Source organism: Nocardia vaccinii NBRC 15922, assembly GCF_001613305.1.
GTDB lineage: Bacteria > Actinomycetota > Actinomycetes > Mycobacteriales > Mycobacteriaceae > Nocardia > Nocardia vaccinii.
Genome location: NZ_BDCC01000033.1, coordinates 114,507 through 171,634, shown reverse-complemented (window position 1 = coordinate 171,634; position 57,128 = coordinate 114,507). Strand labels below are relative to the sequence as shown.

At 67.0% G+C, this 57,128-nt stretch carries 56 protein-coding genes (2 of these 56 cut by a window edge); 32 read left to right on the top strand and 24 right to left on the bottom strand.

Annotation, left to right across the window (positions count from 1 at the left end):
• The 3 genes from NV1_RS22080 to NV1_RS22070 form a co-directional block, all read right to left on the bottom strand.
• A protein-coding gene (locus tag NV1_RS22080) for a lipase family alpha/beta hydrolase (protein ID WP_067894325.1) crosses the window boundary here: on the bottom strand, positions 1 to 1,032 show its 5' portion. Its footprint begins 189 nt before the window's first position; 1,032 of the gene's 1,221 nt are visible here — the first part of the coding sequence; the start codon lies at positions 1,030 to 1,032; the stop codon falls past the left edge of the window.
• 334 nt (positions 1,033 to 1,366) lie between these two features.
• Positions 1,367 to 2,410, bottom strand: a complete 1,044-nt coding sequence (locus tag NV1_RS22075) for an alpha/beta hydrolase (RefSeq protein WP_067894323.1) — start codon at positions 2,408 to 2,410, stop codon at positions 1,367 to 1,369.
• Positions 2,411 to 2,886: 476 nt separating this feature from the next.
• The gene (locus tag NV1_RS22070; protein WP_067894322.1) at positions 2,887 to 4,278 is read right to left on the bottom strand and encodes a lipase family protein; all 1,392 of its coding nucleotides are present in this window, start codon (positions 4,276 to 4,278) and stop codon (positions 2,887 to 2,889) included.
• A 410-nt stretch (positions 4,279 to 4,688) separates the two neighbouring features.
• On the opposite strand from NV1_RS22070, the gene NV1_RS22065 reads away from it, so the two are divergent.
• Entirely contained in the window at positions 4,689 to 5,519 is an 831-nt protein-coding gene (locus NV1_RS22065) for a hypothetical protein (RefSeq protein ID WP_067894319.1), read from the top strand.
• A gap of 426 nt (positions 5,520 to 5,945) precedes the next feature.
• Positions 5,946 to 6,197, top strand: a complete 252-nt coding sequence (locus NV1_RS22060; RefSeq protein WP_067894314.1) for a hypothetical protein — start codon at positions 5,946 to 5,948, stop codon at positions 6,195 to 6,197.
• Between the two features lie 117 nt (positions 6,198 to 6,314).
• On the opposite strand, the gene NV1_RS22055 is transcribed toward NV1_RS22060, so the two are convergent.
• A complete protein-coding gene (locus tag NV1_RS22055; RefSeq protein WP_067894722.1) occupies positions 6,315 to 7,205 on the bottom strand; it encodes a Sco1979 family transcriptional regulator in 891 nt (296 codons plus the stop codon).
• Between the two features lie 93 nt (positions 7,206 to 7,298).
• Positions 7,299 to 7,532, bottom strand: a complete 234-nt coding sequence (locus tag NV1_RS22050) for a DUF397 domain-containing protein (RefSeq protein WP_174557467.1) — start codon at positions 7,530 to 7,532, stop codon at positions 7,299 to 7,301.
• Positions 7,533 to 7,967: 435 nt separating this feature from the next.
• Here NV1_RS22050 and NV1_RS22045 point away from each other — a divergent pair, with 435 nt between their 5' ends.
• The 4 genes from NV1_RS22045 (at position 7,968) to NV1_RS22030 (ending at position 9,968) form a co-directional block, all read left to right on the top strand.
• Entirely contained in the window at positions 7,968 to 8,165 is a 198-nt protein-coding gene (locus NV1_RS22045) for a hypothetical protein (protein ID WP_067894311.1), read from the top strand.
• A 125-nt stretch (positions 8,166 to 8,290) separates the two neighbouring features.
• On the top strand, positions 8,291 to 8,572 hold the full coding sequence (locus NV1_RS22040) for a hypothetical protein (RefSeq protein ID WP_067894716.1): 282 nt from the start codon (positions 8,291 to 8,293) through the stop codon (positions 8,570 to 8,572).
• 63 nt (positions 8,573 to 8,635) lie between these two features.
• The gene (locus NV1_RS22035; protein WP_157117224.1) at positions 8,636 to 9,202 is read left to right on the top strand and encodes a TetR/AcrR family transcriptional regulator; all 567 of its coding nucleotides are present in this window, start codon (positions 8,636 to 8,638) and stop codon (positions 9,200 to 9,202) included.
• A 118-nt stretch (positions 9,203 to 9,320) separates the two neighbouring features.
• A complete protein-coding gene (locus tag NV1_RS22030; RefSeq protein ID WP_067894300.1) occupies positions 9,321 to 9,968 on the top strand; it encodes a hypothetical protein in 648 nt (215 codons plus the stop codon).
• Here the strand turns inward: NV1_RS22030 and NV1_RS22025 are convergent, their stop codons facing one another.
• Complete coding sequence (locus NV1_RS22025; protein ID WP_067894713.1) at positions 9,969 to 10,871, bottom strand: class I SAM-dependent methyltransferase; 903 nt, start codon at positions 10,869 to 10,871, stop codon at positions 9,969 to 9,971. It abuts the gene before it with no gap.
• Between the two features lie 34 nt (positions 10,872 to 10,905).
• Entirely contained in the window at positions 10,906 to 12,120 is a 1,215-nt protein-coding gene (locus NV1_RS22020) for a PucR family transcriptional regulator (protein WP_067894297.1), read from the bottom strand.
• 379 nt (positions 12,121 to 12,499) lie between these two features.
• On the opposite strand from NV1_RS22020, the gene NV1_RS22015 reads away from it, so the two are divergent.
• The 3 genes from NV1_RS22015 (at position 12,500) to NV1_RS22005 (ending at position 17,015) form a co-directional block, all read left to right on the top strand.
• Complete coding sequence (locus tag NV1_RS22015; RefSeq protein ID WP_067894294.1) at positions 12,500 to 14,491, top strand: APC family permease; 1,992 nt, start codon at positions 12,500 to 12,502, stop codon at positions 14,489 to 14,491.
• A 140-nt stretch (positions 14,492 to 14,631) separates the two neighbouring features.
• Positions 14,632 to 15,564 (top strand): amidohydrolase family protein, encoded by a 933-nt coding sequence (locus NV1_RS22010; RefSeq protein WP_067894292.1) that lies wholly within the window; start codon positions 14,632 to 14,634, stop codon positions 15,562 to 15,564.
• Between the two features lie 41 nt (positions 15,565 to 15,605).
• A complete protein-coding gene (locus NV1_RS22005) occupies positions 15,606 to 17,015 on the top strand; it encodes an MFS transporter (protein WP_067894289.1) in 1,410 nt (469 codons plus the stop codon).
• 13 nt (positions 17,016 to 17,028) lie between these two features.
• On the opposite strand, the gene NV1_RS22000 is transcribed toward NV1_RS22005, so the two are convergent.
• Positions 17,029 to 18,405 (bottom strand): FAD-dependent oxidoreductase, encoded by a 1,377-nt coding sequence (locus tag NV1_RS22000; protein WP_067894287.1) that lies wholly within the window; start codon positions 18,403 to 18,405, stop codon positions 17,029 to 17,031.
• Positions 18,406 to 18,417: 12 nt separating this feature from the next.
• Positions 18,418 to 19,305, bottom strand: coding sequence for a diiron oxygenase (locus NV1_RS21995; RefSeq protein ID WP_067894284.1), 888 nt, complete (start codon positions 19,303 to 19,305; stop codon positions 18,418 to 18,420).
• 822 nt (positions 19,306 to 20,127) lie between these two features.
• Here NV1_RS21995 and NV1_RS21990 point away from each other — a divergent pair.
• Both NV1_RS21990 and NV1_RS21985 read left to right on the top strand, forming a co-directional pair.
• Entirely contained in the window at positions 20,128 to 22,161 is a 2,034-nt protein-coding gene (locus NV1_RS21990) for a polysaccharide deacetylase family protein (RefSeq protein WP_067894282.1), read from the top strand.
• A gap of 140 nt (positions 22,162 to 22,301) precedes the next feature.
• A complete protein-coding gene (locus NV1_RS21985; RefSeq protein ID WP_067894280.1) occupies positions 22,302 to 23,657 on the top strand; it encodes a wax ester/triacylglycerol synthase domain-containing protein in 1,356 nt (451 codons plus the stop codon).
• 45 nt (positions 23,658 to 23,702) lie between these two features.
• On the opposite strand, the gene NV1_RS21980 is transcribed toward NV1_RS21985, so the two are convergent.
• Positions 23,703 to 24,062, bottom strand: a complete 360-nt coding sequence (locus tag NV1_RS21980; protein ID WP_067894278.1) for an ACT domain-containing protein — start codon at positions 24,060 to 24,062, stop codon at positions 23,703 to 23,705.
• Positions 24,063 to 24,202: 140 nt separating this feature from the next.
• On the opposite strand from NV1_RS21980, the gene NV1_RS21975 reads away from it, so the two are divergent.
• Entirely contained in the window at positions 24,203 to 24,559 is a 357-nt protein-coding gene (locus NV1_RS21975; protein WP_067894710.1) for a hypothetical protein, read from the top strand.
• On the opposite strand, the gene NV1_RS21970 is transcribed toward NV1_RS21975, so the two are convergent.
• The 3 genes from NV1_RS21970 to NV1_RS21960 form a co-directional block, all read right to left on the bottom strand.
• Positions 24,527 to 25,408 carry a TIGR03619 family F420-dependent LLM class oxidoreductase gene (locus NV1_RS21970; protein WP_067894276.1) on the bottom strand — a complete coding sequence of 294 codons (882 nt, stop codon included), beginning with the start codon at positions 25,406 to 25,408 and terminating at the stop codon, positions 24,527 to 24,529. The genes NV1_RS21975 and NV1_RS21970 overlap by 33 nt on opposite strands.
• Positions 25,408 to 25,803: a MerR family transcriptional regulator gene (locus NV1_RS21965; RefSeq protein ID WP_067894273.1), complete on the bottom strand. Its 396-nt coding sequence runs from the start codon at positions 25,801 to 25,803 to the stop codon at positions 25,408 to 25,410. Before NV1_RS21965 ends, NV1_RS21970 begins: the two co-directional genes overlap by 1 nt.
• A 205-nt stretch (positions 25,804 to 26,008) precedes the next feature.
• Complete coding sequence (locus NV1_RS21960) at positions 26,009 to 27,427, bottom strand: amino acid permease (protein ID WP_373864644.1); 1,419 nt, start codon at positions 27,425 to 27,427, stop codon at positions 26,009 to 26,011.
• Between the two features lie 166 nt (positions 27,428 to 27,593).
• Here NV1_RS21960 and NV1_RS21955 point away from each other — a divergent pair, with 166 nt between their 5' ends.
• From NV1_RS21955 to NV1_RS21945, 3 genes are all read left to right on the top strand, one after another.
• Entirely contained in the window at positions 27,594 to 28,970 is a 1,377-nt protein-coding gene (locus tag NV1_RS21955; RefSeq protein ID WP_067894271.1) for an MFS transporter, read from the top strand.
• Positions 28,960 to 29,376, top strand: a complete 417-nt coding sequence (locus NV1_RS21950) for a MarR family winged helix-turn-helix transcriptional regulator (RefSeq protein WP_067894269.1) — start codon at positions 28,960 to 28,962, stop codon at positions 29,374 to 29,376. The genes NV1_RS21955 and NV1_RS21950 overlap by 11 nt, the downstream gene beginning before the upstream one ends.
• Before the next feature lie 78 nt (positions 29,377 to 29,454).
• Positions 29,455 to 30,357 carry a dienelactone hydrolase family protein gene (locus tag NV1_RS21945; RefSeq protein WP_067894258.1) on the top strand — a complete coding sequence of 301 codons (903 nt, stop codon included), beginning with the start codon at positions 29,455 to 29,457 and terminating at the stop codon, positions 30,355 to 30,357.
• Here the strand turns inward: NV1_RS21945 and NV1_RS21940 are convergent.
• The gene (locus tag NV1_RS21940; RefSeq protein ID WP_067894705.1) at positions 30,345 to 30,872 is read right to left on the bottom strand and encodes a gluconokinase; all 528 of its coding nucleotides are present in this window, start codon (positions 30,870 to 30,872) and stop codon (positions 30,345 to 30,347) included. The two genes, NV1_RS21945 and NV1_RS21940, sit on opposite strands and share 13 nt — an antisense overlap.
• A 104-nt stretch (positions 30,873 to 30,976) precedes the next feature.
• Between NV1_RS21940 and NV1_RS21935 the strand changes: the two genes are divergently transcribed.
• Positions 30,977 to 31,462, top strand: a complete 486-nt coding sequence (locus tag NV1_RS21935) for a universal stress protein (RefSeq protein WP_245713852.1) — start codon at positions 30,977 to 30,979, stop codon at positions 31,460 to 31,462.
• A gap of 44 nt (positions 31,463 to 31,506) precedes the next feature.
• Here the strand turns inward: NV1_RS21935 and NV1_RS21930 are convergent, their stop codons facing one another.
• Together NV1_RS21930 and NV1_RS21925 are read right to left on the bottom strand one after the other, a co-directional pair.
• A complete protein-coding gene (locus NV1_RS21930) occupies positions 31,507 to 31,929 on the bottom strand; it encodes a nitroreductase family deazaflavin-dependent oxidoreductase (protein ID WP_084525616.1) in 423 nt (140 codons plus the stop codon).
• Between the two features lie 150 nt (positions 31,930 to 32,079).
• Positions 32,080 to 32,913, bottom strand: a complete 834-nt coding sequence (locus NV1_RS21925; protein WP_067894253.1) for an alpha/beta fold hydrolase — start codon at positions 32,911 to 32,913, stop codon at positions 32,080 to 32,082.
• A gap of 69 nt (positions 32,914 to 32,982) precedes the next feature.
• Between NV1_RS21925 and NV1_RS21920 the strand changes: the two genes are divergently transcribed.
• On the top strand, positions 32,983 to 33,606 hold the full coding sequence (locus NV1_RS21920) for a TetR/AcrR family transcriptional regulator (RefSeq protein WP_067894699.1): 624 nt from the start codon (positions 32,983 to 32,985) through the stop codon (positions 33,604 to 33,606).
• A 224-nt stretch (positions 33,607 to 33,830) separates the two neighbouring features.
• On the opposite strand, the gene NV1_RS21915 is transcribed toward NV1_RS21920, so the two are convergent.
• The gene (locus NV1_RS21915; RefSeq protein ID WP_067894250.1) at positions 33,831 to 35,891 is read right to left on the bottom strand and encodes a neutral/alkaline ceramidase; all 2,061 of its coding nucleotides are present in this window, start codon (positions 35,889 to 35,891) and stop codon (positions 33,831 to 33,833) included.
• 652 nt (positions 35,892 to 36,543) lie between these two features.
• Between NV1_RS21915 and NV1_RS21910 the strand changes: the two genes are divergently transcribed.
• From NV1_RS21910 to NV1_RS21895, 4 genes are all read left to right on the top strand, one after another.
• On the top strand, positions 36,544 to 37,623 hold the full coding sequence (locus NV1_RS21910; RefSeq protein ID WP_245713851.1) for a DNA polymerase III subunit beta family protein: 1,080 nt from the start codon (positions 36,544 to 36,546) through the stop codon (positions 37,621 to 37,623).
• Positions 37,624 to 37,649: 26 nt separating this feature from the next.
• Positions 37,650 to 38,126, top strand: a complete 477-nt coding sequence (locus NV1_RS21905) for a hypothetical protein (RefSeq protein ID WP_067894696.1) — start codon at positions 37,650 to 37,652, stop codon at positions 38,124 to 38,126.
• A gap of 154 nt (positions 38,127 to 38,280) precedes the next feature.
• Positions 38,281 to 39,216, top strand: a complete 936-nt coding sequence (locus NV1_RS21900) for an alpha/beta fold hydrolase (protein ID WP_067894247.1) — start codon at positions 38,281 to 38,283, stop codon at positions 39,214 to 39,216.
• A 73-nt stretch (positions 39,217 to 39,289) separates the two neighbouring features.
• Positions 39,290 to 40,519, top strand: coding sequence for an acyl-CoA dehydrogenase family protein (locus NV1_RS21895; RefSeq protein ID WP_067894244.1), 1,230 nt, complete (start codon positions 39,290 to 39,292; stop codon positions 40,517 to 40,519).
• 40 nt (positions 40,520 to 40,559) lie between these two features.
• Here NV1_RS21895 and NV1_RS21890 read toward each other — a convergent pair whose 3' ends face one another.
• Positions 40,560 to 41,135 (bottom strand): TetR/AcrR family transcriptional regulator, encoded by a 576-nt coding sequence (locus NV1_RS21890; protein WP_067894691.1) that lies wholly within the window; start codon positions 41,133 to 41,135, stop codon positions 40,560 to 40,562.
• Between the two features lie 228 nt (positions 41,136 to 41,363).
• Here NV1_RS21890 and NV1_RS21885 point away from each other — a divergent pair, with 228 nt between their 5' ends.
• Complete coding sequence (locus NV1_RS21885) at positions 41,364 to 41,807, top strand: MarR family winged helix-turn-helix transcriptional regulator (RefSeq protein WP_067894236.1); 444 nt, start codon at positions 41,364 to 41,366, stop codon at positions 41,805 to 41,807.
• Here NV1_RS21885 and NV1_RS21880 read toward each other — a convergent pair.
• On the bottom strand, positions 41,780 to 43,057 hold the full coding sequence (locus NV1_RS21880) for an MFS transporter (protein WP_067894234.1): 1,278 nt from the start codon (positions 43,055 to 43,057) through the stop codon (positions 41,780 to 41,782). The genes NV1_RS21885 and NV1_RS21880 overlap by 28 nt on opposite strands.
• An 83-nt stretch (positions 43,058 to 43,140) precedes the next feature.
• Here NV1_RS21880 and NV1_RS21875 point away from each other — a divergent pair, with 83 nt between their 5' ends.
• A complete protein-coding gene (locus NV1_RS21875; RefSeq protein ID WP_067894232.1) occupies positions 43,141 to 44,007 on the top strand; it encodes a LysR family transcriptional regulator in 867 nt (288 codons plus the stop codon).
• A 30-nt stretch (positions 44,008 to 44,037) separates the two neighbouring features.
• Here NV1_RS21875 and NV1_RS21870 read toward each other — a convergent pair whose 3' ends face one another.
• Positions 44,038 to 44,895 carry a sigma-70 family RNA polymerase sigma factor gene (locus NV1_RS21870; RefSeq protein WP_067894230.1) on the bottom strand — a complete coding sequence of 286 codons (858 nt, stop codon included), beginning with the start codon at positions 44,893 to 44,895 and terminating at the stop codon, positions 44,038 to 44,040.
• Between the two features lie 72 nt (positions 44,896 to 44,967).
• On the opposite strand from NV1_RS21870, the gene NV1_RS21865 reads away from it, so the two are divergent.
• From NV1_RS21865 to NV1_RS21840, 5 genes are all read left to right on the top strand, one after another.
• Entirely contained in the window at positions 44,968 to 45,378 is a 411-nt protein-coding gene (locus NV1_RS21865) for a DoxX family protein (protein WP_067894227.1), read from the top strand.
• A gap of 52 nt (positions 45,379 to 45,430) precedes the next feature.
• Positions 45,431 to 46,123: a PASTA domain-containing protein gene (locus NV1_RS21860; protein ID WP_067894225.1), complete on the top strand. Its 693-nt coding sequence runs from the start codon at positions 45,431 to 45,433 to the stop codon at positions 46,121 to 46,123.
• Positions 46,124 to 46,248: 125 nt separating this feature from the next.
• The gene (locus tag NV1_RS43725) at positions 46,249 to 46,677 is read left to right on the top strand and encodes a serine hydrolase (protein WP_157117222.1); all 429 of its coding nucleotides are present in this window, start codon (positions 46,249 to 46,251) and stop codon (positions 46,675 to 46,677) included.
• 73 nt (positions 46,678 to 46,750) lie between these two features.
• A complete protein-coding gene (locus tag NV1_RS21845; RefSeq protein ID WP_067894218.1) occupies positions 46,751 to 47,617 on the top strand; it encodes an LLM class F420-dependent oxidoreductase in 867 nt (288 codons plus the stop codon).
• A 170-nt stretch (positions 47,618 to 47,787) separates the two neighbouring features.
• A complete protein-coding gene (locus tag NV1_RS21840; protein WP_067894217.1) occupies positions 47,788 to 48,807 on the top strand; it encodes an AurF N-oxygenase family protein in 1,020 nt (339 codons plus the stop codon).
• Between the two features lie 132 nt (positions 48,808 to 48,939).
• Here the strand turns inward: NV1_RS21840 and NV1_RS21835 are convergent, their stop codons facing one another.
• Positions 48,940 to 49,671, bottom strand: a complete 732-nt coding sequence (locus tag NV1_RS21835) for a TetR/AcrR family transcriptional regulator (protein WP_067894215.1) — start codon at positions 49,669 to 49,671, stop codon at positions 48,940 to 48,942.
• A 51-nt stretch (positions 49,672 to 49,722) separates the two neighbouring features.
• Entirely contained in the window at positions 49,723 to 51,093 is a 1,371-nt protein-coding gene (locus NV1_RS21830; protein WP_067894214.1) for an ABC1 kinase family protein, read from the bottom strand.
• A gap of 134 nt (positions 51,094 to 51,227) precedes the next feature.
• Between NV1_RS21830 and NV1_RS21825 the strand changes: the two genes are divergently transcribed.
• The 4 genes from NV1_RS21825 (at position 51,228) to NV1_RS21810 (ending at position 55,311) form a co-directional block, all read left to right on the top strand.
• Complete coding sequence (locus tag NV1_RS21825; RefSeq protein ID WP_067894212.1) at positions 51,228 to 51,857, top strand: TetR/AcrR family transcriptional regulator; 630 nt, start codon at positions 51,228 to 51,230, stop codon at positions 51,855 to 51,857.
• 295 nt (positions 51,858 to 52,152) lie between these two features.
• Positions 52,153 to 53,433 (top strand): PucR family transcriptional regulator, encoded by a 1,281-nt coding sequence (locus tag NV1_RS21820; RefSeq protein ID WP_067894210.1) that lies wholly within the window; start codon positions 52,153 to 52,155, stop codon positions 53,431 to 53,433.
• A gap of 109 nt (positions 53,434 to 53,542) precedes the next feature.
• Positions 53,543 to 53,935 carry an AAA family ATPase gene (locus tag NV1_RS21815; protein WP_157117220.1) on the top strand — a complete coding sequence of 131 codons (393 nt, stop codon included), beginning with the start codon at positions 53,543 to 53,545 and terminating at the stop codon, positions 53,933 to 53,935.
• Entirely contained in the window at positions 53,932 to 55,311 is a 1,380-nt protein-coding gene (locus NV1_RS21810; RefSeq protein WP_169813373.1) for a 2OG-Fe(II) oxygenase, read from the top strand. The genes NV1_RS21815 and NV1_RS21810 overlap by 4 nt, the downstream gene beginning before the upstream one ends.
• Positions 55,312 to 55,436: 125 nt before the next feature.
• Here NV1_RS21810 and NV1_RS21805 read toward each other — a convergent pair whose 3' ends face one another.
• Together NV1_RS21805 and NV1_RS21800 are read right to left on the bottom strand one after the other, a co-directional pair.
• A complete protein-coding gene (locus NV1_RS21805; protein ID WP_084525613.1) occupies positions 55,437 to 56,462 on the bottom strand; it encodes an ABC transporter permease in 1,026 nt (341 codons plus the stop codon).
• Positions 56,455 to 57,128, bottom strand: the 3' portion of a protein-coding gene (locus NV1_RS21800; RefSeq protein WP_067894199.1) for an ABC transporter ATP-binding protein. Its footprint extends 181 nt past the window's final position; the window shows 674 of its 855 coding nt (coding positions 182-855); its start codon lies off the right edge, out of view; it ends in the stop codon at positions 56,455 to 56,457. Before NV1_RS21800 ends, NV1_RS21805 begins: the two co-directional genes overlap by 8 nt.

The following is a 57,128-nucleotide window of genomic DNA, read 5'->3' as shown; positions in this document are numbered from 1 at the left end:
CAGGAACGTCAGGTTGTACGGCGTGGTGACCTCGTCGTAGCGGGTGCCCACGACCGTGTAGTTCACCCCCGGCATGGTATCCCCGCCGGCGTTGAGCTTGTTGACGAAATCGGAGCCGACGGTCTGCTCGATGCCGGAGTGCCCGACGAAGATCTCGATCAGGCCCAGCACATCGATGCCGAAGTTGTTGATGGCCCGGCCCAGTGCGCCGATGCCGTCCAGCGTGGTGCCGTGATTGGTTGCGCCGAAGGTCATCTCGTGATCGACCTTGGCCGCGCCGCCCTCGTACTTCAGATACCACCGCGACATCGCGCCGCCCTGCGAGTGCCCGACGATGTTCACCTTCGGCGCACCGGTGGCCGCCAGGACGCGATCGACGAAGGTCGCCAGCTGCTTGGCCGAATCCGGGATGTTCTCGGTGCCGTTCGCGCCCGGGAGCACCGAACCCAGTCCACCACCGGCCAGCAGATTCGACTGACCGTAGTTGAACGTGTAGACGCAGTAACCGGCGTTCGCGAGCGGCTGGCTCACGTAGGCGAAGTTGTCGTAAGCGTTCTCCCACGTCCCGTGGACCAGCACCACAGGTTCGGGATGCCGCGCGGTCGGCTTGCAGCTCCAGTCGTTCGTTCCCGGCGGGGCCACGTTCGGGTGCAGCAGCGAATAGCCGAAGGCGGCAAGGAATGCCGTACTCGCTGGGCCGTAACCGACTGTGTCGGAAGATGTTCCGCCCTGCGATCCCGAACTCGAGCCCGAACCGCCGTAGCAGTCGCCCGACCCGTTGCCCGAACCGGCGCCGCTGCCCGAGGTGCACGCCGAACCCGTACCGGCGCTGCCGGTGTCGACGATGGGCTTGGCGGCCTTGTTCTTCAAGCCCTTCGCGATGAAGTCGGCGAGTGTTCGATCGGTCGGATGCGGGGCCGGAGCCGGTGTGGGGGCGGCGTTCGCCCCGACGCAGCCGAAGCCGACGGTGAGCAGTGTGACACCCATGAGGACCACAGCACGCAACGACCGGGCACGGGTAGTTCGTCTCATTCCAAACCTTCCTGCAGAACCACGACGTTCTCGGTTTCGTTGCCCGGGAAGCGATTCCGGGCATTCGAACTGCGCTCACGCTAGGTCCGTCGACAGGGGTCCGATACGGTCCGACCAGGGCTCTTCGATATCTCACTAGCGTGCCCGGTACCGCCGGTGAGAGTGCACAATGCGGGACGAATACGTTGCCCGAGCGCGGGTGTCCCCATTCGGCGCTCGGCACGGAACCGATCCCCGACGCATCGGCCGGCCACGCCCATCACGAAATATTCACGAATAGTCGTTGCGCGACAGCGCAGGACGACCGTTCACCGCGCGCCACGATTCGCGGCGGTCAGCGCTCCTCGACCTCGATCTTGCTGGCGTCGCCGTGAAACGCCTTCGCAATGGCGTCCCACGCAGCCGGGAGTTCGTCGGTGAAGGACGGCCACGCGTGCGTGCCGGTCGGCTCGTACTCGACAGTCGCCGGAATACGCAGTTGCGCAAGACGTTCCGCGAATCGCTGGGTGCATGCCAGCGCACCGGCCTCGAGTGCGACACCGCCCCCGGACTGCTGCAGCGCGCCGAGCACATCCGGGGCATCGGCGATGGCCTCGAAGTCGGGCACGCCGGGCACACCGGTCGCGGCCGAGAGATAGATCGCGGTGCCACGCAATTTCGCCGCACCGAGAAGACTGTCGTGCGCAAGCCACGCCGGGGAATTCGGCGGCCCCCAGAGGTTTTCGGGGTTTCCGCCGCGCGAGGCCACGGTGATGCGGGTGACCGCCTCGCCGACATCGTCCGCGGTCGAATAACATCCGCTGATTCCGGCGACGGCACGGAAGAAACCCGGATGCCGCTGTGCGAGCATCATCGCCCCCTGCGCGCCCATGGACACGCCCGCGACCGCGCGCCGACCGTCGGTGTGCAGATAGGACTCGACGATCGGCGGCAGCTCATCGATCAGGAAGGTCTCCCACCGGTTCAGACCCAGGGTGCGGTCGTAATGTTCCCAGTCGCTGTACATGCTGCCGACGCCGTCACCGGTCAGCACCACGTCCACCGGTTTGTCCGCGAAGAACTCGGCGGCATGGCCCTTGGTCAGCCAGTCCGAGGTCGGCGAGCCGTCCACGCCGTCCAGCAGATACAGCGCCGGATGCGGTCCCGGGCCCGCGCCGCGCAGCACGTCCACGGGTATCACCCGGCGCATCGAGGCCGAGCGCACATAAAGGCGTTCCCAGTGCGGTCCGCGAGTCTCCGTGCTCAGCAGGACCGATCGGCTCGTCGGCGCTCCCAGTGCGGGCGGACCGGCCGGTGCCGGATCGGCGCGGACGGGCGCGGCGAGAATGGTACCGGCCAGCAGCGCCGCCACCGCGCCGAGGGGAACGCGAAGGGTCATAACGCGCCGGAGCCGAGCCCGCGCGAATGATCCCGATCGGTCCTGGCGGTGCTCACACGTACTCCTTCAAGCAAAGCAAAGCGTCCTCGGCGGCCACAGGGGAATGGCCGGCGCGGAACCCCGCCGGACGCTGGGGTGAGGGTTGCGTCCGGCGGGTCGGATCCACACGCACATGCACCAGGTGGCGGGAGGGGTTGGAAGTCCAGTTGCCGCGGTGCGGAGGTACGTTTACCGGGTGGGTGGTTTCGGGGCACCACCCGGTGGTGGCTGGTGTCACGACCGGACCGGGCGCCCTCCTTCCTGTTCCGGGTACGGCGCCGACACCTGTTCGCGGCGCCGACCGCGCAAACACCGGCGCCGCGTGCAGATCACGATACGGCTACGAAACCGACACGGGGGCGGTACGACCTGATCCGATGACAATTCATGAACCGCCCGCCGAACGACTAGGGGCGGCACACAAAACGCCGAACTCCTCAGCACCCGTCGGGGGCCGGAATCCCTTGCAGCCGCTGGTCGACCCACGCCGCCGCCTCGGGGTAGCCGAGCGCGTCGGCGAGCAGATGTTCGCCCGGTACGCTCCGGTACGTCGCCCGCGCCCCCAGCGCGCACTGCCGCGCGTAGTAGTCGCGAGCGCCCTCGGCCGGAATCCAGAACTCCTGCTCGCCCTGATAGATATAGAGCGGCACAGGCGATTTCATCCCGTTCATCGCGGTGACGGTGTAGATCTGATCGGCGACCGGGCTCTGCAGCGCATCGGGGATGTCCGCGGCGACGTCGGCGGGCAGCATCAGCAGGCCGACCGGCGCGAAGACGCTGGTACAGCTGTCCTTCAACGGTGAAATCGCCGCCCAGCGCGCCAGATTGTTCATCCGGGCCAGGATCTCCGGGCGTTCCCTCGCCACGCCGAACGTCGCGGCCAGGAATACGCCCGAGGCGAGATTCGCGTTCATGCTGCGGGCCAGGATGCGGTAGTCGGCGGGTACGCCGCCCAGCGCGGCGCCGACGACTACCGTCGCCAATTCCGGTGCGTAGGAACCGATCAGCGCGACCGCGCCGCGCGTGGCGATGGCCCCGCCGGAGTAACCGTGCATGGCGAAACGACTGTTCCCGAACTCCTCGGGGCGTAGATTGCGCAGCGCGCGAATCGAATCGAGTACCGCATGTCCGGCGACGTAGGGTTCGGCATAGGCCATCCGCGGCCCCTCGTGATCGGGAATCAGCACCGCGTATCCGCGCAGGACCGCCAACTGTGTGGTCGGCGGGAGATCGTCGCCGAGACTCGAATGCGCGTTGAAGCCGTGGGCGAGCGTGTATCCCGGGGTGCAGGCCCGTCCCAGCGCGTCGATGGCCAGGTTGTTCACCACTACCGGCCGCTCCCCCCGGCCCGGCCACGCGGCCGCCGGAATCACGAGTGTGGCCGTGGCGAACGACGCGCCGCCGTAGGCGTCCGTGGTCCGGAATTTCAGTAACAGCACCTGCCGGACCGGCACCGCAAGCAACGGAGCCGCCGTCGCGGTCACATCACGCACGGCGATGATCGCGCCGGGCGCTTCGGCGGCGAGGTTCGGCGGCCACTGATCGAACATCGGGTCCCCGACCTCGGCAGGCATCACCGCCTGTTGCAGTCGCGCCAGATTCGGCGAGGTCCCCGGCGAGGCCGCGATCGGATCCGCCGGCGCCACAATGGGCGGCGCGGGTACCACCGCATCGATCCATCGCTGCACCGTGGCCGCGTCGATACCCGGAATCGCCGGGAGTGCGGGCGGATTCGGCGGGCCGACGGGTATCGGGCCGGCCTGCGCGAAACCCGTCGCCGAGCCGCAGACCAGTAGAACCGCAATGAGCAGGACACGCCAAGCACGCATCACACACCCCCAGGACGAACTCACCCCGGAGCCTTCCAACCACGCGCCCATACCCGAATACGGGCTCGCTGCACCGAGTCGTTCGAGCGTACGTCGACGGAATGCCTTGGCACGTCGTCGTTTTCCGATCGTATGCACGGTGAGTCCGGTTCGAGACCACAAGGGCCGAAATACGGCACATGATCAGCAAATTTCGAGACCAACCGACCGGTCGTCGCTCGAGCGCCACTGAAATTTTCGGCTCTCACGCACTAACAAAGCCCTCACCTGCGGCGATAAATGCGGTAAGCGATCGGATCATCCGATTCTCGGCCCGGAGCGCAAGACGTATGTACATCCGATCATGCATCAGCAAGTACGGAGTGGGAGTTGGCTTGCCCGAGTGGCGAATTCGCGGTAGATCTTCGAGAGTGACAGTCGATCGCGCACAGACGTCGCCGCTACGGCACAGCTGGGAGCAGATACCGGAGACCGCGAGGACCGCGGTCGAGGCATTGACCGGCCCGATCCTTCGAGCGGATCCGGTCAATGCGGGATTCAGCAGCCATCTTGCCGCGGTCATCGAAACCGCGCGGGAGCGAACCTTCGTCAAGGGCATTCCGTTGGACGATCCCGAGGTGTGGTCACAGCGCCGTGAGGCGAACCTGTGGCCCCATGTCTCCCCGATCGGGCCGCCGATGCGCTGGCATGTCACCGCCGGAGGCTGGGATCTGCTCGGATTCCACTACCTGCCGGGACATTTCGCCGATTATCGGATCGACGCCGACCTCGTTGCGACGGCCGCGACGATGGCCGCGCTCGCCGAGTTGCCCTGCCCGCCCGACCTCGAGATCAACGACGCTGTCCAGCGGTGGGGTCGCTACGCACCCGACCCCGCCGACCGCGCCCTGTTCGCCGGATCGACTCTGCTGCACACCGATTGGAACTACAGCAACGTCATCATCGGTGAGAACGGCGCCGCCCGGCTGGTCGACTGGCCGTGGGCCACTCGCGGGGCGGCCTGGATCGATCCGGCGTGCTGGATCGTGTGGCTCGTACTGGCTGGGCACGAACCCGGGGAGGCCGAACAGTGGGCCGCGCGAACCCCGGCCTGGCACACCGCGTCCCGGCATCAGCTGTGGGCGTTCTCCGCGGCGCTCGCGGGAGAATGGGAGAGCACCGCACGTCGCCGCCCGAACATCTGGACACACAGCCTGCGCGATGCGGCGCGCCGCTGGGCCGATCATCGCGCCATGTCCTGATCCCGTGCCTCACGACGGTCCACCGGAAGCGTGCGAGAGCGGCTCGCACAGCGTGCCGAGTCCTGCCCGTTCCCGGGGCGCAAGATAATTCGATCTTGTTTCTCGGGAAGATATCCGGCTTCGCTCCGAGATTGGCGACCCAAACGATTCCGCGGCAGATTTAAACCGGCGTCCGGATAGCAACACAACAATGCGGTAACTATAGCCCCGCACGACAGTGACGTCGCCGGACAGCAATCCAACAGCACCCGAAACGCGCACTGCGACTGCACAATCGATGTTGCAGATGTACTTGCATATGCTCGCTACACGGTCCTAGACTCGAACCGCAAGGCAGTACAGGGGACTACCAGACAGCCGTCGGGTGAACCAGGAACCAATTCCCGGTCACCGGCCCACCTGCGGCGTGGCGTCAGGGGCGTTCGAATGAACCAGCCATTGGACCTCGGCCGACTCGGAATCATTGATAGAAGCCGGACCGAGCGCAATGTTTATTCGCGGGAAACCGCAACTCGTTTCGTAATCGACGCGGTCGAGTCCACCGGCGCGGCTACACGTGACGATTTCGATGTTGAGCGGATCGTCAGCACCGCACATGCGATGGTGAACGATTGGAATTTCACGTCGTTGCAGCCAGAAGCGTTCTGGCGCATCGCGTCGAGCTGCATCAAGCAGTAATACATATATTCGAGAAGTACATAGTCGGCGATGGGGCCGCCGGGCGATACCGGCGGCCCCATCGCCGATTGTCGTATCTCATCGCCCGAGCCTGCTCAGCCAGGGCAGCTCGAGCGGCTATTTCAGCTTGGCCGCTTCCTCGGTCAGTAAACGCCGCGACCGGTCCGGCGGCTCCGCCTGCACACTCAGTCTGTCCATCACCTGGCGGTACATCTCCAGGTCCTGCTGGCGATCCAGATACAGCGAACTGGTCAGCTGCTCCAGGTACACGATGTCGGGCAGCTCCGGCTCGGCGAAACGCAACATGGTGAACGAACTGCCCGCCGCCGCATTACCGCCCGCGGCGTACGGCAGCACCTGGATGGTGACATTCGGCCAGGACGAGACCTGGACCAGATGTTCCAGCTGAGCCCGCAACACCTCGGTGCCGCCGATCGGCCGGTGCAACACCGACTCATCGATGACCGCCCACAGCGTCGGCCCGCCGCGCCGGTCCAGAATCTCCTGCCGACGCCGGCGCAGTTCGACCCGGCGCGCGGTCTCCGCACTCTCGTGGCCGAGCGAGACGACCGCGCGGGTGTACTCCTCGGTCTGCAGCAGACCGGGAACCAGCTGCCCCTCAAAGGTTCTGATCGACTTCGACGCGTGTTCGAGACCGAGGTAGGTCTCGAACCACGGCGGCAGAAGGTCGCTGTATCGATGCCACCATCCGGGTTGGTTGGCCTTACGAACGAGTTCGAGCAGCGTTTCGCGCTCTACGGCGTCGTTCACACCGTAGAGTGTGAGCAGATCCCGGATGTCACGCTCTTTGAAACCGGTACGGCCCAACTCGAGGCGACTGATTTTGGCGTGCGAGCCGCGAATGGCCTCACCCGCCTCCTCGCGCGTGATACTCGCCTGCTCACGGAGTTTGCGGAGTTGCCCGCCGACCGCGATCCGTAGCGCCGTCGGACCGCGTTCGGCGGCAAGCGATTCCACACGACTGATCCGGCCGGGTTCTGCGACCATGAAATCCACTCCGATGCTCGACGACCAACGGCAGCGCAGGTCACAACCACCCCGTCGTCGCAGACCGATACCGCGCCGAGGTAATGCTACAGGTCATCTGGCCAGATCGTCGAATTCCCCGCTCTTCGCGCCGCGCAGGAACGCGTCGATTTCCGGACGGGTGTAGACCAGCACGGCACCCTCCGGATCACGGGAGTTGCGCACGGCGACCAGACCGTTCGCCATATCGGCAACCTCCACACAGTTGCCGCTCGGGTTGCTGAAAGTACTCTTGCGCCACGCCAGGTCGGACGTGCGACCAATGCCTGCGGCTGTGCTCTCGGCCATTTCTGTCTCCTCGCTAGACGATTCCGAACTCCGCCGCCCTTCGCGGCCTGCCGGTGCTTGCAGATGTTCGCGCAAATGTTCTTGCAAATGAACCGACGATCTGACGATAGCACGCCGGTTGCCCCGGATCGAGGGTTCGCTCGATCGAAACGACAAGGGCAGCAAGAGCTTTGCTCATGACGTGTCAATGGGCGATACGCTGCGGATATCCTACGAATAGCAACCGGTCGGTCGGTTCGAAACGCCCGGATAGGTGTGATTTCACAAAGTCGACGGGCCGAAAACACCCCCTCACGACAGTGCAGATGTACTTGCATCTGCACTGTACGGCGTCTTAAACTCATCCAGGACGACATGGCCGGACGACGCCGGAGAGTTGGGCTCCCGCGCCAGTATCGCCACCGCAATTCACGAGCGAACGGCTAGAGGCGTCCCATGACATATGTGATTCAGCAGCAAGGCATCCGCGAGCACGCCGGGAACATGGCGCCGCCGGGCGAATGCGGCGTGGAGCCAAGGGAACTGACCTATCTGCGCGCCCGCGCCATTCTGCACGCGCACGACCGCCACCTCGGCTGCCGCCAGTGGATCGCCGCCGCGGCCTATCTGTCGGCGGGTCTGGACGACGAGTAGGCGTCAAGCGCGGTAGACACGAAAGCCGGTACACAGCAGGGCATTCCGACGAGATTCGTCGAGTGATGCGTTCTACCATGGGATATGACGCATCATTCGTATTCGTCTCGCGAAACGAGGGCACCATGATCCTCACAGCCGTACACGAAGCGATACTCGCCCAGGTCTCCGATCCGACGCCGCAGGCGCCTCCCCTGGCGAGCAAGATCATGCAGCTGGTGCGCTACTGCACATGGTTCGCCCTGTTGTCCGGAACCACCGCGCTGATCTTCGCCGGCGGCCGCTTCGCCTGGGAGAAGTGGAACGGCGGCCCGCTCGAATCGCCGAAGATGGTGGCCGGGGCGCTGATCGGCGGTCTCGTCGCGACCAGCGCGGGCACCCTGATGAATACGATGCTGGGGTCCTAGCTCGCCACCGCGCCGATACAGTCGGTGCCGTCCGGTCGTCGAGACAATGATGGGAGAGTCGCGGTGGCAGGTCGGCGCACCGACACCCGTGACCGAATCCGCACGGTCGCAATGGAGTTGTTCTCCGCGCAGGGTTACGACCAGACCTCCGTACGGGAGATCGCCGAGCGCCTCGGTATCACCAAGGCCGCGGTCTACTACCACTTTCCCGCCAAAGAGGACATTGTCGTCAGCCTGGCCGACGATCTTCGCACCGGGGTCGAGGAGATCCTCACCTGGGCCGCCGCCCAACCGTCCGGCAGGGATACGGCCCGGGAGATCCTGCGGCGCTATGGAACGGTGCTGCACGACACCGGGCGCGAGATGACCCGGTTCATGTACCAGAACCAGGCCGCGTTCCGGCGGCTTGGCGTCGGAACGGCGCTGCGGTACCAGTTCCGTCAGGTCGCCGACGCGGTCACCGGACCCGACCGCGATCCGCTGGCGATTTTCCATGCCCGCCAGGCGCTTCTGGCGATCTCCTGGAGCGTGGGCATGATGGGCGATGTCGAGCTCACCGACGAGCAGTGTCGCACCGCGGCCGTCTCTCTCGCCCTGGACATCTACGAGCGGACCGCGAGCAACGACTGAAACCCATGCTGGCCACCGCATTCGAACTCACAGCAAACTGATCGTGTGTCCAGCCACCGCGTGTCCCCGGCTATGCCGCACAATGAGGGCGCAGTTGCTCTTCGGCTAGAGGAAGTACATGTTCGCGCGTAAGACTCTGATGATCTCGCTGTTCGTTCCGATTCTCGTCGCCGGTTGCTCCGCACAGGCCACGAAATCGGCTACCCAGGCGGTCAAACCCGCCGATGCCAAATTCGCCACCTCGGTACCGGTCGGCCCCGGACCATCGGGCACCTATACGGTGCAGGCCCAACCCGCCCCCGGCACATGCCATTTCGGGAAGAGTTCGGACGGACAACCGCTGCCCGACCCGAATTGCACTCCGGGAGCGACCAACCCGAAGGTCACGGCCGACAATTTGGCCCAGACCATCTGTCGCAGCGGTTACACCTCCTCGATCCGGCCACCGTCCAATATCACCGGCCGAGAGAAGGAAGCCAACGCCAAGTCGTACGGCTACACCGGATCCGCGCGCGACTCCGAATACGACCACCTGATCTCACTCGAACTCGGCGGCGATCCCAACGACGCGCGCAATCTCTGGGTCGAGCCGCCCTCGCCCGGCCACAAGGTCAATTCGGGCCCCAACAACCCGAAGGACTCCGTGGAGAATCAGCTGCACTCGCTGGTGTGCTCGGGCAAGGTCGCGCTCACCGACGCCCAGAGCGCCATCGCCGGTGACTGGACCACCGCACTGGCGAAGGTCGGCCACCCGAACGGCAAGTGATCACGACCGGATCCCGGTCACCAGACTTACCAATGCGGGCACCAGCCCCTCCTGCGGATCCCGGTTCGGCTCCGGGCGGCCGTGTGCCCGAAGGTAATCGGGCACATCGGTCCGCTCGGCCCGCCAATCGTGCGCGGTGAGCCAGGCGGTGACCTCACTGCGCGGCTCGTTGTAGATCAGCGCGGTCCACTGCCCGCTGCTGCAGGTCTCGGTCTCGTCGGGCATCCGCCCGATGGCCGCGGCCGCCTCCTCGGGGAGCGGGTCCATCTGTTCGACGGCCACCCGGCTGCCGGCGACGCTGAGCCCATCGATGGCGTCGAACAATTCTTCCTGGGCGGCGGCCGAAAGATAGATGAGCAGCCCCTCGACCAGCCAAGCGGTCGGGCGTGCGGGATCGAATCCCTGCTCGCGCAACGCCCCCGGCCAGTCTTCCCGCAGGTCGGCGGCCACCTCGCGGCGGTCGACGAGCGGCTTGTCGCCGTTGGCGGCCAGGGCCTCCCGCTTGAACTCGAGCACCTGCGGCCGATCGAGTTCGTAGACGACGGTGTCCTCGGGCCAGTGCAGCCGATAGGCGCGTGCGTCCAGGCCCGCGGCCAGGATCACCACCTGCCGGATGCCCGAATCCATTGCGGCGACCACGAAATCGTCGAAGTAGCGGGTTCGCGCGGCCTGGAATTCCTGGAAGGCCCGGCCGAATTCGGATTCGGCGAGCAATTCGGCGGGCGCGCCGCCGTCCAGCATCGGGGACCAGTCCGGGCCCGCCGCGCGAACGAAGACCTCCGCGAACGGGTCCACGGCCAGGGCCGAGGGATCACGCCCGGCCAGGGCGCGGGCCGTGGCGACGAACAGTGCGGTGGACCCGACGCTCGTGGTGATGTCCCAGGAGTCTCCCTCGGTACGCATGACCACCACCGTACCGATCGCTCCGGACCGCTGCCTACGCTCGATAACTGCGCGCCACCAGGGCAGATCGTAGATACCACAGCCCCGAGGGCTGATTCGGATCGAATCCGGTGAGCTGTCCCACCCGCTTGAGCCGGTAGTCGATCGTATTGGTGTGCACGTGCAGTCCGCGTGCGGTGCGGCCGCGGTTGAGGTTGTTGGCGATATGGCGCTGCAGCGTGGTCAGCAGATCCGGGTGGTTCTCCAGCGGGTCCAGCAGTGAGCCGAGATATTCGCGGCCGGGGCCGGGCCGGGTGAGCTGGTATTCCAGTGCCAGATCGTCGAATCGGTACAGTCCGTCCACACAGTCCAGCCGATGCACGATGTCCAGTAGTTCGTGCGCGCGGTCCGCACCGTCGGGGATCTCCGCCGGTTTCGCCCGGACCGCGGTCGCGCGGATGGGCACCTGCGCGGCCCGCGACAGGCACTTCAGCAGTTCGTCGAGTTGCGCACTGTCCACAACGTTTTCGGGGATGAGCACCGTGCCGCCGTCCACGCTCAACAGCGACAGCGCCGATTCGCCGCAGCGCGTGGCCAATTCGGCCTGCACCCGCCGAAGTTTGCGGCGGGCCACGACTTTCCCGTCCACGCGTGGGTTGCGCTCCTCCGGATGCGCCGGAATCGACAGGGCCAGCACGTGGTACGAGGATGCGATCTCGATACCGCATTCGCGGGCCATGGTGGCGCTGGAATGTCCGCCCAGCAGTGCGGAGGTCAGCGTGTGCACCGCGGTGTGGTGCTCGCTGACCACCGCTCGGTATTCCTTGACGTAGGCCACCGACACCGTCGAGGTGAGCGTGCCCAGGATCTCCAGCATGCGCCGCGCGGTGGCCAGGACGGTGTCGTAGTCCGCGGCGGTGGCCTGTGCGAACACCAGATCGAAACCGATCTTGAAACCCTCGTACATCGCCCGGTGGATGGTGTCGATCGGAATACCCTCGCGAGCCCACTCGGCAGCCGCGGCCTGGACCCGCTCGGTCTTGGCGGCGATATCGCCGCCGTCGAGCATACTGGTGGTCATCTCCACGCAGAGCCGGGTGATGGTGGCGACGTCGCCGTGCAGGACATCGTCCGGTAGGGTCCCGCAGGGCGCGACATTGGCGATGAAGTGATCGACCATCTGCCGTGACAGGCTCCAGACGTCCTGCAGCGGCTGGGAGACCGGACGTCCGGAGACGGTCAGATCGACGGCCTGGGGTGTTACGGTCATGGTGGCTCCTTCCGCGCCCGCGGTAATCGCGCACCAATTACAGTATCGGGCTGGGCTTCTCACCTGAACAAACAAGCGGCGGCCTTGTCGTGCGGGTGCATCCGCCCCGGTCGAATCTGTGACGGGTCACAATCCTGCACACCGCCCCGCCGAAGCCCGGAACCGACTCCAACACACGTATACACATACGGCAGTGACTGAAAGTTAGCTCAGCACGCGTTTCGTCCGGCCTTCGCACCGCGGGCGGCCTACAATAGTGATTCGCTGAACTGCGGGATCCGATACCGACGGGATCCGTACGGTTCGCGCCACAATATTCATCCATCCACCTCCCTGCCGGTTTCCCAACAGCAACTGCTCCCGCTTAGGCTGGCTCATCGTGGTTTCACCGATCGATGTCGCGAAGCGATTAGTCCTCGGGCGCCCGTTCCGCAGTGATCGACTCGGTGAGACGCTGCTGTCGAAGCGCATCGCCCTACCGATCTTCGCGAGCGACCCGTTGTCCTCCGTCGCGTACGCAACCCAGGAGATCCTGCTCATCCTCACCCTGGGCGGTGTGGCCTACCTGCATCTGGCCTGGTGGGTGGCCGCCGGCGTGGTCGTGTTGCTGGCCGTGGTCGTGCTCTCGTACCGCCAGGTCGTACAGGCGTATCCGTCCGGCGGCGGGTCCTACGAGGTAGTCGCGGAAAATCTCGGTCCCATTGCGGGGCTCGTGGTAGCTGCGGCCTTGTTGGTCGATTACATCATGACAGTCGCGGTATCGGTGTCCTCCGGCGTGGACAACATCATCTCCGCACTGCCGGACCTCAACCCGTATCGGGTGGCGATCAATATCGGCTTCGTCGCCTTCCTGACCGCGATGAACCTGCGCGGCGTGCGCGAATCCGGCCGCGCCTTCGCGATCCCGACCTACGGTTTCGTCGTCGGCGTGCTGATCATGACGGTGGTCGGGCTGGGGCAAACGGTTTTCGGACACACGCCGGTCGCCGAGAGCGCGCACTATCAAATACACCCCGAACAGATCGGCCTGTCCTCGGCTGCGGTGGCATTTCTGCTGCTACGGGCCTTCTCCTCGGGCTGCACCGCCCTCACCGGAGCCGAGGCCATCTCCAACGGAGTTCCGGCGTTCCGCAAGCCGAAGGCGCTCAATGCCGCGCGGACCATGACCGCGATGGGCGTTCTGGCCATCACGATGTTCATCGGCGTGACGGCCCTGGCCATGATCTCGCACACCAAGGTCACCGAGAACACCTGCAATATCACCAACTTCCCCGGCAACTGCAACACCGACGCGCAGAAGACCGTGATCGCGCAGATCTCCGCGGCGGTGTTCGGCGGGCACAGCATCGCCTTCTACTACCTGATGGTGACCACCGCCCTGATCCTGATCCTGGCGGCGAACACCGCGTACAACGGCTTCCCGCTGCTGAACTCGATCCTGGCCCAGCGCCGGTACATGCCCCGCCAGCTGCACACCCGCGGCGACCGGCTGGCTTTCTCCAACGGCATCATCCTGCTGGCGGTCGTCGCCGGCGGGCTCATCTACGCCTTCCACGGCTCGACCACGCGACTGATCCAGTTGTACATCGTCGGGGTGTTCACCTCGTTCACGCTGTGCCAGGCGGGCATGGTGCGACATTGGAACCGGGAACTGCGCACCGCGAAGACGGCGGCCGAGCGGGCGCGCATCCACCGGGCCCGGATCATCAACGCCTTCGGTTCCTGCTTCACCGGCGTCGTGCTGATCGTGGTGATGGTCACCAAGTTCACCCACGGCGCCTATCTGGTGGTGTTCGCGATCCCGGTGCTCGTGGCGATCATGGCGGGCATCCACCGGCACTACACGCGCGTACGCGCCGAACTCGACATCGATCCCGACGAGCTCGAAACGCTGCCCGGCCGCGTGCACGCGATCGTGCTGGTCTCCAGCTGGCACAAGGCGACTCAGCGCGCGGTGCAGTTCGCCCGCGCGACCCGGCCCGACACACTCACCGCGATCTCGGTGAACGTGGACGACTCCGACACCCGCGAGCTGACCCGGGATTGGGACGAGGCCGGGGTGGCGATCCCGCTGAAAGTGATCGAATCGCCCTATCGCGAAATCACCCGGCCCGTCATCGAATACATCAAGCGGGTGCGCACCTCCCGCCCGCGCGATGTGGTCGCGATCTACATCCCCGAGTACGTGGTCGGCCGCTGGTGGGAGAACCTGCTGCACAACCAGAGTTCGCTGCGGCTCAAGGCGCGACTGCTGTTCGTACCCGGCGTGATGGTGACCAGCGTGCCCTATCAGCTGCGTTCCTCGCGGTCGCGGTCCTCGGAACGAATTCAGCACAGCCCCGGCGAGATTCGGCGCGGCATCACCAGCTGAAATTCTCCAGCCCAGGTCAGAGGCTTTTCACGTCTCACCGAGTGCGGGGTGTCCGGCTCGTGCCCGAACAGATTCCCTTCTGCGCGGGCAGATACGGCTTCATTATTGTCAACAATCTTGTCAACGATTATGTTAGCTGCATGACAGTCGACGATCACGCCACATTCACGAAGTCAGCGGGCTGGCTGGACTGGTGTCCAAACCCCACGGCGCCGACGTTCCAACTGCCCGCCGGCGCCGTCGACGCGCACTGTCATGTCTTCGGGCCCGGCGATCGGTTCCCGTATCACCCGGAACGCAAGTACACTCCGTGCGACGCGTCCGAGGAGCAGCTGTTCGCCCTGCGCGACCATCTGGGCGTGGCCCGCAACGTCATCGTCCAGGCCACCTGCCACGGCGCCGACAACCGGGCGATGGTCCATGCGGTCCGGGCCGCGGGTGGCAGAGCCCGCGGGATCGCCACCGTACGTCCCGACGTCACCACCGCCGAACTGCGAGCACTCGACGAAGCCGGGGTGCGCGGGGTGCGGTTCAATTTCCTCCAGCGCCTGGTCGATTCGGCGCCCAAGGACGATCTGGCCGCGATCGCGGCGAAGATCGCCCCGCTCGGTTGGCACATCGTGATCTACTTCGAGGCCGCGGATCTGCCGGAACTGGAGGACTTCTTCGCCGCCCTGCCCACCGCGCTGGTGGTCGATCACATGGGCCGCCCGGATGTCAGCGCGCCGGTCGGCGGGCCGGAGTTCGCTCGGTTTCTGCGCTTCACCGAACGCACCGATGTGTGGGTGAAAGTCAGCTGTCCCGAAAGACTTTCGGTGACCGGGCCGGCCGCCCTCGACGGTGAGCGCGACGCGTACACCGATGTGGTGCCGTTCGCGCGCCGGGTTGTCGAGGAATTCCCGGACCGGGTGCTGTGGGGCACCGACTGGCCACACCCGAATCTCACCGATCACATGCCCGACGACGGGCTGCTGGTCGATCACATCCCGCATGTCGCCACGACGGCGGAACTGCAGCGCAAGCTGCTCGTCGACAATCCGATGCGGTTGTACTGGCCCGACGAAAAACCCTGAACTACAACCAGTTTCACTCCCTCGCTCGACAAGGATCGACCATGCAGCGCTGCAATGCGTCCAACCGGCTGGACCGGCTGCCCATCTCCCGGTTCCACTACCTCACCCTGGCCGCGGTCGCGATCGCCTATTTCTTCGAATTCGCCGACATCAACAGCTTTGCCATCACCGCACCGCGGCTGATCAAGCTGTGGAAGGTGAGTGTCAACGAGATCGCCTACGTCACCTCGCTGTCGTTCGTGGGCATGTTCATCGGTTCGCTGGCCGCTGGATGGATCGCCGACCGCTGGGGCCGCAAGAAGGCGCTGCTGTGGACGACGCTCGCCTTCTCGGTGTTCTCGCTGGCCGCCGTGTTCTCGTGGGATATCGTGTCGCTCGGGGTTTTTCGAGTCCTGACCTCGGCGGGCCTGTCGGCGATGACCGTGGTCGCCGTCATCTACGTCAGCGAGATCTTCCCCGCGGCCGTGCGCGGCAAGTACCAGGCCTACGCCATCGTGATAGGTATCTGCGGCACACCGGTCACCAATTTCATCGCCAGTGGGGTGGTCGGTCTCGCCTTCTGGTCGTGGCGGCTGGTGTATCTGTGGGGCGCGCTCGGGCTGGTCGTGCTGTTCCTCGCGCGGTATCTCACCGAATCGCCGGTGTGGCAGGAGAATCGGGGCGACTACGCCGCCGCGGACGAGGCGCTGCGGGAGATCGAGGCCCGGGTGAGCGCGCAGCACGGTCCGCTCCCCGAACCCGCGTCGCCCGTCGACGCGGCGCCTGCGGCGCGGGCGCCGCTGTCGCTGCTGTTGCAGCGGAAGTATCTGCTGCCCACCCTGCTGCTGACCGTCCTGTGGGTGACCCAGTCGATCGGGTTCTTCGGCTATTCCACCTGGGCGCCTTCGCTGCTGGCGAAGGAGGGGTTCAGTGTGCAGAGTTCGACGCTGTACGTGGCGTTGTCCACGGTCGGCGCGCCGCTGGGGTCGTATCTCGCCGCGCTGGTCACCGACCGGTTCGAGCGCAAGTGGTGCCTGGTGGTCTTCGGCGCCGTCATCGCCACCTGCGGCCTGCTGTACGGCCTCACCTTCACCCCTGTGATGATCGTGACCTTCGGCTTCCTGGTGAACCTGTTCGAACGTGGTTACACCGCACTCGGTTACGCCTACTCACCGGAGCTGTTCGACACGCGCACCCGCTCGCTGGGCACCGGCGTCTCCTACGGATTGGGCCGATTGTCCAACGCCGCAGGGCCACTGATCATCGCCCACCTCTACACCTGGAGCGGTTACCGATCGGTGTTCATCTTCATAGCCGCCACCTGGATGGTCGGTGCAGTCGTGCTCGCCGCATTCGGCCCGCGCACCCGACAGCTCATCAACGGAGGTGCGCCGGCGAGCGCCGAGGGTCCCGGTACACCGGGGACCGCATCTGCATCGGATTCGACTGCCGGGAAACCACGGACGGTGTGACCACGTCTCGTCGTCAGCGTCCGAGGTCTTGGGCCAGGCATTCGACCGTTTCGGCGGCGCAGTTGCGACTGTCGCCGATTCCTCCGGTGGCGCCACGTTTGGCCCAGCCGACGACGTACAACCCCTCGATGGGTTCACCGGTTTCGGCCCGCAGGACTCGCCCGTGCCGGTTCGGCACTACTCCGTTGTCGGACAACGGGATCCCCTCGATCGCCTGGGCGCGGAAACCCGCGGCGCAGATGACCGAGTCGGCGTGGAAACTGTGCTCCGATGCGGTGACAACCGTCGATCGCCCCGGAGGTGACGCATGAATCTGCGTGACGTCGCGGCCGAACGAGAGCACCACTCGCACAGTGCCTTCGGATGCCGGCCCGAGACCGGCGGCGGGGCGGGCCGAGATCTGGTGGAGCAGCGAACTGTCCGGCGGTGCGGCGGGTCCGGTGCCGATGTGATCGACGACGACCTCGACTCCACGAAGCCCGAGCAACTCGTCGAACGCCGATGCTGTGAAGGCCGGACGATCGGGCGTTGCGCGTGAAAGCACTGTTACCTCGGTGACTTTCGGGCCCGGTGTGTCTGTGTTGTACCGCGTGGCAATCCATCTGACGACGTCGAAGGCGACATTGCCTGCGCCGACGATGACGCACCTCGGCCCCAATGCCTCGGTCGGTCTCATCACCGGAGTCTCGGTATTGGCGGCGATCAGCAGATCCACCGCTTGGTGCACGCCGGGAAGACGCGGCCCCGGCGGACCGATGGTCCGGGGTTGTGAGGCGCCGCAGGCAAGCACCACCGCGTCGGAATCGCTACGGATCGCGGCTATCGAAATATCCACTCCAACCTTCGTATTCCGTACCACGGTGACACGGTCGTCCGCGAAAGGAACCTCGAAGAGGTGAATCATCCCCCGGATCTCGGGGTGGTCGATGGAGACACCACGCCGCAGCAGGCCGCCGATTTCGCTGTCTTGTTCGAAAACCGTGACACGCACCGATCCGGAGCGGCGCAACAGTTCTCGCACGGTGTACATCGCCGCGGGGCCGGATCCGATCACCGCCACCCGCGGCCGATCGAAGGGAGTGCCCAAGGGTGATGCGAACCTTGGTGGGGCCGGCGCGGGCCGCACCGCGGTCCCGGTGCGGTCGAAGTATTCGCGATTGCGCGCCGCGCACGGACGTTCGAGGTCGGTCAGCAGGAACTCCGGCTTGATGGCCGATGCTGGGCATACCTGCGTGCATGCAGCACAGTCGATACACGAGCGCGGGTCGATGTGCAGTGTTTCCGTGGTGTCGAATCCGGCTTCTCCGGGCAGGGGATGAATACAATTCTGCGGGCAGACGCGGACACAGGATGCGTCTTTGCAGCAATGTCCGAGGATGACGTGGCTCACGGTGACTTCCGGCTACAGGAGGTTCGATTTCCGGTATATCCAACGAGTTACGCGGTTCAGCAGGGTCTCCCTGCCCAGAAAATCAATGAAAGGTTCGGCGGCCCTGCGGAACATCATCCGGTGGTGCTCGTTCGCGTCGATCTCCGACTTGACCGTCTGCCAATCCAGTCCCAGGCCCTCGTACACCCGGCGATCGATCAGGCTTTTGGCGATGATGTGCGTTCCGACGGCGATGACGATCGTACTGATCGAGCGCCGTAGGCTCGACGACTCGGCCAGCCGATCCCGAATCTTACGTCGCGCGAAGACCATATGCCGAGATTCCTCGACGACATGGATATAGGACGTGCGCCGGATGGCGGAGACGACGGTTCTGGTGGCCATCCAATCCCGTTGCATCACATCGAAGATCTCCTCACCGGCCAGGATGATGCCGTAGGCGACTTCGTCCCAGGCGAAGGTGCGAAACAGCCATCCAGAGAAACGAAGCGAGCCGGAACGTCGATGGAAATGTGCGCCGATGCTGTCGATCGCGTTGACCAACATCAGCGAGTGCAGGCTTTCGTCGGCGCATTCGTTGAGCAGGAACTTCACATCGTCGCGCGAAAAATCGGCACTGTGGTTGCGGCGCAGGAGCGCTACCTGCAGACCGAGTTCCAGCCATATCCCGACACCGAGGAATTGCGCGACCTCACTGCGAGTAAGGCGGATTCTGTCGGCCTCCGACATGGCATTCCACGTGCGAGTGCCGAAAAGTGGTGACCACTCCGGAGTCATTCCGTAGCAACGCGCGTCGTCCGTGCCCGGCTCGTACACGAGCGTGGTACGTGGGTCGAAGGACAATCGGGTGGCGGAGGCCAGTAATGCCTCGAACAGATCGTCTTGTGCGGAAGCCGTCATTTCACGTCGCTCCTTCGGCTCGCGGTGCGGTGCACGCAGCGCGGCCAACGCTAATCGCCGGGCCGCGGCCGCTCAATCCGCCCGGCACAGGTCCGGGAAAACTACAGACTCGAATCCCGCAGGTCTGATTCCGCACACAACAACGGGGGAGCCCGATCCATCCGGAGTTGTGTCCGAACCAATGCCGCGGACACCGCGCGGGCGAGGCCGGTCCGGGAGGTGCTGCGGCACTACCGGGGAGCGGTCGGCGGGCCCTGAGGATACCGCGCGAGGTGGCGTTCGCCGGTGCTCGCGGATTCGTCCACCCGTCCCGTTCTTGTGGGCGCACTGAGGTTTTCCGCCGCCGAGCCTGTTGCTTCCCCGGAAATCCGACCGGCCGATTGAGCATTACCGGCACCAGGAGTTAGCGTCGTTCCCGCAGCCCGAAAGGGATTTCAATTCTTCCGGTAACCCACGTCGGCGCACATCGGTTTCCGTTCCAGCCGTGACATTCGCATTGCGGAACAACGCTGACCGTTGCTGTTGCGAACCGATCGGCGCCGACTGCCTTTTCTTGTCTTTCCTGGAGGTCGATCGATGTCTGTCAGCGGCGGTCGCCAGCTTGTGCGGGCGGTGCTGGTGCTCGCCGAACGCGCCATGGACGACCTCATCCGCCGCGACGCGGGCTCGGTCATGTGAGCAGCCTCGGCCATCCGGAACGTACCCGCCCGGAGCGCCGCTGGCCCCCAGCTCGAATAGACAATGGCGACAGGGCATTTCGCGGGCACAGACAACGTTTGCCCGGCCGTGTCGCGGTCCGGGGACCTCGACAGGAGTACCGCGATGACCAAGGTCGCGCTGAGTATCGCGCAGCATGCGAATCAGCTCGTGATAACCGATGGCTACACGCATCGGGACGGGATCTCCCGCTGCGTCCAGGGCTATCTCGATGTGCTGGAATTGCATCGCGCGTACGGGATTCCGATGTCGTTGCATCTGTCCGGAACTCTGCTCGAGGCGATGCTGTGGCATCGGCCCGAACAATTCGACCGGATTCGGCGGCTGGTGGGCGGTGCGGGCATCGGCCTGCTCGGCGGCACCTACTGCGAGCCGATCATGCCGACGCTCACCCCGCCGATGAACCGCCTGCAACTGGTCACGATGACCGATCTGCTGGCCCAGCACTTCCCGCAGGACGTGGAGCGGGTCGAAACCGCCTGGCTGCCCGAGCGGGTATGGGATCCGCGACTGCACGGTGTGTTCACCGATCCGACCTTGCCGGGTGGCCCTTACCGGCGGGTGCTGGTGGACGACCGTCTCCTGGCCGCAGATCGGCCGAACCGACCGCACGGCCCGTTCCGGTGGGCCGATCGCCGACGGCCGCCCCCATATCACCCGGACATGCTCGACACGGATTCGCTGCGGCCACGTACGTCGGCCGTCGGCGAGCGGCGGCTGACGATGGTGCCGATCTGCTCCTATCTGCGTTACTTGTTCCCGCCTCGTACCGCCCAGCAATGGAATTTCCTGGATCGGATGATGGCCGACCTGTCCGAGCGTGCCGATGCGGGAGAAGAGATTCTGCTCGTCTACGCCGACGACATGGAACGCTCGGCGGGAGTGGGAGGCTGGGAACCGGCGATCAAGGAATACGAACACCTCCTGCAGTGGCTGGCAACCAACGAAACCGTCGAGGTGGTCGAGCTGGACAACTGGCTGGACCGGCATCGTTTCCCCGAACGCGGTGCGGTTCCCGCCGGGTCCTACTACGAACTGGAACACGAGTGGGGTGCGCGCGCCGACTTCACCGGCTGGTCGCAGGACCCGCAGTGGAGGCCTTATGCCGATCTGTCGACTGCGATGCAGTCGATGATCGGCACGGCCGAACGCCGGCTGTCGTGGCATCGCGGCGCGGGCGAATTGCTCACCCTGGCCTACCGTCTGCTGATGATCGGTCAGCACGAAACCGCTTGGCGTGACCCGATATTCGGATGCCTGGACGGGTCGCAGCGGCATCTGGCGCCGTGGGTGCGGGCCACGGCCGCGCACGCCGCACTTGCTCGTCCCCTGGTGCGGGCCGCGTACTGGGCGGCCGACGGTGGCTGCACCGCCGGTGCCGAAGAGGTCGACATCGATGGTGACGGGGAGATCGAGCTCGTCCTGTCCGACCGTCGGACGTGGTGTGTGGTCTCCCCGCGACGAGGTGCGCGGCTCACCCTCATGTGTCATCGGGACAGTTCCGGTTGCGCACTGGTCGTGGGCAATCCCGCTGACGACTGGAACTACCAGGAGGAACTGCATCGGTTCATGGACCAGCCCCCGGCCCATCCCGGCGCACTCACCGACCGGGACAACCCGCACGAGGAATGGTCGGTGCGGCGAACGCACATCCGCCATGGCGTCGCCGTGGACCTGTACCGGCCGGGCGAGACCGAGTGGGGCCGCCGCTACGCCCTATTGGACGCAATCCCGGGATTGGTGGTGTGCCTGCGGGATGTCGCGCCGGGCGGGGTCGTCGACAATTTCCTGACCCCGGACTATTTGCGTGCGCTCACGCACGGCGAGCGCGGCCTGCCGCTGTCGGGCCGCCGTCTCGCCGGTCGGCGGTACGGCCAGCGGTGGAGCTGGGTGGGATTCGACCCTGTTCAGGCGGCTGCGACTGCCGACGATTCCACGGCCGGACACGGACATCTCCTCGCCGTTCGCACCGCTGGAACTTCCGCGGAGCTGATCATCGGCGCCGGGGTGGTGAGCGATCAGCAGATCGAGACCTGGCTGAAACGCGCGCGCACGATTCTGGGAATCGGTTCACCCGACCCGACACCGAACTCGTCCACCGCCGGGGAGTCCGACGCACTCGCGAGCGAGGCCCGGTGAGCGGTCAGCATTCCGAGCGAGCCGCGATCGGCCTGAGCGAGCCGCCACGGCTACCCCGCGGGCCACGTCCGGCTCCCCCGGGCGCGTGAGCGGCACGGCCGCTAAAGTGCAGGGCAATCGACGATCGACGAGAGCAGCGGATGCGCGAATCACAGCTGACGGCCAATGACGCGGCCTTCTTCTATCTGGCGCGGTCGGGGCGGGCGACCGACTGGCCGATGTGGTGGGTGTTCGACAGTGGTGATGCCCCCGCACCGACCGGTGCGCAGGTCACGGCCTACTTCGGTGCGCGGGCGGCGGCGCTGGAGCCGTTGCGTCGGCGCATCCACGAGGCGCCGGGCGGGCTCACGCACCCGATCTGGGTCATCGATGACAGCTCGATCGAGAGTCATATCGTCGCGCATCCCGAGGGGCTGGACTGGGCCGCCTGCCAGGACCGGATGGCGCAGGCCCTGACCGAACCGCTGGACGCGCGGGTGTGCGCCTGGCGCCTGCACGTCTTCCCCGGCGTTACCGGCATCGAGACGGTGACCGGTGCGGGCACCGTCGTGATGATGCAAACCAGTCACGCGCTGATGGCGGGCCCGGCGATGACCTCGCTGGGTGAGGCGTTGTTCGCGGCCGACCCCGCGCCGGTGCGAATCGACGGGCAACCTACCGCCGCGCGGCGGCCGCGAGCGTGGCCCGTGGCGCTGGCCGACGCGGTTCGGATACCTTGGCGCACAGTGCGTTTCATGAGCGGAGCCCGTGCTCTGAACCGATGGTCCGTGCCGGAGGGCCAGGATGACTGGCCGGTGATCTCCGCGCGCACCAGGACGGTGTTGAATCAGCGCATCGGCCCGGACCGCGCCCTGCGCACCGTCCCGCTGGAACTCGCGTCGGTGCGCACTCCCGGCATCACCGTCACCTCGGTCGGCCTGACGGCGATATCCCTTGCACTGCAACGCTATTTCGATAAGCACACACTCCCGTGCCCGGAGGATCTCTCGGCCTTCGTCACGATCGCGATACCCGGCGTGCAGGTGTTGGGGGTCAATCGGATCGGCGCCGACGTGGTGGATCTGCATCCCGGTGAGCCGGACATCGCCGCGCGTGCCCGCGCGGTGGACGCCTCCCTGCGCGCTCGCCGCGGATCGGCCTCGAGCCCCCGCGAGCTGGCCCGGCTGCACCTGATCGACGGCCTGCCCAGTCGCATCTACCGAGCGAAGTTCGGCACCCTGCCGCCCGCGGACCCGCCTCCGCTCGCACCCGCGCATACCATTCTGACCAGCATCCGCTGTGATTCGGATACCGCACTGTCCCTGCTGGACAGCCGATTTCGATTCGCCGGTATGCTGCCGCCGGTCTACCCGGACATCGCGCTGGCGCACTCGTTCGTCGGCACGGATGACGTCTTCGCGGTCTCGGTGGCCTGCGATCCGGCGATCGTCACTGATCTGGACGTCTACTGCGACATGCTGCGGAATGCCTTCCACGAGCTGACCGCCCTCGACTGAGCGCCTCTGCGTCGGCCGCTGGAAGACGCTGTGCGCCAATACTTTTCAGCCGTCGACGCGGTGCCCCGCCTGCGCCAGCGCGTCCTTGGCCTCGACGAGCCGATGTTCCGGCACCAGCACCAGGTCCGCGTGGTACGTGGAGGTCACGAAGACCGGGATGCCGGCCTCGCTCAGCGGTCCGACGACCGCCGCCGGCATGGTGGTGTCCCGGCCGTACTTGCCGGGGTCGCCGTACAGGCCGATCCAGATCTCCCCTTCGGCCCACGGTGGCGCATCGCGGATCACGGTCAGCCCCTCCGGCGCCCGCACCAGCGCTATCCACTCGTCGTCCTCGGGAAACGTTGCCCCGGCGACGTATTCGACCGCGAATCGGGAGGGGACGACGTGCAGCCGCTGGACACTCATCCGGCCATCCTAGGACGCGCCGTCGGCGGCCTCGGCGCACGGCCCGCGGGTGAAGGCCCTGTGCACCGATCGACCGCCGGGATGGACGACACTGGAGTGCGCAGGGTCTCGCGATCCACAGACCGAGGAGGTGCGTGATCATGGTCGACGACGTCGAGAAGCGCTGGCACGATCCGGATATGTACCGGCACGCGGTCGGGTACTGCGTCGGTGTGCTGATCGTCGCGGCACTGCTGTTCCTGGCGATCGACGAGTGGGCGGGCCGCCGGGAGAGCTGCGCGCAGTCCCCGCGCACCTTCTGCGACGGCACCGCGCAGGGGGCCATCCTCGGCGGCCCCGGTCTGGTGCTGGTCATCGGTACGATCGGCGCGTTCGTGACCACCTACCGCACCTGGCGCCGGCACCGAGCCTGGCCCATCTGGCAGGGTGCGGGCTGGTTCCTGATGATCGTGACGCTCGCCTACCTATCGATCGGCACCGGCAGCGTCATGAGCTGAAAGGTCGAATCGTTCGGCGAATTCCGACATCTGGTCGTGTTGCTGCGCGGGGTCGACACCAGCGAAGCCGACGACGATCCGGTCCACACCATGCTCGGCGAATTCCCCGACGCGATCGGCGGACATATCGGCTGATCCCCAGCGGGTGTACTCGATTTCGGCAGGATCGCGTCCCGCGTCGGCGGCGGTCTTGCGCGCCAGCTCGATCTGGCGGTCACGTTCGTATTCGGTCAGCATGCCACCGGCGAAATAACCACTGCCGCGTCGTCCGGCGCGCCGGGCCGCTGCCGCGCTGGAGCCCCCGACGTGGATGGGCAGCGCAGTCGTTTCGTGTGGTTTGGGGTAGCTGCACAGGTTGTCGAAGGCGAAGAACTCGCCGTGGTGGCCGACCCCGTCCGGACCGCCCGCCCACAGCAGGCGCAGCACATCGATCGCCTCGTCCGCGCGGCGGCCCCGGCTGCGGAAATCGACGCCCAACGCGCGGGCTTCCCCGGGCAAGGCGCCGAGGCCGACGGTGAGCAGCCGCATCCTGCCTCGGGACAGCACGTCGATGGTGGCCAGCCGCTTGGCCAGGACCACCGGATGCCGGTACGGCAAAAGCAGCACACCGGTACCGAGCAGAATCCGGTCCGTAGCCGCGGCGACGAAGCTCAGGCAATCCAGCGGATCGAAATACGGCAACGTCGGCGGCAGCTCGCCGGCGCCGTAGTCGGCGCCGGGATACAGCGCGATATGGTCCTGGACATACAGTGCCTCGAACCCCAGGTTCTCCGCGTGCCGGGCGAACGCCGTGAGCCGATCGGGATCGGTGCCGTTGAACGCCGTACTGTAGCTGGTCGCAAACCGCATTACGAAATTCCTTGCTGGTAAAGGGAGAATTCGCACTTCGGGGCCGGGCAAGCCACGGCGCTGATCCGCGCGCTCACCTGTCGCCGCGCGGCGGAGAGCTCGTCGATCGCGTCATCGATCTCGGCGAGCCTGCGCCGCAGGGACTCCACCGATTCCGGGCATTCGTCGCCGGACTTGTGGCCGGTGCGTAGGCAGGTGACGAACGGGCGGGCATCGGCCAGGTCGAAACCCAACTCCAGCAACGCCCGGATTTTCCGCACGATCTCGAGTTCAGGCTCGTCGTACACGCGGTAGCCGTTGGCCGACCGCTCGGGCCGCACGAGTCCGTGCTGCTCGTAGTAGCGCACCGTGCGTGCACTGGTACCGGCGCGCTGGGCCAGCTCTCCGATCAGCATGTGAACCCCTCTCGAGACCGCTGCGGCAACGGTAAACCTTGTCACCGGCGTCAAGGCAATACCGCAGACCCACACGAGCCGATGTTCGGTCGGTCCGGGCGGGGACAAACGATTCACACGGGACCGGGCGCGGGCACGCCGGGACGAATTCGCCGCTGCCTGAACGCAATCGGCGAATCGGCCCCGGCGGACCCGACCGGGGAACTCAGGCGTCCACCGAATCCCGGCGGCGCACCAGGCTGTTCACCACCGGATAACCGGCACAGACCAGGACGGTCCACACCACGCCGACGATGATCGCCGTGCGACCGCTGTCGGTGAAGAACAGCAGCACCACGACCAGCCCGAGGAAGGCCAGGGCCAGGACGGTACTCACCGGCGCGCCGGGCAGGCGGTAGTCCGAGGCCGGGAGCTCCCCGCGCCGGACGCGCGCGCGATACGCCATGTGGCACAACAGGATCACACCCCACACCACGATGATGCCGATGGTGCTGACCGAGGTGATGTAGGCAAAGGCCTTGTCCGGCGAGATCACGTTGACGACCACGCCGATCACCATCGCCGCCGTGGAGGCGATGATGCCCGTGTACGGCACCTGCCGGCTGCTCAACGCTCCCAGCCCGCGCGGCGCCTCACCGTGTTGCGCGAGGCTGCGCAGCATGCGGCCGGTGGAGTAGATGCCCGAATTGCACGACGACAGCGCCGCGGTCAGCAAGACGAAATTGATCAGATCGGCGGCACCCGGGATGCCCACCTTCTCGAACACGGCAACGAACGGGCTTGCGCCGGAATGGAAGTTGGTCCAGCTGAGCACCGACATGATGATCACCAGCGCACCGACGTAGAACAGCCCGATCCGCAGCGGCAGTGTATTGATGGCCTTGCGGAGCGTCTTGCGAGGTTCGCGAGCCTCTCCGGCGGTCACACCCACCAATTCCACACCGACATAGGCGAATACCACGATCTGCAACGCCAGCAGGGCTTTCCATGGGCCGTTCGGGAAGACGCCGCCATCGGACCACAGATTCGTCACGGACGGATTCGGCGCATGCCCGAATCCGATGACCAGCACGCCGATGCCGATCACGATCATCGCCAGAATCGCGAAGATCTTGATCGCGGAGAACCAGAACTCGCCCTCACCGAACACCTTCACCGAGATCAGATTCGCCCCGAAGAGCACGGCCAGAACCACCAGCGCGGTCGCCCACTGCGGTACCGCGAACCAGCGCTGGACATAGTTTCCGGCGACGGTGATCTCGGCCATGCAGGTGCTCACCCACACCGCCCAGTACGTCCAGCCGGTCACGAATCCCGCGAAGCGCCCGAGGAATTCGTGCGCGTACTCCGCGAAGCTGCCCGATACGGGGCGGTAGGTCAGTAACTCCCCCAGTGCCCGCATGATCACGAAGATCGCGACACCCGCCACCAGGTAGCACAGGATCAGCGCCGGACCGGCCTGCTCGATGGCGCCGCCCGCGCCCCAGAACAGGCCGGTGCCGATGGCGCCGCCGATCGCGATCATCTGCACGGTGCGCGGGTTCAGGCCCCGCTTGTAGCCTTCTTCCTCATCCACGGGTTCTGCGGTCACCGTACCTGGCGCCGCACTCCGGTCCATCGTCATGCGACGAACGTACCGGGCGAGCGTTCGGCTCGCAGTGCGCCATATCGAATGTCGCACTTCGTGAGTGGGCAGCAATCCAATGGTTCACTCCACGACCCGACGCGGTGATCCACTCCACAACAGCCGTCGATTGCATCCGGAACAGTTGTAGTTTCACAATACTTGTGTGCCGACAACTGTTGCGGGGTTGAGTGCGCGCGGCAAAACCATCGTGCTGGTGACGTGCTGCCTGAGCCTACTGATCTCATCGATGGACGCGACCATCGTCAATGTCGCGATCCCGTCCATCCGCGGCGAGATGCACGCGCCGCTGTCGCGGTTGCAGTGGATCATCGACATCTACACCCTGACCCTGGCCAGCCTGCTGATGCTCTCGGGCGCGACCGCCGACCGGTGGGGCCGGCGGCGAATGTTCCGCATCGGCCTGACCCTCTTCGCGATGGGCTCCCTGCTGTGCAGCCTCGCACCCACCGTCAACGTGCTGATCGGCGCGCGCTTCGTGCAGGCCATCGGCGGATCGATGCTGAATCCGGTGGCGATGTCCATCATCACCACCGTCTTCACCGACCGGGTCGAGCGAGCCCGCGCCGTCGGCGTCTGGGGTGCGGTGGTCGGCGTGTCCACGGCGCTGGGGCCGATGGTGGGCGGAGTGCTCATCGATGCGCTGGGCTGGCAGTCGGTCTTCTGGATCAACCTGCCGATCTGCGCGATCGCACTAGTGCTCACCACGCTGTTCGTCCCCGAATCCAAGGCGGCCGAGGCCCGCGGCATCGACCCGCTCGGACAGGTGCTGGCCATGATGGTCATGTTCACGCTGGTCTTCGGGCTCATCGAGCACAAACCGATCATGCTCGTCATCACCGCGATCGCCCTGGCCGCGTTCTGCTACGTGGAATGGCGGCATCACTCGCCGTTCATCGATCTGCGCTTCTTCCGCAGCTTCCCCTTCGCCTCGGCGACCATGATCGCGGTGTGCGCGTTCGCCTGCCTGGGCGCGTTCCTGTTCAGCGCCTCGCTGTATCTACAAGGGACACGGCACTATTCGGCCGTGCACACCGGCCTGCTGTACCTGCCCATGGCACTGGGCATGCTGGTCTGCTCACCGCTGTCGGGACGGTTGATCGGCCGCTACGGCACGCGGCCGTCGCTGGTGGTCGCGGGCACGCTGCTGGCGATCTCCACGATCGCGCTGACCACGCTGCGCGACGATACGCCGGTGTGGGCGCTGATCCTGATGTTCGCGGTATTCGGCCTGGGCTTCGGCACCGTCAACCCTCCGATCACCACCGCCGCGGTGAGCGGTATGCCGCTGGACCAAGCGGGCGCGGCCTCGGCGGTGGCCTCGACCAGCCGTCAGATCGGCGTGAGCCTGGGCGTGGCCCTGTGCGGTCTGTTGACCGGTGCGAATCTGTGGTGGGTCCTGGCCCTCCTCGCGGTCGGCGTCATCGTGCTGGGCGTTTCGGCCAGCACCGGCTGGGCCCGGCGCTCCCAGCAGGGGGTCGCCTATCTGCTCGAACAGAAGGTTCCCAGCCATGCCGGATGACGTCCCGACTCCCGACGAGGTGTGGCGGATGCTGCTGCACGCCGTCGGCACCCGCGACAAATGGAAGCGGGCCATCACCGAACGCACGGGACTGCCGTTCAGCCGGATCAAGATCCTGCGCCAACTGCGCTGCGGACCGATGACGGTCAAGGAACTCGCCGCCGCGGCCGCGATGGACGCGCCCGCGGCCACGGTCACCGTCAACGATCTCGAGGAGCGCGGCCTCGTACTGCGCTCGGTGGATCCGGCCAACCGGCGCACGAAGGTCGTCTCCATCACCGAACTGGGTGGCCAGGTGCTGGCCGACGCTCTCGCCACACACGACCCCGCACCGGAATCGATTGCCGCACTGTCGGAATCGGATCTGCGCACCTTGCGCGACCTGCTGCGCAAACTCGACCGCTGAATCCGTCCGCCCGGTCCACAGCAAATCTCGAGCTCGAGTGCTCGCACACCGCCGCAGCGGCGGAATAGGGTGTGCCCCATGACCCCCTTGCAGCAGTACATGGCCGAGGAGATCGCGACCGATCACGCGGACGGCATTCTCGACCGGCGCGAGGCCCTGCGCCGCCTGGGCATGATGGGGCTCGGGGCCGCCGCGGCCTCGGCGCTGCTGGCCGCCTGCTCGACGAATCAGAGTGAGGGCCGAGAACATTCCACCTCATCGGCCGCTCCCACCTCGGGGCCGCCCGGCGCGGCGGGTGGGCTCGAAGCGAGCGCGGTGACCTTCGCGGGCCCGCAGGGGCGCACGCTACAGGCGGCATGGGCGCAGCCGAAGAACCCGCGCGGAGGTGTGCTGGTGATCCACGAGAACACCGGGCTCACCGATTTCATCCGCTCGGTCACCGGACGTTTCGCGGGCATCGGCTACAGCGCGCTGGCGGTCGACCTGCTGTCCGAAGAGGGCGGCACCGCAACGTTTCCCGAGCCCGCGGCGGCCACCGCGGCGCTGAGCAAGATCCCGCAGGACCGGTTCGTCGCGGACCTGCAGGCCGGTCTCCAGGAGCTCGCACGGCGGGTACCGGACAAGAAGCTGGGCGTGACCGGATTCTGCTTCGGCGGCGGGCTGACCTGGATGCTGCTCACCGCGGGCACGCCGGACATCGCCGCGGCCACACCGTTCTACGGCCCCTTCCCCGCCGGCGGAGACCTGTCCCGGTCCAAGGCCGCGGTGCTGGCGATCTACGGATCACTCGACGCCCGGGTCGGGGCCACCCGCCCCGCCGCGGAGGCCGCGCTGCAGAGGGCCGGCCTGCCGCACGAGACCTTCGTCGCGCAGGGAGCGGACCACGCCTTCTTCAACGACACCGGCCCGCGCTACAACGCCGCCGGGGCCGCGCAGGCGTGGCGGCGCGTCACCGACTGGTATGGGCGTTACCTGGGCTGAGTTCCGGCGCCGGCCGGGTCGAGGCCCGTCAGTACGTCGCGGACCAGGGCGTCGACGTCGCGGGTGCCGTCGACCGTGCGGCCGTATTCCCGCACGGTCAGCGGCTGCAGGATGGCCAGCTGTGAATCGAGCAGCCGGGCGTGCATGAAATGTCCGGTGCGCGTATTCATTCGGCGGATCAGCTCCGCGCGCGGCACGTCCAGGGCGACGAAATACAGTCCGGGGGCGGCGGCCCGGAGGCGGTCGCGGTACTCGTGTTTGAGGGCCGAGCAGCTCACCACCGCACCGTGCCCGCCGCGGGCGGACAGCCAGTTCCCTATCGCGTCGAGCCACGGCAGCCGGTCCGTGTCGTCCAGCGGGATTCCGGCCGTCATCTTCGCGATATTGGCCGCTGGATGCAGATCGTCGCCATCCGCGTAGGCCACGCCGAGTGCGGTCGCCAGCCGCTTCCCCACCGTCGTCTTACCCGATCCGGACACCCCCATGACGGCGATGCGGGGCTGCGATGTGGTCATGCGTGTGACGATACGCAGGACACACCGGCGCGTCTCGACGCCGTCCACCCGGCGCGGCACCCCGGGGTTCGGACGGATTCGGACATCTCGATTAGGCTCGGTTCGTGGCGCAGGAGAAGACTCCGGAGTGGGCGGCCGACAAGGGTTCCGGCTTCGAATTGGGCACCGACGGGCCGCGCGTGATCATGGCCGGGGTGGACGGGACCGAGGCGTCCTGGCGCGCCGCCGCCTATGCCGGGGGCCTGGCCAGACGGCAGAACGCGCTGCTGGCACTGGTCTACGTGCAGCCGTACATGGCGATGTCCGGGGTATACGGCGCGGATGTGCAGGGCGCGACCGCCGAGGTCGCCGACGACCTCGCTCGCGAGATCTCCGAACATGCCGAACGAGTCAAGAACGTCTACAACACCCGCTGGAAGTTCTTCACCCGGCGCGGCGACCCGTACACCGGGCTGGCCCAGGCCGCCGACGAACTCAAGGCCGACGCGGTGATCGTCGGGGCGTCGGAGAAGGCCGGGCACCGATTCGTCGGATCGGTGGCGGTCCGGCTGGTCAAGGCCGGGCGATGGCCGGTGACCGTCGTTCCGTGATCGGCGATGTCGGCCGCGGATGAGCCTGGGCCGCGCTCACCGAATCAGATGCGGGTCAGTTCGAAAAGCCGGAAAGGGCGGTCGCGGACCATGCCCTGCTCCATCACGTAGCCCGGCCAACGCTCGATCGCCCGCTCCCAGGCCCGATCGCGCTCCGCGCCGCGCAACTGCCGGACGCGCACCTTGAAACGTTCTCCGCGACTGTGAATCTCGGCGTGATCGGCGGCGGCCAGATTGGCCGACCACGACGGATGTTGCGGCCGACCCCAATTGGAACCGACCAGCAGGAAGTCGTCCGGCCCGTCGGGCACGTACAACAGCGAGACCGTGCGCGGGACACCGGATTTGCGCCCGAGAACGGTGAGTTCCATGGAGGGCAGACCGGCCACGTCCAGTACCCCGTGCCGGCCCCGGGTGATCCTGCGCACGAGGCGTTCCAGTGCGATGATGAGGGGGGCGATCCGCATTACCGTCCGACGACGCCCGAGCGCGCGACCCACGGCGGGCAGCGGGTTCCTCAGTACGCGAATCACCGTATCCCTCCGTGATGTCGTAGCGATTTCGCAGAGTGCAACGGGTTGGCTGCCCCGTTTATTCCGGCGCGGCCGTGCCGACTGTCATGTGCGGGTGAGGAATTCGCTCATCGCACCTGCGACAGCGGCGGGTTGGTCGATCATGGACAGCACATAGGCGTCGTCGATCTCGCGGAGCCGCCCTTCGGGAAAGAGGCGCGCCAAGCGGGGACCGTGCTCGCGCGGCATCACCTTACCCGCCGAGGACCACAGCACCAGCGCCTCGCCGGCGAAATCGCGCAACGCCTCGGTGGCGGCGATCAACTCGACGCGCGGCGGCAGGGATTTTCCATATTTGCGCAGGTCCCGGCGAATTCGTGGATTGCGCAGCCCCGGTTCGGTCCAGCCGCGCACCAGATCGTCCGGCAGCGGATGACGCGCCATCCAGCCGAGCATCATCGGCAGCCGCCGCAGCGGGGCGATCCGCAACTGACGCAGCGCGAGCGCGAGCCCGCCCGGTGCGTAGACCGCGACGACGGTCATCTTGCCCGGCAGTCCGGGCGGGAAATTGTCGAATGCCTCACAGGGCATGATGATGAGCCGGGAGACGCGCTCGTCGAGACCGTATGCGGTCAGGAACAGCCCGCCGCCCCAGTCGGTGTGCACCAGGGTCACCCCGCGCAGGTCCAGTGCCTCCAGAAAATCGGCGATGACCTGGTTCAGGCCGCGCATGCTCAGATCCGCGTCCGCGCGCATGGGTTCGGGATGAGCGCCGAGCGGCAGTGCCGGGCGGATGTACCGAAACCCCTCCGGCAGCAGCGGAAGCACCCGATCCCACTGGGTTTGGTTCATCAGAACCCCGTGCAGCAGCACCACCGGAGGCCCCTGCCCCTCTTCGACGTAGTGCACCCTGCCCGCGGCGATCTCGACTACCCGCATCCGATCCGTCCCTTCACTAGAACAGTTGCTCTAGAGCACATGTTCTAGTGTGGTGGTATGGCGGAGAACATGTCAACCAACACCCGCGAACGCATCCTCACCGCCGCGACCGAGCTGATGCGTCGTCAGGGGTACGGCGCGACCACCGTCAAGGAACTCACCGTCGCGGCCGGTGCGCCGATCGGATCCCTGTACCACCACTTCCCCGAGGGCAAACAGCAGATCGCCGGGGAGGCGTTGCGCACCAGCGGTGCGGCCTACATACAGCTGCTACCGCTGCTGATGGATCCGTACGAGGATCTGCGCGAGGCGATTCCGGCCGCATTCGCCGCCGCGGCAGTGGATATGGAGCAGTCCGGATGGATGAACATGTGCCCGGTCGGCACCGTCGCCGGGGAGATCGCCGACAGCCAACCCGCGCTGCGCGAGGTGGCCGCGGAGGTCATCGAATCCTGGATCGAGCAGGGCGCCGACTACCTCGCGGGCCGCGGACTGCGGCCCGAGCCGGCGCGCCGGCTGATACTGGCCATGCTCAGCGCGTTGGAGGGAGCGTTCATCCTGAGCCGCACACTCCGCTCCACCGAACCGCTGCACGCGGCCGGTCACGCCATGAGCGCTCAACTCGAGATCGCGCTACGGGACCAGGACACCGCGCCCGCCCCTTCGACACAGCCGCATTCTCCGTCCGTGTGACGCGCGGCGAGACCCCGTGACACCGCTCGGGGCGCAGCCCACCTCGCAACCGGATCCGGCGACCCGACCAGATCCTGCCGACCGGGCGACGGCACTGCGCCGACGCGCCGGGAAGCCGACCGCGCCGGACGTCCGTTGCTCGAGGGGTGTGCGTACGCGGGCGCGTATGTGACAACACCCGAGGACTACGTCTCCCAGCCCGCCGAGATGCCCCGGAAGGCGTGCTACACGACGGTGAATTCCGCTGACGTGCCGGTGAATCGGGCGCGCTTGCCCGCGGCGTCGCGGGAGTCGCCGATGTAGCGGATGCGGTGACGTCCCGCGCGGGTGCCGTGCGGGACGGTCCATCGGATGCGGACGATCGACGCCGCGGGCTGGCCGTCCGGACGTCGCCAATGCAGTTCGGTGCACCAATCGTTGTCGTCCCGAACTCGCTGCCAGTCGGCGCCGTTCGCGCGCTGGATCTCGAAATATGTTCCGCCGGTGTGGAAGTCGTTGTTCAGGTGCGCGCCGCAGAATTCGGCCGTGACGGTCTGTCCCGCAACGACGTCCGACGGCTGAGTCAGCACATCGCCGAACGCGTACCCGGCGACGGGTACGTCCGGCGGAACCGGCGGCAGGAGATTCGGCTGCGGTCCGGAGGTCCAGTCCAGCGGCGCCGGGCCCCGGCCGAGATCGGTGCGGGCGGTCAGAGCCCGTGCCAGCCGGTCGAATTCCTGCATGTAGGCCGGCAGCGTCCAGCGGCCGAACTGGGTCTCCCCGCCCTCGTACTGCTGGGAGACATACTCCTCGGGTGTGGTCACATATTGGCTGTAGCCGTTGGCGTAACCCTGCATCAGTACGTTCTCGAGCGGCGCGCCGAGCGCGTCGGCAACCAGCCGCCGGATCCGCAGTCCGGCCACGATGGTGTATTCCGCTGGGCCGCAGGCCAATACCAGGTCACCGACGCGGATGATCTGGAGCATCAGCACCTGCGGATTCCACGGCCGCGGCGGCAGAATGCCGAGCGGAGCGGCGATCAGCTTGGGCGCCTGCATATCTCGCATCCACTGTTCGATCGGAGCATCGATGCCGCCGAGCGCGGCGACCATCGGGTTGGTATCACCCTCCCGCAGGAACGACAGCTGGCTGTTCCAGTTGTCCTCCTCGCTGGTCGCCACGGCCGATGCGCCCATCATCGCCGGTGCGGTGCGGGCCGGTTTGCCATCGGGGCTGTAGGAGCCGTCGACGGCGATATCGGCCATGTTCACGTAGTGCGCCACCGCGTCCACACCGCCGCGGCTCATGGGGCGTGCGGAGGCGAAGGCCGCGCGTCCGGCCTGATATTGCCGTTCGCCGATGATCGTGCAGTTGAGCCGGTTGTTCTCGGTCGGCCCGGACGGATGCATGGGGATGCAGTTCAGATTGGGGGTCATATCACCGGCGTTCGTCTGCGCGAATGCAGCCAGGAAGCGGGGCTGCCCGTCGCCGTGCCGCACCCCCATCTCGTCGTGTTCCCAGCGATAGCTGGCATAGCCCTTGTTGTCGGTGGAGATGAGCGTATTGCGGTCGGTCAGTGAGGTGCCGTGGGTGGCGAACCAGGTGATCGCGCCGACATCCCGGCCGCCCTGACGCAGCCGCAACACCGTCACCGCGGGGTCGATCGCGTTGGGGAATACGGCCTTGTCCGACGGCGGGTCGAGTTCGAAGGCGACCCGAGAGCGGTTGGCGCTGGCGTCGTGGAGTTCGCCGTGCCCGAGCATGATCGTGCCGGGCGCCAACCGCTCGTGCGCCTGCACGATCGCGGTGATGATCCCGTTCACCTCGGCCTCGAACGAGTTCTGCTGAAATCCGTACGCGGCAAGGGAATACGCGTATTCGCGGGCGGTCCCGCCGCACGAATTGTGGTTGTGCGTGGCGTTGATGCCGACGTTGCGCTCGGTGTACAGATCGCCGAATCGCCCGGCCAGCCGCCGCAGCACCTCGAGCTGTACCGACTGGAACAGGCATGCGTTGTCGGTGGTGACGAAGGCGATGCGATCCCCGCTGTCCCGGTCCACGACGATGTACGCGCGCGCCCAACATCGCGTGAGCAGTCCGGTGGCGACCTGATCGGCCTCGGAGTAGCCCATCATGCCCTGACCCGCGGGCGCGCCGGTGATATCCCCGATCCCACATCCGATCAGGTACCCCTGACCGTCCGCCGGATGTGGCGGCCGCGCGGTCGCGGGATTCGCCGCGGACATACCCGCCGCCACCGCAACGGCCGCCGTACCGGCCAATACCGATCGCCGCGAGACTGTCACCGAGACTCCTTGGTGTCGTGACGCGCGGAAGTGACATCCGGCGCATCTCGGTGGCACCGTGTTCCACACCATGCCGATTCCTGTTCGTCGCAGCGTACTGGTCAATCGTCCAGTACGCTGGCCGCTCGGTACGTCATCGATGGAAATACGCCGATCGGACCGGTAAACATACCGGAAATGCCTTCGCACACAACGGCGAACGCCCGGCCGGATCGGATTCACGATCCGGCCGGGCGTTCGCCGACCGGCGCCGGCCCACGGAATACCGGACGGCTCGTAGCGGAAGGGGTCAGATGTTGCCCGCGTACGTGGCCGCACTGCCGAGGATGCCGGCGGCCGCGCTGCCAGTGGCGCTGAGTCCGGCGATGATGAGAGCGAGAAGCATGAGGGCGACCTTTCGATTGTCTGGAGACTCCCGAAAAGTACAGCCGCGCAAGAGGAGTCACAATGGTTGCAACCCTTCTCTGCCCGAACTCCAGGCCAACTGACAGGCGGTTCCCAGCAAACCCGCGATCGGACGTTCCGCGGGCTCGGCCGATCTCGGCGGTCAGCGGGAGCCGTTCGGCGGGACTCGAACGCCCCTCCGGCTCGACCCACCCGCGGGGGCGTAAAGCTTGACCTTCGGGTTACCCGAGGCTCCATGATGGCCCACGTGACCGAATCGGATTTCCAGGACGAGCCGGACGAGTTCGTCACGATCGGGGTGTTGGCTCGTGCGAGTGGACTGACGGCGACGGCGCTGCGGTTCTACGACGACTGCGGGTTGCTGCCGCCGGCACGGGTGGATTCTTCCAGCGGGTATCGGTACTACACCCAGGGACAGCGTCAGCGGGCGGTGATCATTCGGCGACTGCGGGAGATCGGGATGCCGCTCGATGCCGTCGCCGCGGTACTGGCGGGTGACGCCGAGGCCGGGGGGCGGCTGCTGGACGAACATGTCGCGGGGCTCGAGCGGCGCGCTCGCGAGGCAGCCGCGGCGGTCGAGGCCATCAAGGACGCGCTGCGAGCCGAATCGGATCCGCACCTCGTCGTGGTCCGTGGAAACGAGTTCGCCGAGGCGATCGAGCAGGTCCGGCCGGCGGTCGCGCGGGACACCGCGATCGCGGTGCTCACCGGGATTCTCGTCGAGTCCGACGGCGACTCGGTGGTATTGACCGCGACCGATCGTTATCGACTCACCACGCGATCGCTGGTTCCGCTGCGAGCCGCGGCGCACCCCTGGTCGCTGGTCGTACCGGCTCGGGACCTGGCCGCGCTGACCGCCCGGCTGCGCGAGCGGGAACAGCTGCCGATCTCCTCTTCCGCGGCGGCCCTGGTGCTGGCCGGCACCGAAATCCGTTGTCCGGCAATCACAGAGTCGTATCCGGACTATCGACGCATGCTCACCGAACTGCCCTCGGCGCGCACCCGCGTGGTGGTGGATCGCGATCTGCTCCGCGAGGCCGTCGAACAGGCCGGGACGCGAACCCTGCACTGCGCGATCGATGCCGGCGCACTGCGCACCTCGACCGGGCCGAACGGACCGGAACATCGAATTTCCGCGTCCGTCGAAGGAATACGAACCACACTGGCCTTCGATCCCACCACCCTCTCCCCCGCGCTGCGCACGGCCGTCGGCCCGGAAATCATGCTCGATATCGCAGCGCCGGACCAGCCGGTCGTCATCCGCTCGGCCGCCGCCGGAGGTCTCACCACCCTCGCCATGCCCACCCGAAGAAAGGACCATCCGTGAACCCCACCGCCGGACCCGACGACACCATGACCGCGATCACCGTCGCCGTGCAATACGGCCACGCCGGCGATCCCGACGCGGCTCGTGACACACTTCTCGACCTCTGGGACACGCTCGGCCCGCTCGGCGACCCACTGCACCGGTGCACCCTCGCGCACTACCTCGCCGACCTGTACGACGACGCCGCACAGGCGCTGATCTGGGACGTCCGGGCACTCGACGCGGCCGGAGCGCTCACCGACGAGCGAACCCGGCGGCACCACCCGACTCTGCGGGTACGCGGCTTCTACCCCTCCCTGCACCTGAATCTCGCCGACAATCTCCGCCGCCTCGGTTCCTTCGAAGCCGCGGATCAGCACCTCGAGGCGGCCCGCGGATATTTCGACGCGCTCGGCGCGGACCCCTACGGCGACCGCATCCGGTCGGCCGCCGACGAGGTGGCCGCGGCGGTGTGCGCACGCTCGACCCAGCGCCGGGACAGCGCGCCGGACGGCCGGTCGTGAGTTCCGCCTCACGGCCCAATCGCAAATTCACCTTGTTCAAAACTGCTGTACACCAACTCTTTACGGACCATAGTTGAATCCGGCGTCAACTTTGATACCGTAACGAGTACCGCGACCGCGGTGCAGACACTCGGCAGGCGAGGTGGCGCGAGAAGTGAGTACACGGGCTCCGGTAGCGGACTGGGCGGCGCTGGGCAGCAGGCAGGTCGCGGTGAACGGGATCGAGCTCCGAGTCGTCGAACACGGCGAAGGGCCGCTGGTGGTCTTCTGCCACGGCTTCCCCGAACTCGGATTCTCCTGGCGGCACCAGGTCTTCGCCTTCGCCGAGGCCGGGTTCCGCACGCTGACCCCGGATATGCGCGGTTACGGCGGCAGTTCGCGGCCGGATCGGATCGAGGACTACGCGATGAAGACCCTCTGCGGCGACCTCGTCGGCCTGCTCGACGCGGTCGGCGCGCGGGACGCGATCTTCATCGGACACGACTGGGGCGCCTCGGTCGTATGGCAGACCGCGCTGCGGCATCCGGATCGGGTGCGGGCGGTGGCCGGCCTGAGCGTCCCGGTCGCGCCCCGCCCCAAGGCGCCACCGATCTCGATCTTCCGCTCACGGTTGGGCGAGAACTTCTACATGTGCTGGTTCCAGGAGCCGGGCGTCGCGGATGCGGCCCTGGCCGCCGATGTGCGGCGCACCCTCCTGTGCGACGAGGTGGTCAGCGCCGAGGACCTGACCGGCGACAACGCGAATCAACAGCCGCCGAAATGGCTTTCCGAGGCCGAACTGCGGTATTACATCGACGCGTTCACCACGACCGGCTTCACCGGCGGGCTCAACTACTACCGCAACCTCGACCGCGACTGGGAACTGTCCGCCGACCTGGCCGGAGCGAAGATCACCGCGCCCGCCTACTTCATCTCGGGCGCGGACGACGCGGTGCTCCGTTTTACTCCACTCGCCAAGATGGATGCCGTACTGACCGACCTGCGCGGCACCCTGCTGCTCGACGGCGCGGGGCACTGGATCCAGCAGGAACGCGCCGACGAGGTCAGCACCGCGCTGATCGAATTCGCCCGCGGTGTGCCCGGGAACTGATCCCGGTCACCGAACTACAGTTGCAATTCACTCCGATGCCGCAGCGGTGCGGCTCGCATCGATGGGAGACCCGATGGACCTGTTCACCGGTTCCGAACGCGCTCAGCGATATATCGAGGACCTCACGGCCTTCATGGCGGATCGCGTCTACCCGGCCGAGGCCGTCTACCAGGAGCAGATGCGCGCCGCCGGTGACCCGCACCATCACCCGCAGATCCTCGAGGATCTCAAGGCCGAGGCGCGCGAGCGCGGGCTCTGGAATCTGTTCCACCCGCATCCGGAATGGGGTCCGGGCCTGACCAACCTGGAGTACGCGCCGCTGGCCGAGATCATGGGCCGCAGTCCGGCGCTGGCCCCCGAAGCGTGCAACTGCGCGGCCCCGGACACCGGGAATATGGAAGTGTTCACATTGTTCGGCACCGAGGAGCACAAGCAGCGCTGGCTCGAACCGCTGCTTGCCGGAACCATCCGCTCCGCGTTCGCGATGACCGAACCGGGCGTGGCGAGTTCGGATGCGACCAATATCGAGATGAGCATGCGCCGCGACGGCGACGACTACCTGCTCGATGGCCGAAAGTGGTTCGCCTCCAACGCTTTGCACGCCAACTGCAAGGTGCTGATCGTGATGGGCAAGACCGATCCCGAGGCCGCGCCGCACCGGCAGCAGTCCATGCTGGTCGTCCCGATCGACGCACCCGGGGTGCAGGTGGTCCGGAATCTGCCGGTGTTCGGATATGCCGATCGCGAGGGCCACGCGGAGATCGTCTTCGACAACGTGCGCGTCCCGAGCAGCGACGTACTCGCCGGTCCGGGTGAGGGTTTCGCGATCAGCCAGGCCCGGCTCGGGCCCGGTCGCATCCACCACTGCATGCGCGCCATCGGCATGGCCGAGCGTGCTCTGGAACTGATGTGCCGTCGCGCGGAATCGCGCACCACCTTCGGCGCGAAGCTCAGCGACCGCGCCAATATCCAGGACTGGATCGCCGAGGCGCGCATCGAGATCGAGCAGACTCGCCTGCTCACCCTCAAGGCGGCCTGGATGATGGACACCGTCGGCAACAAGCAGGCGCGGGTGGAGATCGCCGCGATCAAGGTCGCCGCGCCGAATATGGCGTTGAAGATCGTCGACCGGGCGATTCAACTGCACGGCGCGGGCGGGGTGACCGAGGATTTCCCCCTCGCGAGCTTCTGGGCGCACCTGCGTACGCTGCGTCTGGCCGATGGGCCCGACGAGGTGCACAAGCGCAGTATCGCGCGGGCCGAGCTGGGCAAGTATCGCCGGCGCGGGGGCGCGAAGGCGTGAAACAGGTCGTCGCGGGCCGCGCACACGGACCGCGGCCCCGTCATTCCCCGTCGAGTTTCAGGGCGTTGACCCACAGAGCGGTCAGCGTCTGCACCAGTTTCTCGAAGGCGATCCGCTGGTCCAGAACGAAGACCAGGTAGGCCATCCGGCTCACCATTCCCGACAGCGCGTGCGCGGTGATCGTCGGATCCAGATCGGCGGCGGCCCGGCCGGACTTCTGCAGGGCGCGAATCATTCGCGCATTGCGCTGGACGAAGGCGCGGCTGCGTTCGATGCGCATCCGCCGGAAGTTCTCGTCGACCTGGGCGACCTGTTCGAAGACCGCCATCAGGCGGGCATTTCGCTTGTAGGACAGCAGATATTCGCGGTTCGCCGCCTCGATCAGGACGCAGGGGTCGGTGATGCCGCTGCGCTCACGCAGGTGCGGATGCAGCATTTCCTCCTGCACCTGCTCGACCACGGCGGCGAAGATCTCGTCCTTACCGTCGAAGTAGGTGTAGAACGAGCCCGAGGCCACACCGGCGGCCGCGGAGATGTCGGAGATCTTCGCCTCGAGGTAACCGTCACGTTCGAACACCTGCCGGGCGGCCGCGATCAGCGCCGCGCGGGTCCGCACACCTCGCTGGGTACGGGGCGCGGGACGACCGGACTCCCCCTGGCCCGCAACGGTTTCCGATACCACCCCGATCACCTGCTCCCGGCTCGCCGACACCTCGCTTCCCGGTCGCCACGCTATCACCGCGACCGCCGAATCCGACGTCGGCTTCGGAAAGCAGAGCGAGTGGGCACATTTGCGTGTGGTATACCGACATTCGCATATCGCACGCCGAGCCGAAAGGACCGCATGGACAAGCTCACGGACCTGCTCGAGTTCGAGACGATGTTGCTGGGCCGCTACAGCCTGACCTCCCAGCGCGGTGCGGGACGCCTGGACCGCAGCGCTTACACCCTGCTGTACCGGCTGCGCATGGAAGGCGCGATGTCCATCGGCCAGTTGAGCGAGGCGCTGGGGCTGGACGCCTCGACGGTGAATCGGCAGACCGCGGCCATGCGCCGCGCGGGGCTGGTGGATCGGATTCCGGATCCGGAAGGCGGTATGGCTCGCAAATTCCAGGTCAGCGAGCAGGGGGCCGCACAGCTCGAGGCCGATCGAGCCGCGGCGGTCGGCCATCTGGACGCCATCCTCGCGGACTGGTCCCGGGCGGATCTGGGTGCGCTGGTCGGCTATCTCGAACGCCTGAACACCGATATCGAGCGTTATCACGGGCGTCCCTGGCCACGTCCCTGAACGATCTGGTCCGGGGTGTTCGCGGTGGTCGCACGGCCCGGAATATGCCGGGCGAACGCGGCCCACAACGCGATTCCGGTCACCGTGGCGCCCGCACCAATCTCACAGACCCGAAGCCAGCCGCCCGATTCGTAGGCGGCCCCGGCGGTGACCGATCCGGCGACGCCGCCGAGAAAATACATCACCATGTAGGCCGTGGTGAGCCTGCTGCGGGCGGCCGGGTCCAGCGCGTAGATCGCGCTCTGATTGGACAGTTGAATGCCCTGTATCCCGAAGTCGAACACCAGCAGGGCCGCGATCAGCGCGATGATCGAATGCCCGCCCCAGGCCAGCAGCGCCCAGCTGGCCAGCAGAACGATCCACACCAGCGTCGTCACCACACGCAGATGTCCGCGATCGGACAACCGGCCCACCACCGGTGCGCCCAACGCCCCGGCCACACCGGCGATGCCGAACAATCCGATCACGACCTCCGAATAGTGATACGTACTCCCGTGCCCCCCGGCGAGCAGGAATGCCAGGGCGGTCCACACGCCCGAAAAGCACGCCATCGCAACGAAACCCAGCACCATGCGATGCCGCAGCGCCGGATGCAGGCGGATCAGAAACAGGATCGAGACGAGCACCTCGCGATAACGTTCACCACTGGCGGCCCGGCCGGTGGCGGGCGTGAGCAGATAGACACTCACCGACATCACCAGCTGGATCGCCGCCGCGACGACCAGTACCGTGCGCCAGCCGCCGAGCTGCGCGATCGCGCCGGAGAGCACCCGCGAGGACAGGATGCCCAGCAGCAGTCCGCTCATCACCGTGCCGACGACCTGACCGCGGCGTCCCGGTTCGGCCAGTGACGAAGACCACGGCACCACGACCTGCGCGGCGGAGGCGGTGATCCCGGTGACGAACACGGCCACCAGCAGAATCGGGAAGTTGGGCGCGACCGCCGAAACGACCAGCGCCAGCACCGACGCCGCCAGCAGGCCCGGAACCATCCGGCGGCGTTCGAGGAAATCACCCAGCGGGACCAGCAGCGCCAAACCACACAGATATCCCACCTGAGCGCCGCTGACCAGCAGCGCCGCGGTGGCGGTCGAGCTGCGCAGATCGCCCGCGACCTGGTGCAGCAGCGGCTGAAGGTAGTAGAGACAGCCCGCGGACGATCCCGCGGTCACCGCGAAAACGAGCACGAGCAGACGAGTGAGCCGGGCCTGCTGCGGCGCGGCGGCGGTCGAAACACTCACTCCATTCATGGTCCGGCACCAGGCCAATCAACGGAAGCGATGGATTTCGATACCCCCATCAACATCGGAGATGCCGAGGCTAGGCTCACGGGATGGAGTTGCGTCAAATCGAATGCTTCCTGGCCTGCCGGGAGGCCGGGTCGTTCACCGCCGCGGCGCGGTCGCTGAATCTGGTGCAGTCGGCGGTGTCGACGAGCGTGGCGAAACTGGAACGAGAACTCGGTACGCGGCTGTTCGATCGAACCCCGCGCGGATTGGAACTCACCGAGGCCGGACGCGCCATCTCCGGGCCGGCCGCGGCGATGGTGCGTGCTCGGCGGGAGGTCACCGACGCGATCGCCGCGGCCCGCGGCGAGGTCCGCGGCGAGGTGGTGATCGGCAACCTGATGAATATCCGCTCCCTGGATCTGGCCGCCGTCCTGGCCGGCATGCACCGCCGATACCCGGCGCTGACCTTGCAGATGCGCCAGAGCATCTCGGGAATGAGCGGCAATATCGCCGGGCTGCTCGACGGCAGTCTCGATATCGCACTGCTGGCCGGTTCGACCGACGAGATACCGGGGCTGAGCCTGTACCCGATCCTCGAGGAGACCCTGGTGCTGTGTGTGCGCCCGGATCATCCGCTCGCCGGGCGGCCGTTCCCGCCCGCGGCGCTGGCCGGTACGCGGTTCATCGATTACCCGCCGGGCTGGGGGATCCGGAGTATCGCCGATGAACGATTCCCGTTGCGCCGCACCGTTATCGAGGTCGCCGATCAGGAATTCGCACTGGAGCTGGCCGCCCAGGACTTCGGGGTCACGCTGGTACCGCGCTCGGTCGCCGAACGTTGGACCAGCCTCGTTCACCTCGACCCGGCCGACGGACCGATGCCCTGGAAACTGGCTGTGGCGCACGATGCGCAGCGCACACCGTCACATGCGGCGCACACCGTTATCGAGACATTGCGAAATCTGGTCTGAGACGCGCATTTACCACCGGCCGTCCCGCTCTCACCCCTCCGGCGGTACGGCCGGGATCCGGTGGGGATCGGCGAGGACATCGATCTCGACGATCCGGCCGCCGGCAACGACGAACGCCATGAGGGACGCCGCCCGCCCGTCGACGGTGACGATCACACCGGCCGCGCCGTTCACCAGGACCGGCCGCAGCACCGCACGCGGATGCGCGAACCGCACCGCACGCTCGGCGGATTCATCGGAACCGGTTGTCTCCCAAAGCTTTCCGGTTCCGAGGTCACCGCGCAGGACGACGTCCGGGGCGAGCACCCGCACCAGCGCGGCGATATCGCCGCGGCGGGCGGCGGCGAAGAAGGCGTCCAGCACGCGACGTTGATCCTCCGGATTGCCTTCGGACGCGGGCGCCGCGCGGACTCGTCGTCGCGCCCGGCTGGCCAGTTGGCGGGTCGCCTCGGGCGAACGGTCCAGAATCGCCGCGATCTCGCCGAACGGCACGGCGAAACTGTCGTGCAGGACGAAGGCGACCCGTTCGGCGGGGTCGAGGCGATCCAGCACCACCTGCAGTGCCATACCGATCGAATCCGCCAGCAGCGCTTGGGTTTCCGGCGTGGTGTGGCCGTCGATGGTGACGATCGGATCGGGTAGCCGCACCCCGATCGGAACCTCGTGTCGCGCACTGCGGGATCGCAACAGGTCCAGGCAGGTGTGTGCGAGGGCCGTAGTCAGCCAGCCGCCAGGGTTGTGCACAGATTCCACGGAGGTGCGCCGGGTGCGCAACCACACCTCCTGCAGCGCGTCGTCCGCCTCGCTCACCGAACCCAGCATCCGGTAGGCCATCGCCCGCAACCGGGCCCGGCTCTGCTCGAGTTCGCGCGTGAGCGAATCGGTCATGTCACATCTCCCGGACGCCATCCGCCATAGCGGTGAGAGGTATTTCCAACCCTAGTCGGGAGGACCGCCGAAATGGCCGTATCGACCCTGTCTTCGCCCGGCACGCGCACGCGCTCGATCGTCTACTGGACCGCCACCGTACTCATCGTCGCCGAACTCGGCGTGGGCGGCATCTGGGATGTGGCGCGCATCCCCTACGTCCGTGATCTGGTCGTGCACCTGGGATATCCCACGTATTTCCTGGTGCTGCTGGGCGTCTGGAAGATTCTGGGCGCGCTCGCGCTGCTGGTTCCCGGACGTCCATTGCTCAAGGAATGGGCGTACGCGGGCGCGTTCTTCGTCTACACCGGGGCCATCGCGTCTCATCTGACCGAGCGATATGCCCTCGGCGAGGTGGCCGTGCTGACAGCGATGACCGCGCTGACGGTCCTGTCGTGGGCTCTGCGCCCGCCGAGCCGACGACCGGGGCCCGCTGTTCGCTGACGGCGTGAGAAGTTCCCCGGTCCGACCCTTCGCGTCAGGATATCCTTACAGCATGGCGAAGGCAGACGTACCGGACGAGGGCGGGGCCGCGTGGCGGCGGCTCGCCTCCCGTCGCGGCGGACCGAGAACGGGTGACGAAGCGCTCACCGCACTGGCCGATATCGGCGCGGTGCGCAGACTGTTGGATCAATGGGAACTGGGCGCGGTGCGCATCGCGCGCCGCCGGGACAAGTCCTGGGCCGAGATCGCCACCTATCTGGGTGTGACCAGGCAGTCGGCCTGGGAGCGCTGGCGGGATCTGGACTCCGAACCCGAGCCCAGCACGCCCAGCGGCCGCGCCGAGGGCATCGAATCCGCCGATCCGGCACCGGAATCCGCCGAGATCGAAGTCACCGAGTGGGAGCGGGATCTGCTCGACGCCGGTGCTCGGCGCAGGCGCGCGAATGTCAGGGTTCCCTCGGTCGTCGGACTCGAATGGGCCGCCGCGTTGCACGCGCTCACCGGCAAGGGTTTGGTCGCCGCGAACGCCGATCCGGATGCGCCGCTACCGGATACGGCCGAATCGGGCTGGTTCGTCACCGATCAGAGCCCGGAATCCGGTGCCCGGGTGGCCGGCGGTTCGGCGGTGCGACTGTGGTTGCGGCGCAACGGCGGTGCCGGTGTGCGAGAACCGCGTCAGCCGGTGCCGCCGCCGCTGCGATCGATTCCGGAGCTGCCCGAGCCGACCGGCCGGGCCGCGAGCTGACCCACCTGGGCGGTCGGTGCCGAAACCGGCCGCCTTGCTGGTGATTCCGCGCCATCGATAGGAGTTGGCAGCAAGCCGGCATCGCTGTCTCGAGGTCCACACAGGCTCGCGCCGATCAATGAAGTATGGACTCGATATTGCCGCGCGCTCGTCGCGACGTGGATGGCTGTGGGCCGTCATCGGCGGTCGCCGCGCCCGTGCCGAGCCTTCCGATCCCGCGGCTGCCGAGCGGTTCCGCCGGAACCGCACCCAGCGCGCCGCAGGTGTCACCGGAGGCGTTGGGCCAGGAGATGCGGGCCGCGATCCAGGCCGCGTCGCCCGGCACCCGGGTCGGCATCGATGTCGTGGACACCACCACCGGGGCGACGGTCGCCGATCTCGACAGTGGTCAGCAGTTCTACACCGCGTCCGTGGTCAAGTTGCCGATCGCCCTGGACGAGCTGAATTCACAAGGACTGAAATCCCCTGGACGCCCTCACGATCGACCTGGCCGGACATTCGGCCGAACTCCGGCTCCGCACGGCGGCCGAGATCGCTGGAGACGGCAAACATGACAGATAAACTGTACAGCTCGACCTGTCTAATCTAGACTGGCGAGCGCATCGAGCCGACGGAAGGAACACCACCATGCGCTTCGCCGTCCACTACATCGACTTCCTGCCGGGCGATCCGGCCGCTCTGGGCCCGGCTCTGTCCCGCACCGCCGTCGCCGCCGAACAGGCCGGCGCCGAGATCTTCACCCTGGCCGACCATTTCTTCCAGATGGAGGCCGTGGGCAAGGCCGAGGACCCCTTCCTCGAGGGATACACCAGTATGGGATTCCTGGCCGGGCGGACCGCGAAGATCACGCTGACCATGCTGGTCACCGGCATCACCTATCGCCATCCGGGCCTGCTGGCCAAGATCGCCACCACCCTGGACGTACTGTCCGGCGGGCGGTCCATGCTGGGCCTCGGCGCGGCCTGGTACGAACGCGAGCACACCGCGCTGGGTGTGCCGTATCCGCCGCTGCGCGACCGCTTCGAGATGCTCGAGGAAACCCTGCAGATCTGCCTGCAGATGTGGAGCGAGAACGACGGGCCGTACCGGGGCAAGCACTATCAGCTCGCGGAGACCATCTGCCGGCCGCAGCCGATCCGCCGGCCGCCGATCCTGCTCGGCGGGAGCGGCGAGAAGAAGACTTTGCGCATGGTCGCCCAGTACGCCGATGTCTGGCACACGAACGCACCGGTGCCGGAGCTGCCGCACAAGATCGAGGTACTGCACCGGCACTGCGCGACGTTCGACCGCGACCCGGCCGAAATCCGCATCCACACAGGACATTTCACCGATCCGTTCGCGGACCCCGACACCTACCTGAAGAACGCGGAGGCGTGCGCCGCGCTGGGAGTCGAGTTGCTCAATGTCGGCCCGGTCCCCGGCACCCCGGACCCCGCGGGGTGGGTCGAACGATTCGGCGAGCAGATCGCACCCCGCCTCGCCGAGATCGGCTGATCGAGCCCCGGCGAACGCCACGCGAGGCGGGGCCGGGCAGCTACCGGCCCGCATCCGACCATGACGGGATTGTATGAGACCCCGAGTCCCATATATCCTGGAGGCACGAGCCGGTGCATCGCGCCCGCAGGAACCGGGGTGGATGTCCGGCACAGGCTCAGGAGGCACCGATGACGTTGTCCGATACCCGCAGCGCCGATCCGTTCGGCGCGCGCTACCGCGACATGCTGGCGACACTGTCCGACGGATCGGTGCGGCGGAATTTCGATCCCTATCTCGACATCGATTGGGACAGTCCGGAATTGGCGATCGACCCGGACGATCCCCGCTGGGTGCTCGATCCCGACATCGATCCGCTCGGCGCGACCGACTGGTACCGGGCACTGCCCCTGGAACGGCAGATCGAGATCGGCAAATGGCGCGTGGCCAATGTGGTCAAGGTCGGTCTGGCCTTCGAAACGGTGCTGATTCGCGGGCTGATGCAGTACGTGCTCAAACTGCCCAACGGGGCCGCGGAGTTCCGGTATTGCATGCACGAGATGACCGAGGAGTGCAACCACATTCAGATGTTCCAGGAGCTGGTGAACCGGATCGGCGTCGACGTTCCCGGTATGCGGCCGGCCTTCCGGGCATTGTCGCCGTTCATCGGCGTGGCGGGTGGATACGCGCACGTCATCCTGGTCATCGGCATCCTGGGCGGCGAAGAGCCCATCGACCATTATCAGAAGGCGATGATCCGCGCCGGTGACCGGCTGCCGCCCGCCGTGCTGCGCACGATGCAGATCCACATCGCCGAGGAGGCCCGGCACATCTCCTTCGCTCACGAATTCCTCACCGCACACATCGAGAAGATGAGCCCGACCGGAAAAGCAGTGTGCGCCTTGGCGTTCCCGCTGGCGATGCGCTGGCTCGCCGGTGAGATCATGACCCCGCCACAATCCTTCGCCACCCGCTTCGACATCCCCCGGGATGTCTTCCGCGAGGCATTCTGGCGAGCGCCCCTGTCCCGCCGCATCCTGTCCAGCTACTTCGACGACGTCCGCAAACTCGCCGACGACCTGGGCCTGCGGCCCCCGCTGGCCCGCAAGGTCTGGCAACTGCTCCACATCGACGGCGACTCGTCCCGCTACCGCAGCGAACCCGCCCGCCGGCTCAACCCGCCCACCGCCCGCTCGGTCGCCGCATCCTGACACCGCCACGCGGCCGGACCGAGCTCGCCATCCTCGGCCCGGAACTCGTTGTGGCCAAGCAGGGTTCGATGCCATCGGGCCCGCGGTTCGGAGCTCGACACTCCGTCGAGGGGCCGCGTGGGCCGGTCCGGATCAGGCCTGCGGGCCGGACGCGGCCAGCGCTTCGATCAATTGCAGCAGCGGGAGATCCGGATCGAGTACGACGCCATGGACTCGGGCCACCCCGTCCAGGACGTTCCAGGCATAACCCGCCAGCTCGGCGATCAGCCGTTGCCGGGGCAGGGCCGGATTCGGATCGCGGGACCAGCGGGTGACCGTGGCCTCGGTCATCGAGACGATGGCGAAGGTCATGGTGTCGACCACGGGCGGATCGGCGACGCCGACCACGCCGCCCAGGCCGGTAACCAGGCGCGCGGCGCGGCGGGTGACGCTGCTCAGCAGACCGCTGAGCGCGTCGCCGCCCTCCTCGCTGCCCTCGGCGGGACCGGTGCGCAGGAATTCGTGCAGGCGCGGGTGGTCACAGATCCAGTCGACGACCACGCCCACCGCGCGGGTGAGGATCTCGGCGATCGAGCCCCCGCCGATGTCCAGGGCCGCGTCGAGGGCATCGGTGAAGCGGTCGCCGATCGCCGAACGCACCCGGCGGTCGAGTTCTTCCCGGCCCGAGAATTGCCGGTACAGAACGGATTTGGCCAATCCCGCGCGCGCGGCGATCTGCCGGGCCGAAATGTCGGCGCCGACGGGAGTCTCCTCCACCAGCTCGATGGCCGCCTGAACGATCCGCGCCCGGCGTTGGTCGTTGTGCGGTTGCCAGCGCGCCTGTCGTCCGCCCGCCGCCTCCGGAGACGCCGCTGCTGTGGACACCCCAGAAGTATAGGCCGCCCGGGACCGCGCGGCGTACCTGCCGACGAGAGCTCAGCGCGTTTCCCGCCAGCGCGCGATCGCACGCCCGACCTCGGTGACGGGCGGTTCGCGATACATCCACTCCCGGGCCAGCCGATGCCAATTGTTCGTGCAATTCAACTGCCCCAGCGCGGCCAGGGTGAACAGATCCACCCGCCGCGAGAACACATGTTCGGCCGGCAGGCGTTGAGTGCGCATCCCGCGGAACTCCGACGAGCGCGGATCGAGCGCGAGAACCACCGCGCCGGTGGCGAATTCGGGATCGAGGGTGATTTCCTCATCGAGCAGATGCCAACCGGTCGCGGCCCAGACGTAATCCAGGCATTCCTGAACGGTCACGCCCGAATCCGGATCGATGATCTCGCGGCTCACCCACCATTCGTACAGATCCTCGCCCCGATATTCGGCCGCGGCCTGCAATGCGGCGCGTTCGAGTTCGACGTGTGCGGGATCCATGCTGTGGTAGAGCCCGAAATCCACGAAGGCCAGCCGCCCGTCCGCGGCGAGCAGGATATTGCCGGGATGCGGATCTCCGCAGAATTCGTAGTCCGTGAATACCGGATCGATGTAGAAGCGATAGATCAGCTCACCGAGTCGATCGCGATCGGCGTCGGGCAGGTCCCGGAGCCGGTCGAAGGACGGCCCGTCGACGAGGTCGGACACCAGAACGCCCGGCCCGCAATACTGTTCGATACTGTCCGGCACCACGATGTACGGGTGGCCTCGATAGCGCTCGGCGACGCGGTGCTGATTGCGCGCCTCGCGCGGATAATCGAGTTCACTACCGATGTTGCGGGCGATCTCGTCCAGGACGTCACTGTCGGCCGCGCTCGGCAGAATGGATTTCCACAACCTGCTGAACATCGCGAGGTTGCGCATATCCGCCTCGACGGCCTCGTCCACACCCGGATACTTGACCTTGACCGCCACCTCGCGGCCGTCGCGCAGGGTGGCCCGGTAGACCTGGCCGATCGAGGCCGCGGCGATCGCGGTCTCGTCGAAATCGGCGAACACTCTCGTCAACGGGCCCAGATCCGCTTCGATCACCGCCCGCATCCGATGGAACGGCACCTCGGGTGCGTGGTCGCGCAACTCGGCGAGCTTGCCGCGGAACATCTCCCGGTGTTCGGCGGGCAGCAGATCGACATCCAGTACCGAGAGCATCTGCCCCAGTTTCATCGCGGCGCCGCGCAACCCACCGAGCACGGTGACCAACTGCTGCGCCGCCTGCAGGGTGGACCGTTCGGCCAGGACTCGGCGGGCCTGCTCGGTGCGACCCAGCATCGACAACCGCGTGCCCACTCCGCGGATGGTCTGTTCCGCGGCCAGCCTGCCCAGCTTGCCGCCACGCGCCAGACGTCCCTTCGGCACCCGAGCGCTCATTGTGTGAACCTCCCTCCCCCCGGGCCACGACGCGCGGGTGCGCCACACTCTTCGCAATTTTCCCGATATCGGCAACCCCCGCCCGGCTAAGCTGAGCGCTGCTCATCTTCTCCGACCGCAGGCAGGAGGTAGCGATGCCGCCGAAGGCCGTCGGGCAACGTCGCCGTCCGACCCAGGAACGCTCCAGGGCGACAAGGGAACTCATACTCGACACCGCCGCCCGGCTGTTCGGCGAGCGCGGCATCGCCGAAACCTCCACCAACCGGATCGCGGCCGAGGCCGGGATCAGCATCGGCACCGTCTACCGCTACTTCTCCGACCGCGCGGTCATCGTCGAGGAATTGCTGCGCCGCCTGCTGGAGAGCGTCGAGCACCGGCTCACCCAGCACGCGCTGGGTCTGGCCGATCGGTCCATCCTGGAACGGGTGACCCGGATCCTGGAGGTCATCACCGACGAGCTGGTGGACAACGCGCGGCTGGTGCGCGCCCTGGTGGCCGGGGTGCAGTTCTACAACAGCGGAATTCCCGAGTTCGAGCCGCGACTGCGGTTGCTGATCAAGGTGATGGTCATCCAGATCCTCGGCCCCGGCGACGATCACCGTTACGACACGATCAGTTTCGTGCTGATGAACACCTGTTTCGCCGCCGTATTGCGCGCCTCGGCCCTCGAGGTGGACAGCACCGAACGGCACGAGGCCATCGCCATGACCGCCCAGATGATCGCCGCCTGGTGCGAGGCCCAGCTCGCCGAACAGGCCGCGTGACGCACGGCCCATCTTTTCTCGCTCACCCCGGGACCGGGAGAGGTCAAAGGTGAGCACTCCGCCATCTCTCGGTACCGCCGGCACTCCGCAAGGCTGCCCGAACATCGTCATTTCACCTGGTAGAAGACATAATCGGCAGCCGCTGAGGATTGCTCGAAGAGGAGTAGAAGGTGAGCTACCGCTCGGATTACCGTCTTCGATAGGGCTTACGTCCGGTAACAGCAACGAAGCCGGCCGGGCGGGCGCCCGCCCCGCGTGCAATCGGCGCGGGAACGACGGTGACAGGAGGTCACACGTGACGATCGACAGCCTCGCCCGCCCCGAACTGCGCGCGGTGAAACAATCAACGGCGGCCCCGTCGGTACGTGAAGTCGACACCCTCGCCCGCACCGTGCTGGCCCGTCTCGCCGAAGCCGCCGAGATCTCCGAGCAGTCGGAACAATTCATCGCCGCTGACCTCAAGGCCGTCGTGCGGGCCTGCGCCGAATCGATGATCCAGAGCATGAACAGCGGCGCGCTGCCCAGCCCCGCCGAACGTCTGGAGAACGCCGCCGCCGGATGCGCCCGTGCCGACATCCCCATCGATACGGTTCTGTCCGCGGTTCGCGCGGGGTTCACCGTGGCGCTGGAGCAGATGTTCGAACGCACGAGTCCGGCGAACGGTCACGGCGTGCTCACCGCCACCACCACGATCCTCGAGCTTTCGAAGGTGTTCACCTCCGCGGTCGGCATGGCGTACGTGCGTGAGCGCCGCGCCGAAGCCGCCGAACAACAGACCGCCGCGCACAGCCTGACCTCGGCGCTGCTCGCCGGTACCAGTACCGCGACGGCCGGGGCCCGCGAATTGCCGGTCGCCGACCGGTATTTCGTCCTCGCCGTCGGTTTGGCGGCCCATCCCGACGAGCGCAGACCGCATCTGGACCGGCAGGTCGTCGCCCGGCGCAAACTGCGCCGGGTGCAGGCCGAGCTGGCGACGGCGCTCGCGGGCCGGGCGCTGTCGCTGCTGTCCGTAGACGGCGGCACCGTTCTCGTACCATCCACGGCCGCAACCGATTCCGATCTCGACGGCCTGGTCGGAGACTTGTCCCGCGCGGCCCAGACGCCGATCACGGTCACCGTCGTCACCGCCCGGCCGCAGAAGGTTCCCGGGGCCGCCCACCTGGCGCACGAACTGCTGGACACCGTGCACCACCTGGGATTGGGCCCAGGTCTGTACCGATTCACCGAACTGGCCCTGCAGTATCAGCTGACCCGTCCGGGAATAGGCCGCGACGCGCTCGAAACCCAGCTCACCCCGCTGGACGAGCATCCCGATCTGCTGGAAACCCTGCGGATCTACATCGCCGCCAACCTCAGCCGCGTCCGTACCGCACGCCTGCTGAACGTGCACCCGAACACCGTCGACTACCGCCTGCGCCGCATCGCCGGGCTGACCGGATTCGACCCCGCCCAGACCACGGGCCTGTGGTACCTGCACTCGGCCCTGGTGGCGCGCATGGGCCGGCACCCCCGCCCGGCCACACCACTGCGGCTGTCCGCGGGCGAGCCGAACCGCCTCGACAGCGATTGCGCCTGATTCGCCCGGAATACACTGTCCGCCAGTGCATCTGCCCTCCGCTATTGTCGCCCGATTCGGCCTTCGGCGCTGTCGACCGGCCGAATCGGCGCCGCCGACCGAGACGACGGTGAACCACCGACGGATCGTGGTGGCCGGAACCTCCGGATCGGGCAAGACGACACTCGCTCGCCGGATATCCCGGGAGCTCGGCATACCGCACATCGAACTCGACGCGATCCACCATCAGCCGGGCTGGACACCCATGCCCGAGAGGGAGTTTCGCGCCGCGGTCGCCGAGCGGATCACCGCCGGCGCGTGGGTGACCGACGGCAATTACCGGAACAAACTCGGAGACCTGTTGTGGCGCAGCGCCGATACCGTGGTCTGGTCGATCTGCCGGCGGACGCTGGGCCGGGTGCTCACCCCGGCCCGAGGGTGGTGCACCCATACTCGCGACATGCCACAACCTCTGACAGGATGCTGGGGATTGCCGCACGGCGAGCTTGGGAGACGGGGATGACGGACAAGACTTTACGGGCCATCGGCGAGTTCATGAGGTCGGTGCGGCCGCCGGGGTCCTTCGTCGCCCGCCGTACAGCATGGGCCGGGGACCTGGCGATCGAGGTGGAAGGGATTGGCCGGCTTCGATTTCCGGTGACGCCGGCGCAGGCGCGGCAGCTGCGCGATATCACCCGCCCGGCTCGTTACGGCCTGGGAGAGCAGACGCTGCTGGATCCGAGCGTGCGCGATACCGGGGAGATTCCCCTCGAACTCGTCACCGTCGACCAGGACCGCTGGCACCGCGGGTTGGCGCCGATTCTGGATGCGCTGCGGTTCGATCTGGGCCTGCCGCCGGATTGCGAGCTCTCGGCCGAGTTGCATTCGATGCTGGTCTACGGACCGCGTCAATTCTTCCGGCGGCACCGTGATTCGGAGAAGTCCGATGGCATGATCGCCACGTTGGTGGTGACGCTGCCATCGTTTTTCGAGGGCGGGGAACTGGTGGTCGAACATCGCGGGGAGCAGGTGGTCGATCAAGGGGCGCCCGGCAGGATGGACCTGGGCTTGGTCGCGTTCTACACCGACTGCGAGCACGAGGTGCTGCCGGTGACCCTCGGCCACCGAATCTCGCTGACCTACAACCTGATTGCCGGTCCACGCGCGGTCCCGATCGCCGATGCCGGCGCGACCGACCCGGCCATCGCGGCGCTGGCCGACCAGCTGCGCGAGCATTTCACCACACCGGTACCGGATACGAGTTCGAGGCGATACCTATCGGGCGAGCCGGCGCTCGAGCCGCCGAGCCTGCTCGTCTGCCTTCTGGATCATCAGTATTCCCAACGGGGATTCGGGTGGGATCAGCTCAAAGGCGCCGACGCGGCCCGCGTGCAGGTTCTCCTGGCCGCGGCCGAGGCCGCCGGCTATGACGCGGCCCTGGCCCTGGCGGAGGTGCAGGAGAATCACAGCAGCGAAGACCTCGCCGACGAGTTCTGGATGTGTGGCCGGCGGCGCCGCTGGGAGCGCGTCGACGGCAGCTGGGAACTCGTCTGGGACGAGTGGGAGCCCAACGAGTTCACGGAGGACGGGCCGCTGGAAGAGGAACGCGCCGAGGGGTCCCTGTCCGCCGATCATCCCGACCGGCTGACACCGGAGGAACTGGGCAGGCCGAGCCGCGGGGATATCACGTTGACGTGGTGGATCGACCGGGCGGGAGAGGTCACGGGGCCGGTTACCCGAAAGGTCTCTTCCGCCGAGATATGCGTCGATACAACGGAATTGGACCTGCAGCCGTTCGCTGTCGAATCCGAGGGGTTCACCGGCAACGAGGGCAACACGGTGGACCGCTGGTACCGGCGCGCGGCCATCATCGTGCGGCCCGGAAGCGAACCCGCGTAACCGCGTCGGCACGGTGCCACCTTATCGGTCGTGGCCGACTCCCATCAGGAAGGCGTTGATATGAAAGGGTCCGCGCGGTTGAGACTCCGCGCGGTTGAGACATCGATGCGAATCCTTCGTCAGGGCTACTGGCCGGAACTGGTGCGCCACCGCGAGAGTCGGCGTTCGACGGCGAGGAGTACGCCATTGAACACCAGCCCCACCAGGGAGATGGCGATGATGCCGGCGTACATGTCGGGGATTTGGAAGTTCTGCTGGGCCGCGGTGATCAGATAGCCGAGACCGGCTCGGGCGCCGACCATTTCGGTGGCGATCAGCACTAGGATCGAGCTGGAGGCGGCCATCCGCAGGCCGGTGAAGATCGAGGGCAGCGCCGCGGGCAGGATCACCTTCTGGAACAACCGCACCGAGGAGAATCCCAGTGAGGTAGCGGATTTCACCAGCAACGGGTCGGCCGTGCGAACACCTGTGATGGTGTTGAGCAGGATCGGGAAGAAGCCCGCGTACAGCACCAGCGCGACCTTGGAGGTCTCGCCGATGCCGAGGATCAGGACGAATACCGGCAGCAGCGCCAAAGCGGCGGTGTTGCGGAACAGTTCCAGGATCGGGCCGAGGAATTCGGCCACGGGCCGGTACCAGGCGATCGCCACGCCCACGGGCACCGCGGTCACCACGGCCAGCGCGAAACCGACCAGTGAACGACTCAGGCTGGCAGATACGTGCTCCCACATCTGCCCGTTCCGGATCAGCTCCACGAATGCCTGCACAACCGTGGAGAACGGCGGCAGGAAGACCGGGTCGACCAGCCCGATCCGCGGCGCGATCTCCCACAACGCCAGGAACAGCGCGATCGCGATCACCGGCTTGCCGAACCGCCATGCGGCCCGGACGGCCACGCGCGCCAACCGCGCGGCCGTGTACCGGACCGCGACCCGACCGGCCTTCTCCGTCGTGCGCGCATCGGTCTGTGCCACAACGGAATCCACTGCGGCGGAGCGTGTCGCGTCGGCCTGCGCCCGACTGTCCTTCGTTTGCGTGACAACGGAATTCGCGGCCGACGCCGAGTCGAATCGCTCGATCTCGTCCCGCGCTCCCGCGGCATCCGGCTCGGTATCGATCGCCTGATCGCTGCTGGACAGTGCACTAGACATGCGCGGGTCTCCTGTCGATTCCCTGCGGGGACGCCGCGACACCGGCGAACTGTTCGACTCGGGTGACTTCGGTGTGCAGCAGCGTCCAGATGTGGTGGCGGATATCCCGGAACCGCTCGCAGGAGCGAATATCGGTATCGGCGTCCTGATCGGCGCGGCGATCGAGATCGACCTCGACGATCGCCTTCACCCGGCCCGGGCGCGAGGTGAGCACCGCGACGCGCCGGCCCAGATACACCGCCTCGTCGATGCCGTGCGTGATGAACAGGATCGTCTTGCCGGTGCTGCGCCAGATCCGTAGCAGTTCGTCCTGCAAGGTTTCCCGGGTCTGGGCGTCGAGCGCGGCGAACGGCTCGTCCATCAGCAGCACCTCGGGGTCGAACGCCAGGCTGCGGGCGATGGCCACGCGCTGCTTCATACCGCCGGACAGCTCGTGCGGGTAGCGATCACCGAATCCGTTGAGCCCCACCAGTTCCAGGTAGCGCTCCGCGATCGAGCGGCGCTCCCGGCGGCGAACCCCCTTGGCCTCCAAGCCGAATTCGATATTGCCCCGTGCGGTGCGCCACGGCAGCAGCGCGTACTGCTGGAACACGATGCCGCGATCCAGGCCGGGCCCGGTGATCGGCCGCCCGTCGAGCAGCAACTGCCCGGCGCTGGGCTTGCTCA

Coding starts and splice junctions, on each gene's coding strand:
- NV1_RS21810 (WP_169813373.1), top strand. CDS start 53,932: ATGACGGACAAGACTTTACGGGCCATCGGCGAGTTCATGAGGTCGGTG.
- NV1_RS21950 (WP_067894269.1), top strand. CDS start 28,960: ATGCCGGATGACGTCCCGACTCCCGACGAGGTGTGGCGGATGCTGCTG.
- NV1_RS22055 (WP_067894722.1), bottom strand. CDS start 7,205: ATGGTCGCAGAACCCGGCCGGATCAGTCGTGTGGAATCGCTTGCCGCC.
- NV1_RS22050 (WP_174557467.1), bottom strand. CDS start 7,532: ATGGCCGAGAGCACAGCCGCAGGCATTGGTCGCACGTCCGACCTGGCG.
- NV1_RS22025 (WP_067894713.1), bottom strand. CDS start 10,871: ATGCGTACCGAGGGAGACTCCTGGGACATCACCACGAGCGTCGGGTCC.
- NV1_RS21925 (WP_067894253.1), bottom strand. CDS start 32,913: ATGCGGGTAGTCGAGATCGCCGCGGGCAGGGTGCACTACGTCGAAGAG.
- NV1_RS21945 (WP_067894258.1), top strand. CDS start 29,455: ATGACCCCCTTGCAGCAGTACATGGCCGAGGAGATCGCGACCGATCAC.
- NV1_RS22070 (WP_067894322.1), bottom strand. CDS start 4,278: ATGCGTGCTTGGCGTGTCCTGCTCATTGCGGTTCTACTGGTCTGCGGC.
- NV1_RS21940 (WP_067894705.1), bottom strand. CDS start 30,872: ATGACCACATCGCAGCCCCGCATCGCCGTCATGGGGGTGTCCGGATCG.
- NV1_RS22010 (WP_067894292.1), top strand. CDS start 14,632: ATGACAGTCGACGATCACGCCACATTCACGAAGTCAGCGGGCTGGCTG.
- NV1_RS21885 (WP_067894236.1), top strand. CDS start 41,364: ATGGACAAGCTCACGGACCTGCTCGAGTTCGAGACGATGTTGCTGGGC.
- NV1_RS21845 (WP_067894218.1), top strand. CDS start 46,751: ATGCGCTTCGCCGTCCACTACATCGACTTCCTGCCGGGCGATCCGGCC.
- NV1_RS21865 (WP_067894227.1), top strand. CDS start 44,968: ATGGCCGTATCGACCCTGTCTTCGCCCGGCACGCGCACGCGCTCGATC.
- NV1_RS22005 (WP_067894289.1), top strand. CDS start 15,606: ATGCAGCGCTGCAATGCGTCCAACCGGCTGGACCGGCTGCCCATCTCC.
- NV1_RS22040 (WP_067894716.1), top strand. CDS start 8,291: ATGATCCTCACAGCCGTACACGAAGCGATACTCGCCCAGGTCTCCGAT.
- NV1_RS21825 (WP_067894212.1), top strand. CDS start 51,228: ATGCCGCCGAAGGCCGTCGGGCAACGTCGCCGTCCGACCCAGGAACGC.
- NV1_RS21965 (WP_067894273.1), bottom strand. CDS start 25,803: ATGCTGATCGGAGAGCTGGCCCAGCGCGCCGGTACCAGTGCACGCACG.
- NV1_RS21920 (WP_067894699.1), top strand. CDS start 32,983: ATGTCAACCAACACCCGCGAACGCATCCTCACCGCCGCGACCGAGCTG.
- NV1_RS21805 (WP_084525613.1), bottom strand. CDS start 56,462: ATGTCTAGTGCACTGTCCAGCAGCGATCAGGCGATCGATACCGAGCCG.
- NV1_RS21930 (WP_084525616.1), bottom strand. CDS start 31,929: ATGCGGATCGCCCCCCTCATCATCGCACTGGAACGCCTCGTGCGCAGG.
- NV1_RS22060 (WP_067894314.1), top strand. CDS start 5,946: ATGAACCAGCCATTGGACCTCGGCCGACTCGGAATCATTGATAGAAGC.
- NV1_RS21995 (WP_067894284.1), bottom strand. CDS start 19,305: ATGACGGCTTCCGCACAAGACGATCTGTTCGAGGCATTACTGGCCTCC.
- NV1_RS21895 (WP_067894244.1), top strand. CDS start 39,290: ATGGACCTGTTCACCGGTTCCGAACGCGCTCAGCGATATATCGAGGAC.
- NV1_RS21985 (WP_067894280.1), top strand. CDS start 22,302: ATGCGCGAATCACAGCTGACGGCCAATGACGCGGCCTTCTTCTATCTG.
- NV1_RS21990 (WP_067894282.1), top strand. CDS start 20,128: ATGACCAAGGTCGCGCTGAGTATCGCGCAGCATGCGAATCAGCTCGTG.
- NV1_RS21980 (WP_067894278.1), bottom strand. CDS start 24,062: ATGAGTGTCCAGCGGCTGCACGTCGTCCCCTCCCGATTCGCGGTCGAA.
- NV1_RS21830 (WP_067894214.1), bottom strand. CDS start 51,093: ATGAGCGCTCGGGTGCCGAAGGGACGTCTGGCGCGTGGCGGCAAGCTG.
- NV1_RS21905 (WP_067894696.1), top strand. CDS start 37,650: ATGACCGCGATCACCGTCGCCGTGCAATACGGCCACGCCGGCGATCCC.
- NV1_RS21870 (WP_067894230.1), bottom strand. CDS start 44,895: ATGACCGATTCGCTCACGCGCGAACTCGAGCAGAGCCGGGCCCGGTTG.
- NV1_RS21875 (WP_067894232.1), top strand. CDS start 43,141: ATGGAGTTGCGTCAAATCGAATGCTTCCTGGCCTGCCGGGAGGCCGGG.
- NV1_RS21880 (WP_067894234.1), bottom strand. CDS start 43,057: ATGAATGGAGTGAGTGTTTCGACCGCCGCCGCGCCGCAGCAGGCCCGG.
- NV1_RS22030 (WP_067894300.1), top strand. CDS start 9,321: ATGTTCGCGCGTAAGACTCTGATGATCTCGCTGTTCGTTCCGATTCTC.
- NV1_RS21970 (WP_067894276.1), bottom strand. CDS start 25,408: ATGCGGTTTGCGACCAGCTACAGTACGGCGTTCAACGGCACCGATCCC.
- NV1_RS21960 (WP_373864644.1), bottom strand. CDS start 27,427: ATGACGATGGACCGGAGTGCGGCGCCAGGTACGGTGACCGCAGAACCC.
- NV1_RS21860 (WP_067894225.1), top strand. CDS start 45,431: ATGGCGAAGGCAGACGTACCGGACGAGGGCGGGGCCGCGTGGCGGCGG.
- NV1_RS22075 (WP_067894323.1), bottom strand. CDS start 2,410: ATGACCCTTCGCGTTCCCCTCGGCGCGGTGGCGGCGCTGCTGGCCGGT.
- NV1_RS22045 (WP_067894311.1), top strand. CDS start 7,968: ATGACATATGTGATTCAGCAGCAAGGCATCCGCGAGCACGCCGGGAAC.
- NV1_RS21840 (WP_067894217.1), top strand. CDS start 47,788: ATGACGTTGTCCGATACCCGCAGCGCCGATCCGTTCGGCGCGCGCTAC.
- NV1_RS22020 (WP_067894297.1), bottom strand. CDS start 12,120: ATGACCGTAACACCCCAGGCCGTCGATCTGACCGTCTCCGGACGTCCG.
- NV1_RS43725 (WP_157117222.1), top strand. CDS start 46,249: ATGGACTCGATATTGCCGCGCGCTCGTCGCGACGTGGATGGCTGTGGG.
- NV1_RS21975 (WP_067894710.1), top strand. CDS start 24,203: ATGGTCGACGACGTCGAGAAGCGCTGGCACGATCCGGATATGTACCGG.